Here is a 48,070-nt window from a genome sequence, read left to right as displayed (position 1 = left end):
CTGCAGGGGGGACCCTGTGGGAGAGTAGGACGCCGCCGAACAATCATTCCGGGAGACCCCCGTGCCACTGGCACGGGGGTCTTCTGCGTTCACGGGCAATTCGGAGCGGGTTTATTCCGGTGAGCGCGTCGGCGCCGGGTACTACGGTGGCCCCATGAGCTACCTGATCAGGTCCGTGCGTGCCGACGAGTGGCCGGCCGTGAAGGAGCTGCGGCTCCTGGCGTTGCAAGACCCGGTCGCGCACCTCGCCTTCCTGGAGACGTACGAGCAAGGGCTGGCGAGGTCCGACTCCTTCTGGCGGGAGCGGACGGCGGGAGGGGCCGAAGGGGCCGAGCAGGCGCAGCAGATCGTCGCCGAAGGGCCGGACGGGGAATGGGTGGGGACGCTCACCGTGCTCGTCGAGGAGGCCGGGACCAAGGACTGGGCGGGCTTTCCGGTCGGACAGCGGCAGGGGCACGTCGTCGGGGTGTTCGTGCGGCCCGAGTACCGCGGGATCGGACTGACCGAGGTGCTCTTCGACGCCGGGCTGGAATGGGCGTGGTCACGCGGGCTGGAGCGTGTGCGGCTCATCGTGCACGAGGACAACGGCCGGGCCCGGACCTTCTACCACAGGGCCGGCTTCGTGCCGAGCGGGGTCGTCGTGCCGCTGGCCGGGGACTCCGGCGGCCGCGAGCTGGAGTACGTCCTCGAGCGGACGTAGGGGTCACACCGGCAGTTCGTGGTGGGGCCAGCGCGCTCGGGCCTGCTCGGGGGAGCGGAGCAGGGCCAGGGTGGGAAGACCGAGGCCTGCGCCCTCGGCCAGGAGGTCGGGGAGCTGGGCGAGCGGAGCCACGGCCGCCACGTCGTCCAGGACCAGGGTCAGTGGTGGGTCGAGCCGACCGGAGGATGACCGTTCGGCCACGCGCCGGCCGCGCTCGACCACGCTGGAGACGAGGGCCGTGAGGAAGGGCATCGCGCCGGGGCGGGTCCTCGGGTCCTCGATGGATTCACCGACCACGTAAAGCGTTCCCCCTTCGTGGACGAAGGAATCCAGGGCGAGGGTGTCGGTTCGGTGGGGAGTGCAGGCCTCGCGGATGTTCACCGTGGAGAGGGCGGACAGGGCACGGGTCGTCAGTTCCTGTGCGATGTCCCGCCGTTCGGGATGGGCCGTGAGGGCGGCTTCCAGCTCGCCCGCGGCACCGGCCGCGGCCTTCGGACTGGTGCGCAGGGTGCGGACCGCTTCCTGGAGCCCGGTGCCCTGGGACCAGCGGTGCACGTGGCGGACGGTGCGGCCGTCGATGGCGGCGGCGTGCAGGTAGCTGCGCAGCAGGGTCTCGGCGGTCTCGGCGACGGCCTGGTCCAGGCGGGAGGTGGGCCGGACGGGCGTGAGGAGGGCACTCGCGCGGGCTGCCGCCGTCGCCCTGTCCTCGCAGCCGGCCAGGGGCGACCAGTGCAGACGGGCCGGGGTGTCGCAGAGGTGGACGGGGTCGTAGAGAAGGACCGGGCCGAGCTTGGCCCGGGCGTCCTTGGTGTCCTGCCAGAGCGCGGAGTGCGAGGTGACGACCAGGACGGCGCCCTCGGCGTCGCGTACGGCCCGGGACGCGCCGGCGTGGCGGATGCCGGGCGCGGCGTAGAGGACGGTGGCGGCCGTGGCCTCCGGGGGGAACGACGCCTCCCGGCCGGTCACCGGTTCGGCCCCGGCGACGGGAAGGGCCTCCGTGGCCCGCGGCGCGGGTTCCGTCCGGGGGGTGGGCACCTCGTGCTGGGCCGGGCGGGCCACCGGCTCCGGTGCCGGGGCCGGAACCGGCAGGGGCACCTCGTGGCCGGGCCGCGCACCGCGACCGGCCCGTACGGCCCGCCACCTCGCCACCGTGCCCAGCGTGAACACCGTGAGGACCAGAAGGATCATCACCTGGCCGATGAACAGGCCCCAGAACAGGCCGTACCCGGAGAGGGCCGATGGGTCGGCGGCCGGCCAGGCGCCGGCGACGTCGTGCGGCCGGCCGACGAGGTGGCGCATGGCCAGAGGGGTGCGGGGGAAGGTGACGCCGGCCGGCCAGGAGCCGTGGGCGAAGAGGGCCGCGAGGCCCGTCGCCGTCCACACCAGCAGTGTCATGCCGAGCAGGAACGCGAGCAGCCCGACCAGCAGGCCGTCGGGGACGCCTCCCTGGCCCCGCCCCCGGTCCTGGCCGTGGTGGTCGCCCGCTCTCATCGCGCCGCCTCCCGCGCCTACGCCACCGTCGACTCGGACGAGCCGTCCAAGTCGGGCAGGTGCTGTTCCACGAAGGCCGCCGCCCGCCGCTCCTGTTCCAGCTCCGCGGCGCGCAGCGCGTCGTCCTCGGCGAGGTCGGCCGACGACTGGGTCATCGCGCGGTCGGTGAAGACCAGCGGGCGTTCCGTCTCGGTGATCAGGTGTTTGACGACCTGGACGTTGCCGTTGACGTCCCACACCGCGATGCCCGGGGTGAGGGTGGGGATGATCTCCACCGCCCACCGGGGCAGGCCGAGCACGCGCCCCGTCGCCCTCGCCTCGTCGGCCTTCTGGGCGTAGATCGTCCGTGTGGAGGCCATTTTGAGGATGGCGGCGGCTTCCTTCGCCGCCGCTCCGTCGACCACGTCGGACAGGTGGTGGACGACCGCGACGAAGGACAGGCCGAGGCGGCGGCCGAACTTCAGCAGCCGCTGGAACAGCTGGGCCACGAAGGGGCTGTTGATGATGTGCCAGGCCTCCTCGACCAGGAAGATGCGCTTCTTCCGGTCGGGGCGGATCCAGGTGTGCTCCAGCCAGACGCCGACGATCGCCATGAGGATCGGCATGGCGATGGAGTTGCGGTCGATGTGGGACAGGTCGAAGACGATGAGCGGGGCGTCCAGGTCGATGCCGACCGTCGTCGGGCCGTCGAACATGCCGCGCAGGTCACCGTCGACGAGGCGGTCCAGGACCAGCGCCACGTCCAGGCCCCACGCCCGTACGTCCTCTATGGCGACGTTCATCGCCTCGGCCGACTCCGGTTCGGGGTGCCGTAGCTGCTCGACGATGTCGGTGAGCACCGGCTGGCGTTCGACGATCGTCTCGTTGACGTAGGCGTGGGCGACCTTGAGGGCGAAGCCGGAGCGTTCGTCCAGGCCGTGGCCCATCGCGACCTCGACGATGGTGCGCAGCAGCGCCAGCTGGCCCGTCGTCGTGATCGAGGGGTCCAGCGGGTTGAGGCGGATGCCGTGGTCCAGGGCGGCCGTCGGGTCCAGGCGGATGGGAGTTATGCCGAGCGCCTGCGCGATGAGGTTCCATTCACCGACGCCGTCCTCGCCCTGGGCGTCCAGGACGCACACCTGGCGGTCCCGGAAGCGCAGCTGGCGCAGGACGTACGTCTTCTCCAGGGCCGACTTGCCGTTGCCGGACTCCCCGAGGACCAGCCAGTGCGGGGCCGGGAGCTGCTGGCCGTACAGCTGGAAGGGGTCGTAGATGTAGCCCTTGCCCGAGTAGACCTCGCGGCCGATGATCACGCCCGAGTCGCCGAGGCCGGGGGCGGCGGTCGGCAGGTAGACCGCCTGGGCCTGGCCGGTGGAGGTGCGTACGGGCAGGCGGGTGGTCTCGACCTTGCCGAAGAGGAAGGACGTGAAGGCGTCGGTGAGGACGGACATCGGGTCCCGCATGTAAAGCCCTACCTTCGGATGCCGGTGGCGAACGGGAGGGTGTTCACGAACGCGCGGTGGTGCTCGCGGTCGCACCACTCCAGCTTGAGGTACGACTTGCCCGCGGACGCCCTGATCGTCCGCTTGTCGCGGGCCAATGCCTCCGGGTTGCGGGAGGAGACGGTGATGTAGCCGACGAGGTTGACGCCGGCCGCGCCGCTCGCCAGGTCCTCGCCGCGCTGGTCGATGCGGGAGTGGGCGGCCACGTCACGCGGGTCCACGGTGCGGTTCATCTTCGCCGCCCGGCTCGCCTCCGCCTCGTCGTTCGTCTTCTCGGTCAGCATGCGCTCGATGGCGACCTCGGTGGGTTCGAGGTCCATCGTCACGGCGACCGTCCGGATGACGTCCGGGGTGTGGACGAGGAGCGGGGCCAGGAAGTTGACGCCGACGGGCGTCATCGGCCACTCCTTCACCCAGGCCGTGGCGTGGCACCAGGGGGCCCGGGTGGAGGACTCGCGGGTCTTGGCCTTGAGGTAGGTCGGCTCCATGGCGTCCAGCTCGGCCGGCCAGGCGTTGCGCCGGGTCATCGCCTGGATGTGGTCGATCGGGTGGTCCGGGTCGTACATGGAGTGGACGAGCGACGACAGCCGGCCCTGGCCGAGGGGCTGGCGGACCCGGATGTCGGCCTCCTGGAGGCGGGAGCAGATGTCGGTCAGCTCGCGGGCCATGACGACGGCGAGACCGGCGTCGCGGTCCAGCTTGCGGCCGTTCTGCGGGCGGGCGGCACGGGCCATGGCGTTGGCCTCGGCGGCCAGTTCGCGCGTGTAGTGCATGCACGCGACCAGGTAGGCGCGGTGCTGCTCGCTGCTCGTCGACACCATCGACTGGAGCTGGTCGTACGACGACTGCAGCCACGGCGGGGACGTGTCGTCGCCGCGCTGGGAGACGTCCTTGGCATGGGCGTCTGGGTCGGCCGGGAGGGTGCGGGCGAGCATCTGGATGCGGGTGACGAAGCCGTCGCCGTTGGCCACGTGCTTGAGGAGGGTGCCGAAGCGGTCGACGAGGGCTTCCTGGTCCTCGCTGTCGCGCAGGCCGACGCCGGGTCCCTCGATCTCGATGGCCGCGGTCACCGTACGGCGGTCGGCGTGCAGCAGGACGGCGATCTCGTCGGGGCCGAAGGGGGCGGCGAGCCAGCTGATCCGGCCGATGCCGGGCGGCGGGCCGATCTCGATCTCCTGGCCGTCGATCCGGGTGCCCGCCTCCATGGCGGCCGAGCGGTAGACCGTGCCGCGGCGCAGGGTGCGCTTGTAACTGCGGTTGATCTCGAACCACTTGTAGAACGTGCGGTGCTTGTACGGCATGTAGACCGCGGCGATCGCGATCATCGGGAAGCCGGCGAGCAGCACGATCCGCAGGGTCAGGACGGGGACGAGGAGCCCGCACATCATGCCGAGGAACGCGCCGACGACGATGAGCGCGATCTCTCCGGACTCGCGGTTGCGGCCGACGATCGCGTTCGGCCGGGCGCGGCCGATCAGATATGTACGGCGGGGCGTGACCGCGTGGGACACGTGGGAATCAGTCGTCAACGCCCTTCACCTCCCGTGCTGTTGGTACTGCTGTTGCGGGTGTTGCCGGCGTGCGGGGTGTTCATCGGGCTGCCGGTGCGGGGCGCGGGTGCGGCGGAGGGGACGGATCCGCCGCCTGCGTTCGCGGGGCGTGAGCTGTGCGCGGCCATGCCGCCGGAGGTCTGGTCGGCCGGGCGCCGGCCACCGGAGGAACCGCCGGCGTTGCTGTCGGCGCGGGTGCTGTGGGTCTTGATGCCCTGGGCGACGAGGGTGGCGGGGGAGCTGATGACGGCCGCGGCCTTGCTCTCCGCGCCCTGCATCATGCGGTTGTTGCGCGAGCCCGCGATCTCGTCGCCGAAGCCGGGCACGAAGCGGTAGATCATCGCGCTGGCGAAGATGGCCAGCAGGATGATGGACAGGCCGGAGACGACCGCGCCGAAGGCGCCCGGGCCGTCGTCGGCGGAGAGCGCGCCGGCCAGGCCGAGGACGATCACGATGACCGGCTTGACCAGGATGACGGCGATCATGATGCCGGCCCAGCGGCGGACGTGGCCCCAGAGGTTCTTGTCGACGAGGCCGGCGTAGACGACCGTGCCGAGCAGGGCGCCGACGTAGAGCAGGGCGGCCCGCAGGACCAGCTCCAGCCACAGGACGCCGGCGGCGAGGATGGACACCAGGGAGACCACGATCAGCATGATCGGGCCGCCGCCGATGTCCTCGCCCTTCTCCAGGGCGGCGGAGAAGGTGCCGAAGAACGTGTCGGTCTGGTTGCCGGTGGTCTTCGCCAGGACCTCGCTGATGCCGTCGGTGGCCGAGACGACCGTGTAGAGGATCAGCGGCGTGAAGGCGGAGGCGAGGACGGTGAGCCACAGGAAGCCGACGGCCTCGCCGATCGCGGTGGTGAGGGGGACGCCCCGGACGGCCCGCTTGGCGACGGCCAGCAGCCACAGCAGGAGGGTCAGGACGGTCGACGCGGCGAAGACGACGGCGTACTGCTGGAGGAACCGGGCGTTGGTGAAGTCGACGTTCGCGGTCTCCTGCACGGCGACGCTGAGCTTGTCGACGGTCCAGGCGGCGGCCTCGGCACAGCCCTTGGCCAGCGAGGAGAGGGGGTCGGCCGTCTCGGAGACGCTGGGGGTGGTGCCGGAGCGGTTGTTGCCCTTCTCGCAGTACTTCTTGGCCTCGCCGGAGATGAGGCTGCAGTCGAGGCTGCCCGAAGGGGAGGGCGAGGCCGAGGACGACGGCGAGGGCGACGGGCTGGGCGTGGGTACGGCGAAGGCGCGGGTGGCCAGCAGTACGGCCGACGTCTGGACGGCCGCGACGACTCCGGTGAGCCGGAGCACGCGGTGCGGGTTACCGGGCATACGTGAACCCTCCGTACTCCTCGATGGCCTTGCTGATCTCGTCGGAGGCGGCGGCCTTGTCGTCACCCGGGACCGGGGCGGGGCCACCCTTCTGTTCGTCGGCGGCGACCTTCCAGTCGCCCTCGACCCACTGGAGGTCGAAGGTCCAGGTCTTCCACGACGAGGTGACGGGGTCGGTCGAGCGCTCCCCGGACATGCCGATCAGACCGAGGTACCAGACGGCGACCTTCGCGGCGGTGTCGGTGTACGCCTGGACGGTGGTGCCCACCGGGACGACGCGCGAGACGAAGGTGTTGCCCGCCGGTGCGCTGCCGTTGGCGTCCAGACCCAGCTTGGCCAGGAAGTCCGCCGAGTAGGCCTGGTCCATCGGGGCCTGGAGCCCGGCCGCCGCGGCGGCGGTGTAGACGGTGCCGACGAGCGCGTGCCGGCTCTCCTTCTGGAACATGCCGGTCGAACCCAGCGCGACGGCGTAGTTGGCGGCGGCCGACTGGGCACCCTGCTGGGTTCGGGCGAAGCCCGACGGGATGCCGCCGGTTCTCGTCTCCACCGGCTTCGTCCCGCTCGCCGCCGTCGACGAGGTTCTCGGCTTGTCGCCGTTGCCCTCGCCCGTGGCCGCGGTGGATGGGGAATCGTCTCCTCCGCGGTTCGCGAAGGCGATCGCGGCGATCAGGAGGACGACGACGCCGACCACCATGACCAGGCTGCGCGAGGACGAGCGGGCGGGACGGCGGGCGCCGCCGTAGGGGTCGGCCTCGGGCAGGCGCACACGGGTGCCCGAGGGCTCGCCGTAGTCGTGTTCGTCTCCGGGACTCATGCCGTGTACGCCCCCTCGCTGCCGTACCGGAACACGTAGGAGTACGACGTTAGCCGTGCTGGTTCCCGCGCGGGCGCGGTGTGGTGACTCGACATCAGGGAGACGCAACCTCAGCCGGTGGGCACGACGGACGGGTGGGGTGGAGGGGGCCGGGAGTGCCCGGAGCGGACGGTCGGTGGGCGACGCCCGCTACACGGCCATGCCGTACACGATCGTGAACAGGGTGCCGAGGGACCCGATGATGAACACGCCCGTCAGCCCGGCGATGATGAGGCCCTTGCCCTGTTCCGCGCTGAAGGTGTCGCGCAGGGCCGTCGCGCCGATGCGCTGTTTGGCGGCGCCCCAGATCGCGATCCCGAGGCAGAGGAGGATGGCGACCGCCATCACCACCTCGATCATCACCTTGGCCTCGTTGCCCAGGCTGCCGAAGGGGCCCCAGTCCGGAGCGATCCCGCCGATGATGGTGTTGATGTCGCCCTTGTCGGCCGCAAAGAGCATGTAAGTCACCGCCCCTGGTGGGTAGTTCCGAGAGGCCCCTGCGGTGTGCAGAGGTCAGGCCTCATTGTCGCCGACAACGCCGCCTTCGTATGTCGACTTGGCGTCATTGACGGGCGGGATTCGTACGAATGGCACGCACTCGTCACTCTGTGTATCACGGCAGGTCACGCCGGGCAATGAAGTCGGAACGGAACCTGTCGTGCGGTTCCGTCGTTGACCCACTTCACGGCCGTGCGCCGTTTCTGACGGCTGGTCGGGTGAGCTTCCGTTTTCGATGGTCTCATGACCGAGGGCGAACGGGAGGCGCGGTCGCGGCTCGTCCTTCGCGCTCTCCCCGGCGGCGTTTCAGGGCAGCGGCCGGACGGCGGTCCCGGCTTCGCCGTCCGCGTCCGCCGGCCCATCCGCTCCGCTCGCGCCGTCCACCCGGTCCACGCCTTCCGCTTCGCCCACGCCCTCCACGAAGTGGTCGAACTCTCCCGCCCGTACGCCCAGGACGAACGCGTCCCACTTGCGCCGGTTCGTGGTCACCACGTTGTCCGGGTCGCTGGTCTCGCGGAGGTGGACGGGGGCCTCTCCGCCGTCACCCTCGCCGAAGGCGATCTCGATCCAGGGGCCGGGGCCGGTCGCCCCCGGCGGGGCGGCGCGGACCCACGTCAGGTCGGGGGGGATGTCGGTCACGGGGGATTCCTTCCGCACGGGCCTCGGCGACACGAGGACGATAGCGGGGCCCGCGCGGGGCGAGGGTCCGGGCGGGGCGGCGCCCCACCGGGCGGCGGTCCGGCCGGCGGGAGGAAGCCTCGGTTGTACGGGATTCCGCGGGGGAAGCTCATACACTGACGCGGGCGGAAACCCGTACGGGTGAGGGGCGGTTGACGGTGCGTAAGGCGTGGATCCTGGCGGGTGCCGCGACTGCGGCAGGGCTCGGCTTCGTGATGCTGCTCGTCATCGGCGTGTACGTCATCGCCGGGAACGTCGCCGGAGGCGTGGGCGGCAGGAGCGTCGGGCTGGCCAAGGGGGCCGTGCCGGCCGCCTACCAGGCGCTCGTGCAGAAGTGGGGCAACCTCTGCTCCGCCATCGACCCGGCACTGCTCGCCGCCCAGCTCTACCAGGAGAGCGGATTCAACCCGAACGCCAAGAGTCCCGCGGCGGCCCAGGGCATAGCGCAGTTCATCCCCGGCACCTGGGCCACGCACGGCATCGACGGCGACGGGGACGGGGACCGTGACGTGTGGGACCCGAATGACGCGATTCCGTCGGCCGCGACGTACGACTGCGAACTCGCCTCGTACGTCGAGAAGGTGCCGGGCAACCCCACCCACAACATGCTCGCGTCCTACAACGCGGGGGCCTACGCGGTCATCAGGTACGGGGGTGTGCCGCCGTACCGGGAGACCCGGAACTACGTGAAGACGATCACCACGCTGGCGAAGAGCTTCGCCGCGCCGGTCACCCGGGTCGATCCGTCGGAGCAGGCCGCCGGGGCGATCTACTTCGCGCAGAAGAAGCTCGGGACGCCGTATCTGTGGGGTGGCAACGGCACGCCTGAGCAGGGCGGACGGTTCGACTGCTCGGGGCTGACCAAGGCGGCGTACGAGAGCGTCGGGATCACCCTGCCGCGCGTGGCCAACGACCAGTACAACGCGGGGCCGCATCCCTCGCGGGACGAGCTGCTGCCGGGTGACCTGGTGTTCTTCTCGACCGATCCGAACAACTCCCGGGCCATCGACCACGTCGGCATCTACGTCGGCGGCGGGTACATGATCGACGCGCCCCGCACGGGGGCGGTCATCCGGTTCGACCCGATCGACACCCGCAAGTACTTCGGTGCCACGCGGGTCACCGAGGATGGCGCGAAAGCGCTCCCCACACGGGTCTGAACCGGGCGGCGGGCCGTGGCCTGAGCTGCGGCGACGTGTTTCTCTTCGATAACGTCTGCGTGATCATTCAGTGGAGGGCGGAACGTATCGACGGGAGTCGTGCGTTCCTGTTGACGTGGGCGAGCGATGCCTGTCACCGACCGACAGAGCGGCGACGCGGATCCACGACCACGGGGGTGGGTACGAGCGGCGCGCGTGGGCGCGCCCGGCAGCAACGACGAAGGGGCCGCAGCACCATGGCTGGACTCGCCGCATCCGGGTCGAACCCTGACGTCGACCTGCTCTACGACATCAACGGCCTCGCCAAGGAAGCGCCGCACTGGCTGGACCGGATCGTCGAGTTCGTCGGCGAGTACGGGCTGCTCCTGGCGATGGTGCTGCTCGTGGTCTGGTGCTGGTGGACCGTGCGGCGGCGGCCCGTGCCGGCCGAGGAGGCCGCCTCCTCCGTGGCCGCGCTGGTGTGGGTGCCGCTGGCCGCCGCGGTCGCGGTCCTGGTGAACGTGCCGATACGGGGATTCGTGGAGCGGCCCCGGCCCTTCCTCGACCACCAGGGTCTCGAGGTCCTGGTCTCGGGGAAGACCGACTACTCCTTCGTGAGCGACCACGCGACGATCACCATGGCGATGGGGGTCGCGCTCTTCGTCGCCAACCGCAGGTTCGGGCTCGTGGGCATCGGGCTGGGGCTGGTGGAGGGCTTCTGCCGGGTGTACATGGGGGTGCACTACCCGACGGACGTCATCGGCGGGTTCGCGCTCGGTACGGCGGTGGCGCTGCTGCTGTCGCCGGTGGCCTCGATGCTGCTCACCCCCGTGCTGAAGGCGGTCGAGGGGACCGCATGGCTGGGGTGGGTCGTGCGGGCGCGCTCCGTGCGGGGCACGGGGAAGGACGCCGTGGTGCCGGGGAACCGGGTCGAGGCGACCTCCGCCGAGGAGCGGGACCTGGCCGCGTAGGCGGTCGCGCGGTCGCGGGCCGGGGGCTTCCCGGCCCTGAGCCGTGGGATGCCGGCCGTGGGCCGCCGCCCGGCGGTGGCGGGTGACCGCGGGCCGGACCGGGCCCGTCACAGCGACTGCGCGTACGTGAAGAAGCCGGTCGGGTCGTACCGGCGCTTCACCTGGGTGAGGTGCGGGAGCGCCGGGCCGTAGTACGCCTTCTTCCAGGCCGGCAGGGTGGGGTCCGCGTAGTTCTGGTAGGCGGCGCCCGAGGCGTGCGGGGCCATGGCGCGGTGGGCCGTGGCGAGCCAGGACCGGGCCGTCGTGCCCGTCGTGCCTGTGCGCCACGCCACCAGGTACTGGGCCAGCATCCGGGAGCGGCGGTGGACGAACGCCGTGGCCGTGGGGGAGACCCGGTTGACCGCGCCGCCCAGGGCGGTGAGCGCGATGCTGCCCGAGCCGCCCCGGACGGTTCCCAGCTGCCGGAGCAGGGCCTGGACGCCCGCCGGCGAGAGGGAGCGGTCGAAGAAGTCGGAGCGGGCCGCGTAGGTCTCGCGGCCCAGGGCGCCCCGCGGGGAGCGGCCGGGGGTCGGACCGGGCAGACGGCACTGGGCGTCGGTGGCGAAGGATGAGCATCCGGCGTAGATCTCCATGGCCTCCTCGTAGGAGCGGCGGCGCAGCGACACGCTCGTCGCGGAGGCGCCCACGCGGGCCGCCAGGCGGTCGACGGCGTTCTGCAGCTGGCCGTGGGTGCCGATGCAGAAGGCGGACACGGAGACCCTCGGGGTGCCGCCGGGCGTGCTCGCCAGGTGGAGGGCGGACCAGATCTCGTCCGGCTGGGACGGGCCCCACTCCTGCCAGGCCCGCACCACCGCCGCGGCCCTCGGCCAGGGCCAGGAGAGGTGGCCGGTCACCGCCTGGGGTGCCGGGTGGGTGGTGAAGCGGAGTTCGGTGACGACGCCGAAGTTGCCGTTGCCGGCTCCGCGCAGCGCCCAGAACAGGTCCTCGTGGTGCGTGGCGTCCGCCGTGAGCTGCCTGCCGTCCGCCGTGACGATCGTCGCCCCGGTGAGGCTGTCGCAGGTGAGGCCGTACGCGCGGGAGACGACGCCGTGGCCGCCGCCCAGGACCAGGCCGGAGACGCCGACCGTCGGGCAGGAACCGGCCGGGATCGTCACGCCCCTGGCGGCGAGCGCGCGGTAGACGTCGATCAGTTTGGCGCCGGCGCCGACGACGGCCGAACCGCCGCTCGCGCGGACCCGGTTCAGCCGGGAGACGTCGAGGATCAGCCGGCCGTCGCCCGAGGACCAGCCGCCGTAGGAGTGGCCGCCGTTGCGGATGGCGACCCTGGTGCCGTGGGCGCGGGCGTACGCCAGGGCGGTACGGATGTCGTCGGGGTGGGCGACGTAGGCGACCGCGGCCGGCCGGAGGGTGTCGAAGCGGGTGTTGTACAGCTGCCGGGCCGTCGTCCACGAGGCGTCCTGAGGGCGGATCAGGGGGCCGTCGAGGGAACGGCCGAGGGCGGCCCAGTCGGCGGCGGCCGCGGCGCTCGTGGTCCGCAGCGGGATCTTGCCGTCCGCCGTGCCGGGGACGGCCCCGGTCACGGACGCGGCCCCGGTCACGGTCCCGGAAGCGGTCCCGAGGGAGCCGCCGCCCCCGGCGCCCGGCCGGCACGCGGCCGTTGCGGCTACCGCGGTGCCGCCCGCGATGAACGTACGCCGATGCATGTCCGAGCGCCCCCTTGCGTCTTCCGCCTGTTTCATGGAGCCAGACGGGGCCCCGGCCCCGGGGGTTCCCGGGCGAGGGGGGCGCGAGGGGTCAGTCGTGGGTGTGGCCGGCGGCGTCCGCTCTGGCCAGACTTCTCGCCCTGCGCGCCGGGCCGTGCCAGCCGCAGGTGCAGCGGGCCAGGCAGAAGGGGCCGCGTTCGACGGTCGTGGTGGTGTGGGTTTCCCCGTCGCCGGGGGAGGAGACCGAAGGGTCCTGCTGGGTCACGGAGTCAACCGTACCCAGCTCCGGCGGGAAGGACGCCTGCGGCCGGCGTGCGTCCCGGTCGCGCGTGACGGGGGCCGCCCACCCGTCGTTATCGACAACGACGAGAGGCCCGTGACGGACGTACCGGCTGGGGAGACAGGCGATGACGCGGTGGCAGCGGCAGCGGTGGGGCACGGCGGTCGTCGCGGGGCTGGTGGCCGGGGTCTGGGCCGGCGCAGCCGGCTGCGCCGGGTCCGGGAACGCCGTGGCGGACGCCGGGCCCGCCGACCCGGTCGAGACGCTCCGGCGGGCGGCCGACGCGCTGGTGGCGGCGGGCAGTTCGAAGGCCCGGACGTCGATGGAGATGGCCACCGGCGGGACCCGTGTGACGATCCGCGGCGAGGGCGTCTACGACTACCGCCGGCAGCTCGGGCGGCTGAAGGTGGTGCTCCCGCAGGATCCGGCCGGTGGCAGTGAGCACCGGCCCATCGTCGAACTCCTCGCGCCCGGCGCGCTGTTCATGAAGAACCGGGGGGCGGGCGTGCCCGCCGACAAATGGGTGCGGGTGGACACGGCGACGCTGTCCGACGGAAACCTGGTGACCGGCGGCGCGACCGACCCGTACGCCGCCGCCGAGGTGCTGCGCGGGACGCGCACCGCGACCTATGTCGGCCGGAGCCGGCTGGCGGGGACCGACGTGCGGCACTTCCGCGGCACCGCCGACCTCGCGGTGGCCGCGAAGGGCGCCTCGGCGGGCGGCCGGGACTCGCTGGGCGCGGCGGCGCGGGGGTTCGCCACCGCCCGGGTCCCCTTCGACGCCTACCTCGACGACGAGGGGCGCATCCGCAAGGTCCGGCACCGGTTCACCTTCGTCAACGGGCGGCGGGAGGGGGCCGTCGCGGTCGCCTCGACGACGCTGCTGTACGGCTTCGGGGCGCCCGTCGACGTACGGCTGCCGGCGGCCGCGGACATCTACGCGGGGCGGATCGCGGAGGAGTGAGCCGGGCCGGCGCCGGGGGCGGGCGGCCGGTGGGGGCCGGTGGGGGCCGGATCCGGCCAGGGAACCGGTATGAGGACTAGCCCGTCCGTGCCATGCGCGGCCTGTACGCCGCTCCCTACTCTAGGAAGTCGGTGACGGCAGGGACGAGGTGATGCGCGTGGCTACGGTCGGCGGTACGGCGGTACAGGACCACGTGGCCCTCGCCGAGATCGAACTGTGCGGGGAGCTGATCATCGCGGCCTCCGCCGCCGAGGAGCGGCTGAGCCTGGAGAGCATCGACGAGGTGCTGAGGGTGGCCGAGGAGCGCGAGGCCCGCGCGGGCTGACGCGCGGGCCCCGGCCGGCGGCGGGGGTTCCGGGGCCGGGACCGACCTCAGGTCCGCAGCAGGCGGCCGATGGCCTTCGTGGCCTCCTCGACCTTCGCGTCGATCTCGTCGCCGCCCTTGACGGCCGCGTCGGCGACGCAGTGGCGCAGGTGCTCCTCCAGCAGCTGCAGCGCGAAGGACTGCAGGGCCTTGGTGGAGGCGGACACCTGGGTGAGTATGTCGATGCAGTAGGTGTCCTCCTCGACCATGCGCTGGAGGCCCCGGATCTGTCCCTCGACGCGGCGCAGGCGCTTGAGGTGCTCGTCCTTCTGCTGGTGGTAGCCGTGCACACCGCGGTCGTGGTCGGTCACGGTCTCTTCGGTGGCCGCCCCGGCCTCGGTGGTCGTCATGGTGTCCTCCAGACATATACCCCTACTGGGTATATCGTACCGAACTTTGCAGGGTATAGGGCCTGTGGTCGCGGTTGCCGGCGTCCCGTGGAACGGACCACCGGGCGGCCCCGCTGCCGGTCGTCGTGGTTCATGGGTGACACTGGTGGGCGGCCCATTAGCCGTGGCCGGATGATGCGCCTAGCATCAGCCTGACCGAAACCGATGCATCCTGAGGACCCCACGTGCGCTTTCGTCTGACCCCCAGGGAGACGAGCTTCTACGACATGTTCGCCGCGTCCGCGGACAACATCGTCACGGGCTCGAAACTCCTCATGGAACTGCTCGGGGCGGACACCGCCGGCCGGGCCGAGATCGCAGAGCGTATGCGGGCCGCGGAACACGCCGGTGACGACGCCACGCACGCGATCTTCCACCAGCTGAACTCCTCCTTCATCACGCCGTTCGACCGCGAGGACATCTACAACCTCGCGTCGTCCCTCGACGACATCATGGACTTCATGGAGGAGGCCGTCGACCTCGTCGTCCTCTACAACGTCGAGGAACTGCCCAAGGGCGTCGAGCAGCAGATCGAGGTGCTGGCGCGGGCGGCGGAGCTGACCGCCGAGGCCATGCCGAACCTGCGGACCATGTCCAACCTCACCGAGTACTGGATCGAGGTCAACCGGCTGGAGAACCAGGCCGACCAGATCCACCGCAAGCTGCTCGCCCACCTCTTCAACGGCAAGTACGAAGCGATCGAGGTGCTCAAGCTCAAGCAGATCGTGGACGTGCTGGAGGAGGCCGCGGACGCCTTCGAGCACGTGGCGAACACGGTGGAGACCATCGCGGTCAAGGAGTCCTGACCCCTTCATGGACACCTTCGCTCTGGTCGCGACCATCGGGGTCGCGCTCTTCTTCACGTACACGAACGGCTTCCACGACTCGGCGAACGCGATCGCGACGTCCGTGTCGACGCGGGCGCTGACCCCGCGGGCGGCGCTGGCGATGGCCGCCGTGATGAACCTCGCCGGCGCCTTCCTCGGCTCCGGGGTCGCCAAGACCGTCAGCGAGGGGCTCATCCAGACGCCCGAGGGGTCGCAGGGGATGGGGATCCTCTTCGCGGCGCTGGTGGGCGCGATCACCTGGAACCTCGTCACCTGGTACTTCGGCCTGCCGTCCTCGTCCTCGCACGCGCTGTTCGGCGGCATGGTGGGCGCGGCGCTGGCCGGCGGGACGCAGGTGTACTGGGACGGGGTGCTGGACAAGGTCGTCATCCCGATGTTCCTGTCGCCGGTGATCGGCCTGCTGGTCGGCTACCTGGTGATGACGGCGATCATGTGGATCTTCCGGCGCGCCAATCCGCACAAGGCCAAGCGGGGCTTCCGCATCGCGCAGACGGTGTCGGCGGCCGGCATGGCGCTCGGCCACGGTCTCCAGGACGCGCAGAAGACGATGGGCATCGTGGTGATGGCGCTGGTCATCGCCGACGTCGAGGACTACGGCGACCCGATCCCGGTGTGGGTCAAGATCGTGTGCGCCGTGATGCTGTCGCTGGGCACCTACGCGGGCGGCTGGCGCATCATGCGCACGCTCGGCCGGAAGATCATCGAGCTGGACCCCCCGCAGGGCTTCGCGGCCGAGACCACCGGCGCCTCGATCATGTTCGTCTCCGCGTTCCTCTTCAAGGCGCCGATCTCGACGACGCACGTCATCACCTCGGCGATCATGGGCGTGGGCGCGACCAAGCGGATCAACGCCGTGCGGTGGGGCGTCGCCAAGAACATCGTCCTCGGCTGGTTCATCACCATGCCGGCGGCCGCGGTCGTCGCGGCCGGCGCCTTCTGGATCGTCGACCTGGCGTTCCTGTAGGGCGACCGGGGCCCGTCCGGCCCTCCCCGCAACGCGCGAGCCCGCCCCCCGGGAGCCAGGGGGCGGGCTCTTCTGCGTCCTCGCGGTGGCACCGCCATGCAGCACCGCGAGGGGTCGGGATCTCTAGGGCGTGTTGCGAAAGTCCCGCCTGCCCTTCGGGCAGACGACGCCACTTTCGAAACGCGCCCTAGCCGAAGCGGCCCGAGATGTAGTCCTCGGTGGCCTGGACCGACGGGTTGGAGAAGATGCGCTCCGTCTCGTCGATCTCGATCAGCCGGCCGGGCTGGCCGACGGCCGCCAGGTTGAAGAAGGCCGTACGGTCGGAGACGCGCGCCGCCTGCTGCATGTTGTGCGTGACGATGACGATCGTGAAGCGTTCCTTCAGCTCGCCGATCAGGTCCTCGATGGCGAGGGTGGAGATCGGGTCGAGCGCGGAGCAGGGCTCGTCCATCAGCAGGACGTTCGGCTCCACCGCGATCGCCCGCGCGATGCACAGACGCTGCTGCTGGCCGCCGGACAGGCCGGAGCCCGGCTTGTTCAGGCGGTCCTTCACCTCGTTCCACAGGTTCGCGCCCTTGAGGGACTTCTCGACGACGTCCTGCAGTTCGCTCTTCTTGTAGTTGCCGTTCAGCCGCAGGCCCGCCGCCACGTTGTCGAAAATCGACATCGTGGGGAAGGGGTTCGGACGCTGGAACACCATGCCGACCTCGCGCCGCACCGACACCGGGTCGATGCCCTGGCCGTACAGGTCCTCGTCGTCGAGCAGCACCTTGCCCTCGACGCGGCCACCGGAGGTGACCTCGTGCATGCGGTTCAGGGTGCGCAGGAACGTCGACTTGCCGCAGCCGGAGGGGCCGATGAAGGCCGTCACCGAGCGCGGCTCGACGGTCATCGAGATGTCCTCGATCGCCTTGTGGGAGCCGTAGTACGCGGTCAGTCCGCTGACGTCGATTCGCTTCGCCATGTCTGCTACTTCACTTCCAAAAGTCCGGTCGGTCGCTGTGGTCCCGCGCGGCGGCAGCCGCAGCTCGATACTCAGCGACCGGTCTTCGGGGCCTTCCAGCGGGCGATGCCGCGGGCCACCAGGTTGAGGATCATCACGAAGGCGATCAGGGTGAGCGAGGCCGCCCAGGCGCGGTCGTACGCCGGCTGCGAACCGGCGCTCTGCGCGTACTGCTGGTAGATGTACAGCGGCAGCGACGCCTGCGCGCCCTCGAACGGGTTCGCGTTGATGAACGGGTTTCCGAAGACGAGGAGGAGGACGGGTGCGGTCTCGCCCGCGATGCGCGCCACCGAGAGCATGACGCCGGTGATGATGCCGCCGATGGAGGTCGGGACGACCACCTTCAGGATCGTGCGCCACTTGGGGACGCCCAGCGCGAGGGAGGCCTCGCGCAGCTCGTTGGGGACGAGCTTGAGCATCTCCTCCGTCGAGCGTACGACGACCGGCATCATCAGGATGGCCAGGGCCAGCGAGCCCGCGAAGCCGAAGGGCTGCATGTCGAACATCAGCATGAGGCTGAGGATGAACAGACCCGCGACGATCGACGGGATGCCCGTCATGACGTCCACGAAGAAGGTGACGGCGCGGGCGAGCTTGCCGCGCCCGTACTCCACCAGGTAGATCGCGGTGAGGATGCCGATCGGGGCGCCGATCACGGTGGCGAGGCCGACCTGCTCCAGGCTGCCGAGGATGGCGTGGTAGATGCCGCCGCCGGCCTCGGAGTCGGCGACGACGCCCATCGAGTGGGTCAGGAAGTAGACGTCCAGGACCTTGGTGCCGCGCTCCACGGTCGCCCAGATCAGCGAGGCGAGCGGCACGACGGCGATGAGGAAGGCGACCCAGACGAGGGCGGTGGCGATGCGGTCCTTGGCCTGGCGGCGGCCCTCCACGCGGGCGGCGATGCCGTAGGTGGACAGCAGGAAGAGGAGGCCGGCGATCAGGCCCCACTGGACGCGGCTGTCGAGGCCCCCGGCCAGACCGATGACCACGGCCAGGGCGATCGAACCGCCCGCGATGGCCCACGGGGACCACTTCGGCAGGGAGGCGCCGCGCAGCGTGCTGGGGCGCTTGTCGTCGATGACGGCGTGGCTCATGCGTTGGCCCCCGAGTACTCCTTGCGGCGGGCGATGATCGCGCGGGCCGCGCCGTTGACCAGCAGCGTGATGACGAACAGGACCAGGCCGGAGGCGATGAGCGCGTCCCGGCCGAACTCGTTCGCCTCGTTGAACTTGCTGGCGATGTTCTGGGCGAAGGTGCCGCCGCCCGGGTTGAGCAGGCTGGCGTGGATGTCGAAGTCGGGGGAGAGGACCGTGGCGACGGCCATCGTCTCGCCGAGGGCGCGGCCGAGGCCGAGCATCGACGCGGAGATCACACCGGAGCGGCCGAACGGCAGCACGGACATCCGCACGACCTCCCAGCGCGTGGCGCCGAGGGCCAGCGCGGCCTCCTCGTGCATCTGCGGGACCTGGCGGAAGACCTCGCGGCTGACGTTGGTGATGATCGGCAGGATCATGATCGCCAGCAGGATGCCGACGGTGAGCATCGAGCGCGGGGCACCCTGGTCCCAGGAGAAGATCCCCGTCCAGCCCAGGTAGTCGTCCAGCCAGCCGAAGAGGCCGTCCATGTGCGGGACGAGGATCAGGGCGCCCCACAGGCCGTACACGATGGAGGGCACGGCGGCGAGCAGGTCGATCACGTACGAGATCGGGCTGCGCAGCTTGCGCGGGGCGTAGTGGGTGAGGAACAGCGCGATGGCGACGGCGATCGGGACCGCGAGCACCATGGCGACGATCGAGGAGACGACCGTGCCGAAGGCGAGGACGGCGATGCCGAACTTCGGCGGCACCAGACCGGTGTTCCACTCGAAGGCGGTGAGGAAGTTCGCTTCGTCCTCGCTGATGGCCAGCGAGGCCCGGTAGGCGAGGAAGACCGCGATGGCGGCCATGATCGCGAGCAGCAGGATGCCCGACCCGCGGGAGAGACCGAGGAAGATCCGGTCACCGGGCCGGGTGGCGCCGCGCGCCGCGCGCTTCTGCTCGGTCGTGGCGGGCGGGACCGTGGGTGGAGGTGCTTCGTCTGTCTTCTGCATCGATATGTCCATGGGGTTCTCCGGTCTGCGGAGCCGCTCGTGGGTGGGCGGCTCGGGCGGGGCCGGATGTGCGGGCGGCCCCTGGCGGCGGTGCACCGGACGGTGTGGTCCGGCGCCGGACGTACCCGGCGCCGGACCGCACCTTCAGATCAGCTCAGGCCCTCGACGGTGGTGCGGACCTTGGTGATGATGGAGTCGGGGATCGGCGCGTAGTCGATGCCCGAGAGGATGCCCTGGCCCTGCTCGCTGGCCAGGTAGCGCAGGAAGGCCTTGGTGGCCGGCAGGGTGGCGGCCTTGTTGCCCTTGTCGCAGACGATCTCGTACGTCACCAGGGTGATCGGGTACGCGCCCTCGGCCTTGGAGGTGTAGTCGATCTTCAGCGCCAGGTCGTTGCCCGTCCCGACGACCTTGGCGGCCGCGACGGCCTTGGTGGCGCCCTCGGAGGAGGCCTTGACCGGGGCGGCCGCACCCGTGTTCAGGGCGACGGTGCCGAGACCGTCCTTGGCGTACGACAGCTCCATGTAGCCGATGGCGCCGTTGGTCTGCTTGACGCCCTGCGCGACACCGGAGGAGCCGGACGCGGACTGGCCGCCCTTGGCCTGCCAGGCCTTGCCGCCCTCGTACTTCCAGTCGCTGGGGGCGGCGGCGATCAGGTACTTGGTGAAGTTGTCCGTGGTGCCGGACTCGTCCGAGCGGTGGTACGGCTGGATCTGGAGGTCGGGAAGCTTCGCGCCCGGGTTCAGCTTGGCGATGGCCGCGTCGTTCCAGTTCTTGATCTTGCCGTCGAAGATCTTCGCCAGGGTCGGCGCGTCCAGGACGAGGTTCTCGACGCCGGAGAGGTTGTACGCGACGGCGATCGGGCCGGCCACCATCGGCAGGTCGATGCCCTGGCCGCCGGTGCAGACCTCCTTGGAGGCGGTGACCTCTTCGGGCTTCAGCGCGGAGTCGGAGCCGGCGAAGGCGACCGTGCCCTGCGTGAACGCGGTGATGCCGGCGCCGGAACCGGAGCCCTTGTAGTTGACCTGGACCCCGTTGCAGGCCTGGGTGAAGTTCTTGACCCAGGCGTCGATCGCGTTCTTCTGCGCGGAGGAGCCGTCGGCGAGGAGCTGGCCCTTGGCGTCGTCGCACTTGATGTCGCCGGCGCCCGCGGCGGCGGAGCTGCTGTTGCCGCCGCCGCTGTTCTTGGAGCCGGTGTCGTCGGAGCCGCACGCCGTGAGGGCCAGGGCGCCGGAGACGGCGAGAGCACCGAGGGTGAGGGCCCGCCGGTTCATGCGCTGAAGCTTCACTTGAGGGAGATCCTTCCGAGAGCCGCCGTCCTGAATCCGGCGGCGTGCGAAGACTGGGCGGCACGAGCGCTTCCCTGAAGTCGCGCACCGCACCGGGTAAGGCCGAAATTAGGCAGAACAGGTGAAGCCGCCTACGGGCACACATGAACGCGGGGTGAACCCCTGAAGGCGGTGCGGTGAGGTCACGGAACGCTCACGCCGAGGACACAGGGTGATTCCGGCGGGGCCGGAGCCGGGCCCGCGGCCGGTGCATCGGGCCGGTGGAACCGGCGGGGCCTCCGCCGGCTTGCGGGCCCGGCTCGTACCGCCGGCTCGTACCGCTGGTCCGGCCCGCGCCCTCGGTGCGTCCCGGGTCGGGCCGGACGAGCCGGGCGGGCCGGCCTAAGCCCGGTGCAGAGCCGCGAGCAGTGCGTCCACCAGGGCGCGGTCCCTCGGCTGCGTGAGGCGGTCGCGGGCGGCCGCCGGGGGCAGCCAGAGCACCCGGTCCACCTCGTCGTTCGGCGTGAAACGGCCCACGCCGGCCTCGGCCGCCCAGTAGCGGACCTCCTTCGGGCGGCCCTGGGCCAGGTAGCGGGCCGTGGGCAGCCGGGGCCCCGGGTGCGCCGTGCGGCCGGTCTCCTCGGCCACCTCGCGCACGGCGCACGCCAGCCAGTCCTCGCCGTGCTTGAGCTTGCCCTTGGGGTGGGACCAGTCGTCGTACTTCGGTCGGTGGACCAGGCATACCTCCAGCTCACCGCCGGACGGCGACCTTCGCCACAGGACGCAGCCGGCCGCCCGGACAGGATCTTCCGCGGACGTGCCGTCGGGATGGCTCACCGGTCACCGCCTCCTGGGGGAACTGGGCTCTCGCGGGCTACGACGTGCTCGTGCCGACGGTCTGCTTCTGCCACGAACGCTGGAAGGCGTACCGGGCGGCCTCCACCTCGTGCCGCTGGTCCGCGTGCAGCACGCCCAGCGCGTACGCCGTCGCCGGGGCGATGCGGGGCGTGCGGGCCGCCTGGGACGCCGCGGCCGCCGCCTCCGAGGCGTCGCGGTGGCGGTCGAGGGCCTGGCCGGCCGGGAGCAGCCGGCCGTCGTCGCCGTGCGGGCCGTCGTCGCCGTGCAGGACCTCCAGGGCGTACCGGTGCAGGCGCAGCAGGAGGCGGACCTGGTGCCAGGGCGCGTCCTGCGGGTGCGGGGCGGGGTCCGGGGACAGGCCGTGGACCAGGGCCTCCGCGTTGTACGGATGGCCCGCGGTCACCAGGGGCAGCGCGGCGACCGCGTCCGCGAGGCGCTCCTCGGCCGCGGCGGCCAGGGGCCGCGGGTCGGCGGTGGCGGCGTGCGGCGCGAGGGGGACCTCGCTGGCCAGGACGGCGACCTTGTCCGCGACGGCGTGGAAGCGGGAGGAACCGAGGGCCTGGAGGGCGGTGGAGTGGGCCCGGGTGCGGGCGAGGGTGAGCTGGCGGTCGAGGAGCGCCCCCGCCTTGGCCGCGCCCACGGTCAGGTTGCCGCGGTCGGGGACGGTGCCCGCCGCTCTCGGCGCGGCGGCCTTCCGGGAGCCGGCCACGGACACGACCGCGCCCGCGGCCGGCGCCAGGGCCTGGGCCGGGATCGCCGTCGCCCCCGACAGCCGCTGCAGGGCCAGCAGCAGCCGCTCCAGGCGGGACCCGCAGGCGTGTTCCAGGGCCAGCGTGCCCGACACCCAGGCCAGTTCGGGGCGCATCTCCTCCGACCAGCCGGGGTCGAGCAGCGTGCGGAACGTGTGCAGGCTGCCGCTGATCCGGCGGGCCGAGCGGCGCAGGGCGCGCGCCGCGTCGACGGCGTCCGCCGTGCCGCCCGAGCCGTTCGACCCGCCGCCGGTCTCCCGGTGCAGGCGCAGCGCGCGGAGGAACTCGGTGGCCTGGCCCCGGAGATAGCCGGCCAGGGCCTCTCCGGTCACGGGTGGGGCGGCACGCCCGGCCGTGTGATCCGTCAGGTCATGGTGTCGCTGTGCCACGCCGGCGCCTCCGGGCGTCTATGAGCATCTCCTGGACGTTGCGCAGGGGTTGGCCGTCCGCGTCGGTCGCGTGCCGTGTCCACTCGCCGTCCGGGCCGAGGTGCCAGGACGCGGTGGAGTCCGACATGCCGGTCTCCAGCAGCCGGTTCAGGGCCGCCCGGTGGGCCGGGTCGACGACCCTGACCAGGGCTTCGATACGGCGGTCGAGGTTGCGGTGCATCATGTCGGCGCTGCCGATCCACACCTCGGGCTCACCGCCGTTGCCGAAGCCGAACACCCGGGAGTGCTCCAGGAAGCGGCCGAGGATCGAACGGACCCGGATGTTCTCCGACAGGCCCGGCACGCCCGGCCGTACGGCGCAGATGCCGCGCACCCAGACGTCGACCGGGACGCCGGCCTGGGACGCCCGGTAGAGGGCGTCGATGAGCGCCTCGTCCACCATCGAGTTGACCTTGATGCGGACGTGGGCGGGGCGTCCGGCGCGGTGGTGCTGGACCTCCTTGTCGATCCGCGAGATCAGGCCGTCGCGCAGGGACTTGGGGGCGACCAGCAGCCGGCGGTAGGTCTCGCGGCGGGAGTAGCCCGAGAGCCGGTTGAAGAGGTCGGAGAGGTCCGCGCCGACCTGGGGGTCCGCGGTGAGCAGGCCGAGGTCCTCGTACAGCCGGGCCGTCTTGGGGTGGTAGTTGCCGGTGCCGACGTGGCTGTAGCGCCGCAGCGTCTCGCCCTCCTGGCGGACCACCAGGGACAGCTTGCAGTGGGTCTTCAGGCCGACCAGGCCGTAGACGACGTGGCAGCCGGCCTCCTCCAGCTTGCGCGCCCACTTGATGTTGGCGTGCTCGTCGAAGCGGGCCTTGATCTCGACCAGGACGAGGACCTGCTTGCCGGACTCGGCGGCGTCGATGAGCGCGTCGACGATCGGGGAGTCGCCGGAGGTCCGGTACAGGGTCTGCTTGATGGCGAGGACGTCCGGGTCGGCGGCCGCCTGCTCCAGGAAGGCCTGCACGGAGGTGGAGAAGCTGTCGTAGGGGTGGTGCAGCAGCACGTCCCGGTTGCGCAGCGCCGCGAAGATGTCGGGCGCGGACGCCGACTCGACCTCGGCCAGGTCGCGGTGGACGCCCGCGATGAACTTGCGGTACTTCAGCTCGGGCCGGTCAAGGCCGTGGATGCGGAACAGGCCGGTGAGGTCCAGGGGACCCGGCAGCGGGTACACCTCGGCCTCGCCGATCTTCAGCTCGCGCACCAGCAGGTCGAGCACCTCGCGGTCGATGGACTCCTCGACCTCCAGGCGCACCGGCGGTCCGAAGCGGCGCCGCATGAGCTCCTTCTCCAGGGCCTTGAGGAGGTTCTCGGCGTCGTCCTCCTCGACCTCGAGGTCCTCGTTGCGGGTGAGGCGGAAGGCGTGGCTCTCCAGCACCTCCATGCCCGGGAACAGCTCCTCCAGGTGGGCGGCGATGACGTCCTCGACGGGGACGTAGCGGCCCGGGGAGCACTCCAGGAAGCGGGACAGCAGCGGCGGCACCTTCACGCGCGCGAAGTGCTTGTGCCCGCTGACCGGGTTGCGCACGATCACCGCGAGGTTCAGGGAGAGACCCGAGATGTACGGGAAGGGGTGCGCCGGGTCGACCGCCAGGGGCGTCAGGACGGGGAAGATCTGGTGCCGGAACAGCGTGAAGAGGCGGGCCTGCTCCTTCTCCGTCAGCTCGCTCCAGCGGACCAGGTGGATGCCCTCCTCCGCGAGCGCGGGGGCGACGTCCTCGTGGTAGCAGGCGGCGTGCCGCGCCATCAGCTCGCGGGAGCGGGCCCAGATCATCTCCAGCACCTCGCGCGGCTGGAGGCCGGAGGCGGAGCGGGTGGCCACGCCGGTGGCGATGCGGCGCTTGAGGCCGGCCACCCGGACCATGAAGAACTCGTCGAGGTTGCTCGCGAAGATGGCGAGGAAGTTGGCCCGCTCGAGCAGGGGCGTGTTCGGGTCCTCGGCGAGTTCGAGAACCCGCTCGTTGAACGCCAGCCAGCTGCGCTCCCGGTCGAGGAAGCGGCCCTGCGGCAGCTGGGGCCCGTCGTGCGGCGACTCCTCGTACCCGTCGAGGTCGGCGTCGATGTCGGGTTCCAGATCGGATACCGCGGCGGCCACCGTGTGCGGGCGGTGCGCGGCTATGGAGCCCACGGAGGGCTGCTCGTGCTGGACCTTGGCCTGGGCGTTCGACTGGCTCATGGATCCATTCTTCCGCGCCGACGGCGAGACAGGCGCGTCGGATCGTGCGCGGGGGAGCACGGTGGCGTTCCCGTCGAGGACTCTGTCCTCGGGGGGAGGCGAGGGCTCGGGCACGGCGCGGTTCATTGACCGAGCGTCGCAAGCCCGTCTGAACCGGCGGTTACGGAGACATGGCGTGCGGGATATCTGGCGGCGGCCCGCAGGGGTGAGGGGATGTGGCGGGGAGGGCCCGGCTCGCCATGCCCCGGCTCGCCATGCCCCGGCCCGGATGCCCCGGTAGCGCCTTTCCGCACGGCTCGGGCGGCGCCTCGCGCCGTCAGGGACGCGGGGCGCCCGTGACGGTGGCGGGGCGCCCCGCGTCCGTGGGGCGCCCGTACGGCCGCGGGCCCGGTACGTCCCTCCCCCCCGTGGAGAGACGTGCCGGGCCCGGCCCCCGTGGGTGGCGGAGCCGTCGGGCGGGTCAGCCCGTGCGGCGGCGCAGGAGGCGGAAGGACACGGCGGTGGCCGCCGCGGCGACGGCCAGGAGGACGCCGGTCTCGACCAGGTGGAGCGGCCAGAAGTGGGACGCGGGGTGGTACGTGACGTAGGAGCCGGTGACGCCCAGGTCGTCCAGGCAGCGCCGGGTCTGCGCGGCGGTGCCGTCGCAGCTCCAGGGGTCCACGTCCGGGGCGGGGCTGCCGTGGACCAGCGCCCCCTGGCCCACCTGCCAGGCGTTGTCGGGGAGGTCGGTCTCCGCGGTCGCCGAGGTCCGGGTCAGGGTCGGCCACAGGGAGGCGCGGAAGTGCGCCAGGACCAGGGCGAGCAGCCAGGTCAGACCGACGGAGACGGTCAGGGCGGGCAGGGCGCGGCGCAGCAGCAACGCGGTGAGGGTGCCCAGGGCGAGGGCGCACAGCGCGTGGGCGACGGCGGCCGGGCCGAGGGCCACGAACACACCGCCGTCCGTCCACCCGGTGTCGAGCAGGTCCTGGTGGGGTTCCCGGGCCCAGCGGAACACCAGCACCAGGACGGTGACGCCGAGGGTCACGGCGAGGGCGGCGCAGGTGAGCCCGGCGGCCAGCCAGCGGACGGGGGTGATGCCCTGCGACCAGGCAAGACGGGCGGTGCCGTGCTCCAGTTCGCGGCCGATCAGCGCGCCGCCCGCGAAGGCGGCGACCACGACGAAGGCGTGGGCGGTCAGGACGGCGATCCCGTCCATCGGCGCGCTGAAGCCGAGGACGCCGGCGGTCATGTCGCACCAGTCCCGGGCCGCGCGGTCGCACGCCTCCTGCTGGGCGCGCGCCTCGTCGGCGGTGACCTCGGTGAGCCACACCAGCCAGCCCGTCAGGCCCAGCACCGCCAGTCCCCAGACGAGCAGGGCGGTGCGGTGCAGCCGCAGGACGGTGCGGGCGACGCCCCAGCGGGTGCCGCCGGCCTCCCGTCCGGCGCGCGCGGTGGCGACGACGGTCATGCGGTGGCCCCCTCACGGACGCGGGCAGGCGTGTCCGCCGGGGCGCCCGCCGGGGTGCGGGTCCGGGTGCGCGGCGTGGCCGTGGACCGCCTGAGCAGGACGAACGCGGCGAGGACGAGGCCGGCGGCGACGGCCAGGAGGAGGGCGGTCGTGGTCAGTTGGAGAGGCCAGTAGTGGGACTCGGGGTGGTACTCCGTAAAGAAGCCGGTGGCGTCGAGCCGGGCGTACACCTCGCCGCAGTCCTCGACGAACGTCGGCCCGCACCCCGGGTCGGCGAGGTGCGCGCCGCCGGCGGTGACCAGGCCCGAACCGACCCGGACGCCCTCCATGACGGGACCGGTGTCGAAGCCGGTGCCCCAGGTGACGGCCGGCCACAGGTGCGGCATGACCAGGTCGGCCGCGAACCGCAGTACGACGGTGAGACCCAGTCCGCAGGCCAGCGCGGGCAGCGCACGGCGCCACAGCAGGCCCGCGAGGGTGCCGGCGGCGAGTCCGGCCAGCGCGAGGGCGACCGTGGTGGGGCCGTTGGCGTGCAGGGTGGGGGAGTCGTACCAGGCCTTGGAGGTGTCGATGCGGTGCCGGTTCGCCGACCAGGCCAGGTGGTGCAGCAGCACCAGCGGGCCGGTGCCGAGGACGGTCAGGACGGCGGGGGCGGCGAGTTTGGCGGCCAGCCAGCGGGTCGGGGAGAGCCCCGTCGTCCAGGCGAGGTGGGCGGTGCCGTTCTCCAGCTCGCGGCCGACGAGGGCGGCGCCCGCCCAGGCGGCGACGAGGAACGGCAGCGCGCCCACGGCGAACGTCGTGTACGTGTACACGTCCCGGTACCGGATGATCGCGTCCTGGTCGTAGCCGCACGGTCCGTCGCCGACGCACGCGCGGTACTGCCGCCAGCCGTCGGCGGCCGCGTCGCCGAGCGGACCCCACAACGCGAGCTGGGCCAGGGCGAGGACGGCGACGACAGCGGCCCAGACGAGCAGCCCGGGGCGGTGCAGACGCAGCAGCCACGGCAGCGTGCGGGGAGCGGGAGCGGGAGCGGGGCGTTCGGCGCCGGGCGGGGCCGGGGCGACGGCAGGGGTGGGGGCGGGCGTGGGGCTCATACGGCGGTCTCCTCCGGGTGGGCGGGGACGAGGGGGGCCGCCTGGGGGTTGCGGAGGTGGGCGAGGACGAGGTCCTCCAGGGACGGTGCCGTGGGCCGCCAGTCGGGGGCGAGCGGGCCCGAGGGGCGCAGGAGGGCGGTGAGCTGGCGGCCGGTGACGCGGGACTCGACGACCGTGTGCGCGGCGAGGTCGCCGTTCCCCGCGGCCTCCGCGGGTGCGATCACGCGCGCGTGGGCGGCCAGCAGTTCGTCGATCCCGCCCGCCAGACGGATCCGGCCGTCCCCGACGAGCAGCAGGTGGTCGCAGGAGTCCTCCAGCTCGGCGACCACGTGCGAGGACATCACGATCGTGGTGCCGTGCTGCGCGGCCTGCGCCATCAGGGTGCCCATCAGCTCGTGCCGGGCCAGGGGGTCGAGGTCGGCCATCGGCTCGTCCAGGAGGAGCAGTTCCGGCCGCTTGCCGAGCGCCAGGGCGAGCGCGACACGGGTGCGCTGACCGCCGGAGAGCGAGCGGACGCGCGAGGCGGGGTCCAGCCCGCCCGCGGAGACGATCCGCTCGGCGGCCGCCGCGTCCCAGCGCGCCGGGTTGAGGTCGGCTCCCACCGACAGCGTCTCGGCGACCGTGAGCTGCGGGTACAGCGGCTTGTCCTGGGCGACGTAGCCGACACGCGCGCGTGCGGACGCCGGGTCCGTGCCGAGGACGGTGACCGAACCCTCGGAGGGGGCCAGCAGGCCGGCGGCGAGGGCGAGGAGCGTGGACTTGCCCGCTCCGTTGGGCCCGACGACGGCGCAGACGCGTCCGGCGGGCAGCCGGAACGCGCAGTCGCGCAGCGCCCAGCTGCCGCGCCGGCCGAAGCGCTTGCCGAGCGCTGCTGCCGCCATGGCGGTGTCGGTCATGAAGGGTCCCCCTGGGAGTGCTCGTGACGGGTCGTGCGGTCGGTGTGGTCGGTGTGGTCGGTCTGATCCGTGGGTTCGGTGCGGTTCGTGGGGCCGGTGCGGTCGGCGCCGGGCCGCCGGGCGGTGTCCGCCTGCCCGTGGCCGTCCGTGAAGTGCTCGTCCAGTACGGCGGTGAAGAGCGCGCTCACGTCGTCCCGGTCGAGGCCGGCCTCGCGGGCCCGGACGGCCCACCCGTCCAGCTCGGTGCGCAGGGGCGAGTCGGCGGGGGCGGTGCTCAGCCCGCGCCGGACGAAGGTGCCCAGGCCGCGCCGGGCCTCGACGAGTCCGTCGCGTTCCAGCTCGCGGTAGGCCTTCAGCACGGTGTTGGGGTTGATGGCGGTGGCCTCGACGACCTCGCGGGCCGTCGGCAGCTTGTCGCCGGGGCGCAGCATGCCGAGACGCAGGGCCTGTTTGGTCTGCTGGACGATCTGGACGTAGGTGGCCACGCCGCTGTGCCGGTCGATGCGGTACTCCACCACGCGCCAACCACCCTTTCACTAATTGAGTAGTGAAAGGGTGGTGGAGCGAGGGGAACAAGTCAAGCGGAGGACGTGGAGAGGGGTGGGAGAGGGGCGCGAGAGGCGGGGGAGGGGGGTGGGGCGAGAGGGCGGGGAGGAGCCGGGAAGGGCCGCGGAGGGCCTGGGCGGGGGCCGGGAAGGGCCGCGGAGGCGGGTGAGGAGAGCCGCGGAGGCGGGCGGAAAAAAATCGGGTGCCGGATCGTGAACCGATCGGCGGGGCCCGTCCGATGAGGGGATGTGAGCGAAACGAGAAGCGACGGGGAGCTGCTGCGGGCCATCGCGGCGGACGGGGACCGTCACGCCTTCGAGGAGCTGTACCGGCGGTACGCGCCGTGGCTGACCGCGCGCATGCGCAGCCGTTGCGCCGATGCCGCGATAGTCGACGACGTCGTCCAGGAGACGTTCCTCGCGGTGTGGCGCGGCACCGCCCGTTTCCGGGAGGGTCACTCCGAGGACGCGGCCGGCTGGCTGTGGCGCATCGGTGCCCGCCGTCTCGTCGACGCCGTGCGCGGCGACGGCGCGCGGGGGCGGATGCGCCAGGCCCTGGCCCGGCTGCGCCACCGCGACGAGGTCTCCGCGGAGGAGCGCGTGCTCGCGGGGGTGGAGCACGGGGACCTCGCCGGTGCCCTCACCCGCCTCTCCCCGGAGCTGCGGGCGGTCCTCCAGGCCACCGTCGTCGACGGACTCACCACCCGGGAGGCCGCCGTCCTGCTCGGCATCCCCGCGGGCACGGTCAAGACGCGGGCCCAGCGGGCCCGCAAGCAACTGCGGGAGGCGCTGGCATGAGGCGGCACACGACGGAAGGGCGCCTGCGCGCACGCGCGGAGGCCGACAGACTGAAGGAGGCCCTGGCATGACGTGGCACGTACCGGAAGAGGACCTGCGCGCCTATGCGCGGGGCGAGCTGGTGGCGCCCCTGCTGTGGTCCGCCGACACCCATCTCGAGGGGTGCGCCCCGTGCCGGTCCCGGCTCGCGGGGGTGGTCGACCCGGTCGCGCTGGACGCCGGCTGGGAGCGGCTGGACGCCGAACTGGACGCGCCGCGGCGGGGCCCGGTCGAGCGGCTGCTGGTGCGGCTCGGGGCGGCCGACCACACCGCCCGGCTGCTGACGGCCACCCCGGTGCTGCGCCGGTCGTGGCTGCTGGCGGTGATGTTCCTGCTGGCCACGACCGTGCTGGCGGTTCACCTGGTGGACCGGCCCGGGCTGTTCCTCGCCCTCGCCCCGCTGCTCCCGCTCGGCGGGGTCGCCCTGTCCTACGGACCGGCCCTCGACCCGTCGTACGAGATGGCCCTCGTCGCCCCGATGCACGGTTTCCGCCTGCTGATGATCCGGACGGTCGCGGTGCTGTTCGCGGGCCTCGCCTTCAACGGTCTGGCCACCCTCGCCCTGCCGGGATACGGGCTGCTGGCCCTGGCCTGGCTGCTGCCCGCGCTCGCCCTGACCGCGACCGGACTGGCGCTGACCCCCCGGCTCGGCCCGGTCCTCGCGCCCGCCCTGGTCGGCGGGGCCTGGCTGACGCTGCTGGTGGTGGTGCCGTCGCAGGCGCACTCCACCACGCTCGTGCCCTTCACGGCGGCCGGGCAGTCGGCCGCGGCGGCCGTCGCGGCTCTCGCCACCGTGCTGCTCTACCAGACCCGGGACCGCTTCGACGCGCGTCCCGTGGGCGGCTTCCCCGACGGCGGCGCCGCATGACGCCCGCGCCCGCCCCCGCCCACCGACCGGAATCCCAGGAGCCCCGCATGACCACCCCGCCCACCACCGTGACGGCCACCGGCCTGTCCCTGCGCTACGGCGGCACCCACGCCCTGGACGGCGTCTCGCTGCGTCTGACACGGGGCGTGACCGGCCTGCTCGGCCCCAACGGCGCCGGTAAGACCACGCTGTTGCGGGTGCTGGCCACGGCTCTGCCGCCGGACCGGGGCGAGTTCACCGCCCTGGGCCACGACCCCGGCACGTCGGCCGGCCGCCTGGCCCTGCGCCGCACGCTCGGCTACCTGCCGCAGACACCCGGCTTCCACCCCGACTTCACGGCCTTCGAGTTCGTCGACTACGTGGCGATCCTGAAGGAACTGACCGACCGCACCGCCCGGCTCCGCGAGGTGCGGCGCGTACTGGACGCCGTCGACCTCGCCGACGTGCGGGGCAAGCGGATCAAGCGGCTGTCCGGCGGGATGCGGCAGCGCGTGGCGCTGGCCGCCGCGCTCGTCGGCGACCCCGGCTTCCTCGTCCTGGACGAGCCGACCGTCGGCCTCGACCCCGAGCAGCGCATGCGCTTCCGCGGGCTGATCGCGGAGGCCGGCGAGGCGCGCACGGTCCTGCTGTCCACCCACCAGACCGAGGACGTGGCGATGCTCTGCCACCGGGTCGTGGTCCTCGCCCGGGGGCGCGTCCGCTTCGAGGGCACGCCGGCGGAGCTGACCGCCCGCGCGGCCGGCCGGGTCTGGAGCAGCTCGGAGCGGGACCCCGCCGCCCTGGCCGGCTGGCGCACCGGCACCGGTGCCTTCCGCAACGTCGGGGACCCGCCGCGGGGCGCCGACCTTCTCGAACCCACCCTGGAGGACGGCTATCTGCTCGCCCTCGACAGCGACGACCGGACGGTGACCGCATGAGCACCACGATCACGACGGTGCGGGAGTCCGCCCCCGCGTTCCCGGAGCCACCGGGACCCGGCCGCCGCACCGGTGCCGTGCTCGCCCTGGCCCGCTTCGAGGCCCGCGAACTTCTCCATCAGGTGCAGATACTGCTCTTCCTTTTCCTGTACGTCGGCTTCACCGTCGCACGGCTGACGTTCCAGGACGGCATGAGCGACTACCCCGTCCTCAACACGGTCGACCGCGACACCCAGACGTCCCCCCTGCTCCTCGCCGTCGCCCTGCTCGTCTGCACCAACGCCGCCGCCCTGCGGTCCCGCAAGCACGGCACGGCCCAGCAGTTCGAGGCCGTGCCGATGGAGACCTGGCGGCGGGTCCTCGCGCACGTCCTGTCCGCGGTGCCGTTCGCGGCGCTCACCGCGGCCGTCGTCGCGGCCGAGTTCACCTGGGAAGCGCTGAAGCCCGGCGCGATCGGCCACGGCTCCGTCGCCGAACTGGCCGTCGGGCCGCTGGTCGTCCTGATGGCGGGGATCATCGGCGTCCTGCTGGCACGGCTCGTGCCCACGTCCTTCGCGCCCATGCTCTTCGTGGTCGTCGCGTACCTGCTCATGGTCCTCGCCACCGGCGCCACCGAGTCGCACGAGCCGGGGACGGGCTGGTTCTCCCTCATGGTCTTCTCCGGGACCTCCGGCGGCGACCCGGTCCCCAGCGACCTCCTGGGCCGCCCGGCCGCCTGGCACGCGTTCTATCTGCTGGGCCTGTGCGCCGTGCCGGCCTGCGCGGCCCTGCTGCTGGCGGGCGGCCGCACCCGCGCGGTCGGGACGGCGACCGCCCTCGCCCTCGCGGTCACCGCGGCCGGCGCGGTCGGCCAGTTCACGCGTGACACCGACGCCCTGGAGACGGCACGCAGGACGGCGTCCACGACTCCGCAGAAGGTCCAGTCGTGCACGGAGCTCGGCGGGTCGACCTACTGCTCCTTCCCCGAGTGGGAGGGGGTGCGGGACGACTGGGCGGCGGTCGTCGACCGGATCCGGTCCGCGGCCGGCGGCAGCGCGGCGACGACGCCTTTGACGGTCCGCCAGCGCATCGACACCGAAGGCGGCATCGAGAGCGACTCCGCGCTGACCCCTTCCACCACTCCGGGCCAGGTGACGGTCGGCACCCGCTGGGGCGGCAACCGTGTCCCCGAGTTCGCGGTGGGGGCCGCCACCGTCCTCGTGGCGGGCACGGAGGACGCCACCACCCGGGACATGTGCGACGCCCGCGCGGTGACGATCATGTGGCTGGTGCTGGGCACCGACCCCACCCCGATGGCCACGTTCGCCGACGTGCGGCTGGACGACAGCACCACCGGCTCCGGAGAGGTCCTGGCCCCCACGAACGGGCTGAGCCTGACGTCCCGCCAGACGGAGGTCATCGGTGACATGCTCGCCCGGCCCCGGGCGGAGATCACCGCACGGGTCAAGGCGCACTGGCCGGAACTGACGTCCGCGCGGACCTCGACGCCCGAAGCGGCGAAACTGCTGGGCGTCCCGGCGCCGCGGGAGGGGGAGCCGTGCGGCGAGTAGAAGACGCGGACGAGGCGGAGAACCCCGCCCCCGACAGCTCGGGCCATCCCGCCCCCGGCCGCTCGGGCCATCCTGCCCCCGGTCGCTCGGGACACTCCGTCCCCGGCCGCTCCGGTGATTCCGTCCCCGGTCCGACGCCCCCCGTCGGGCGTGGTCCGGTCCTCCGCCTCCGCACCCTGCTCAGGTTCCTCGCCCCGCCGGTGTGGCGGTCCCTGCCCTGGGCGGCGCTGACGGCGACGGCCGGCTCGGGACTGCTGCTCGCGGCGAGCACGCGGCTCCCGGACCAGGCACCGGGGGCGGCCTGGGGACTGGTGGTGCTGCGGCTGACCGCGCTGACCGGCGGGATGGGCCTGGCCTTCCTGCTCGACGACCCGGCCCGGCACACCACCGCCGCCAGCCCGCTCGGCCGCCCCCTCCGCGCCGGCCTGCGCCTGGCGATGATCCTGCCGCTGACGGCCCTGTGGTGGACGACGGCCCTGCTCCTGCTGCCCGGGCCGACCCGCCCGCCCCTGGGACCGGTCACCCTGGAGGCCCTCGCCACGGCCGCCTGTGCCGTCGCCCTGGCGACCGTCACCGTGCGTTTCACGGACGGCGCGCAGGTGGGGAAGGAGGTGGTGGTACGGCTCGGCGCGCTGGCGGCGGTGGCGGTGCTCGTCCCGGCACGGTGGGGACTGCTGACCCTGCCCGGTCACCGATGGTGGGAGGAGACCCACGTGCGGTGGGCGGTGCTCCTCGTGCTGACGCTGGCGTCGACGGCACTGTGCACACCCGAACCGCTGAGACGCCGCCCGGTGCGCCCGACGCCGGCCGCCGGCGGCCTCACCGGGCGGGGATGAGGGGCGCTCAGGTCTCCGTGCGGTACATCAGGTCCGTCTCGTACGTGACGAACCCCAGCCGTTCGTACACCGACACCGCCGCCTTGTTGTCCGCGTCGACGTAGAGCATGGCGGTGGGCAGTCGCTGGGCCGCGAGATGCCGCAGGCCGATCGTGGTCAGGGACTTGCCGAGGCCGCCGCCCTGCGCGCCGGGGGCGACGCCCAGGACGTACACCTCGCCGAGGCCCTCCTCGGCGTGGACCTTCGTCCAGTGGAAGCCGACGAGCCGGTCCCCGCGCAGGGCGAGGAAGAAGCCGGCGGGGTCGAACCAGGGCTGGTCCTTGCGGTCGTCGAGGTCGCGCTGGGTGAGGGAGCCCTGCTCGGGATGGTGGGCGAAGGCGGCGGCGTTGACGGCCAGCCAGGCGCCGTCGTCCTGTCCGGGGACGAAGGCCCGGACGGTCACCCCCTCGGGGAGCACCGGCTCGGGCAGGTCGAGGTCGGTCAACGGCCTTCGCATCTGGCGCAGTTCGCGGAACAACGACAGGCCGAGCACCTGGGCGAGGTGCCGGGCGGCGGCGTGACCGCCGTGGGCCCACACCCGCAGGCGTTTGCCGGAGGCGGCGAGCAGGGCGGAGCCGAGCGCCCGGCCGTGCCCGTGCCCGCGGTGCGCGGGATGGACGACCAGCTCGGCGGCCGGGGCCTCGACGGGATCGGTGTCCTCCAGCTGCGCGTAGGCCACGAGTTCGCCGGCCATGAAGAGCAGGAGGTGGGAGACGCCCTCGCGGGGGCCGCCCCGCAGTTGCAGCCGGCCCTGTTCGGACACCGCCTGCCGGCCGTCGCTGCGGGCGGCCTCCGCGAGCAGGTCGAGGACGGCCTCGCTCTGAGTGGGGGAGAGCGCGGAGAGGGTCTCGATGGATCGCTGGCCGGGGGCCGATGCCGGGACGTCGCTGGTCATGCGTACGAGGGTAAAGGGCGGGCCCGACAAAGTGGCCGCATCGGGAAACAGGACGCGTATCCCTCGGGGAAGGGAGCCGCGCATCCCTGGGAGAGGGGGCGCGGACGCCCGGGAAAGGGGGCCGCCGAAGCGACGGGAGCCGTGGGCCGGAAGGGGCGGGGCCGGGCGGACGACGCGCGGACGTCGGACGGAAGACAAAGGGAAACCAGGATGTAACCATGAACCCCCTGTCGCGCTACGCGCGTTGACTCTAGGCTGCGGCCCGACGGGGCCACCAGCTCAGACGCCTCGCAGGGCCCTTCGGCCCCGAGGACGTCGACACCACAGCAGACACCACAGGGGGGCGCATGCCAGCCACTTCCCACTCGCATCCGAGTCGCGGACGCCGTACGTACGGGCTGCTCGCGGCGGCCGCCGGTCTGGCCACCGTCGGCGCTCTGACCGCCGCGCTGCCGGCGGGTGCGCACGACGCCCGGCACGGAAAGCCGCTGCCGAGCCGTTACCAGGACGTGCAGCTGCTGTCGTTCAACGACCTGCACGGCAACCTCGAGCCGCCGAGCGGTTCCTCCGGCCGGGTCACCGAACTCCAGGCCGACGGCACGACGAAGACGGTCGACGCGGGCGGTGTGGAGTACCTCGCCACGCACCTGCGCCAGGCCCGCGAGGGCAACAAGTACTCCATCACCGCGGCCGGCGGTGACATGGTCGGCGCCTCCCCGCTGATCTCCGGCCTGTTCCACGACGAGCCCACCATCGAGGCGCTCAACAAGCTGGACCTGGACGTCACCTCCGTCGGCAACCACGAGTTCGACGAGGGGGCCAAGGAACTGGCGCGTCTGCAGAAGGGCGGCTGCCACCCGACGGACGGCTGCTACACGGACGAGGAGTTCGGCGGCGCCGACTTCCCGTACCTCGCGGCCAACGTCCTGAACGAGAAGTCCGGCAAGCCGATCCTGAAGCCGTACTGGGTCTGGAAGAAGAAGGACGTCAAGATCGGCTTCATCGGCGTGACCCTGGAGGACACGCCGGGCATCGTCTCCGCGGAGGGCGTCAAGGGCCTGAAGTTCAAGGACGAGGTCGAGACGATCAACAAGTACGCCAAGGAGCTCCAGCGCCAGGGCGTGAAGTCGATCGTGGCGCTGATCCACGAGGGCGGCCAGCCCGCCTCCACCTCCTACAACTACGACTGCGACGCGCCGGGCGCGGGCGACGGCATCTCCGGCCCGATCGTCGACATCGCGAAGAACGTCTCGCCGTCGGTGGACGCCCTGGTCACGGGGCACACGCACGCCGCGTACGCCTGCACGATCAACGACCCGTCGGGCAAGCCGCGCACGGTGACCTCGGCCGCCTCGTTCGGCCGCCTCTACACGGACACCACGCTGACGTACGACCGCTTCACGGGGGACATCGCCCGTACGGCGGTGAAGTCGGCGAACCACGTGGTCACCCGGACCGTCCCCAAGGCGACGGACATGACCGAGCTGATCGGCAAGTGGAACACCCTGGCGGCGCCCATCGGCAACCGCGCGATCGGCTACGTCTCCGCCGACGTCCCCAACACGGGCACCGAGTCCCCGATGGGCGACCTGATCGCCGACGCGCAGCTCTGGTACGGCAGGAAGCTGGACGCGGAGACGGACCTCGCGCTGATGAACCCCGGCGGCGTGCGGGCCGGTCTGACCTACGCCGCCAAGGGCGCCGAGGGCGACGGCGTGGTCACCTTCGCCGAGGGCTTCACCGTCCAGCCGTTCGCCAACACCGTGAACCTGCAGGACTTCACCGGTGCCCAGCTCGTCCAGGTGCTCAAGGAGCAGGTGAGCGGGTCGAACGCGGGCGCGCCGAAGATCCTCCAGCCGTCGGCGAACCTGACGTACACCCTGGACCTGACGAAGAGCGGCGCCGACCGCGTCGTCACGGACTCCATCAAGCTGAACGGCGCCGCCGTCGACCCGGCCGCCACCTACCGCGTCGCGACGAACAGCTTCCTCGCGGGTGGCGGTGACGGCTTCACCACCCTGGGCCAGGGCACGAACGACCTCGTCGGCCTCGACGACCTGGCAGCCCTGGAGCAGTACCTGACGGCCAACTCCTCGGCCGCCGCGCCGATCGCTCCGCCGGCACCGGGCCGGATCACGATCGTGCAGTAACCCGGGAGTCCTCCCGCCACAGAGGCGGCCGCGTCACCGACGCGGCCGCCTCCAGCTGGTCGTCTCCGGCGTCGTGGGCACGGTGTCGGCGGCCTTCTCCGCCGTCTTCTACGCGGTCGCCGCCTTCTGGCTCCGCTGGGACCTGGCCCTCGTCACCTTCGTCCTCGCCCCCCCTCTTCCTGCTCGCCGCCCGCCGCTTCTCCGGCCGCGTCGAGGAGGCCGCCCGGGACGAACGGGCCGCCGACGGCGCGATCACCTCGGTGGTCGAGGAGTCCCTCGGGAACGTCGTGCTGACCCAGGCGTACAACCGTCAGGCCGACGAGGCGCGGCGTCTCGACCGTGAGGCCCGCGCGTGGCTGGGCCGGGTGGGCTTCCACGGGGTGTCGTTCCGCTACCCGGGCGCGGCCCGCGGGTCGCTCGACGAGGTGAGCTTCACCGCGTCCCCCGGCGAACTGGTCCTCGTCACCGGCCCGAGCGGCGCCGGGAAGTCGACCCTGTCGAGACTCCTCACCCGTTTCTACGACCCCTCGGCGGGAGTGATCACCCTGGACGGCGTCCCGCTCCCCGACGTGTCCCTGGGCTTCCTGCGCGAACAGGTGACCCTGCTGCCCCAGGAGATAATGATCCTGAACGGCACCGTCCGCGAGAACATCGGGTGCGGCCGCCCCGGCGCGACCGACGAGGACGTCGAACGCGTCGCCCGTGCCGCCGCCGCGCACGACTTCGTCACCGCGCTCCCCGACGGCTACGACACCCGGATCGCCCACGGCACGACCGTCCTCTCGGGCGGTCAGCTCAAGCGCCTCACCATCGCCCGGGCGATGCTCCGCGCCGCTCCGGTCCTGGTCCTCGACGAACCGACGGCCGGCCTCGACTCCGTCGCCGCCCGCCGGATCGTACGCCCCCTGCGCCGCCTGATGTCCCACCGCACGACGCTCCTGATCACCCATGACCTGAGCCTCGCGCCGGAGACCGCGTTCTGGTCGTCGACGGGGGACGGCTGGTGGAGGCGGGCACGCACGCGGAACTGCTGGCCCGGGGCGGGACGTACGCACGGCTGGCGGGGTGTGCGCGGGCGGTGCCGGCGGGAAGCGTGCGGGACGCGCCGGCGCTGCGGGGGTGGGACGGCGGGCCGGCCGCCCGGTCCGCCGTCCCACCCCCGGCCGCTGCCGGGACGGGATCAGGAAGCCGTCGGCGTCCAGTCGCCCAGCCAGTCCGCGACCTCCTGGTTCGCGGCCTGGGCGTCGGTCAGCTGCGGCCGGTCGCCGCTCGCGGAACCCGAGCCCGCACCGGTGTTCTTGTACTCGGCGAAGCGGTCGTCCTTCCAGGAGAAGCCGCTCATGTCGGTCCAGGGGGTGGTCCGGATCGCCGCGCTGAGCGTGGTGTTGCGGACGGTGGTCTGCGGGTCGAGGGTGGCGTCGCCGCCGGCGTGCCAGGGGCGGCCGAGGTGGAAGGTGCGGTCGGAGACGTCGCCGTTGACGGTGGAGTTGGCGATCAGGATGCCCTTGCGGCCCGCCGCGGTGCTGGGGGCGGTGACGTAGCCGGCCGAGGTGCCGTTCCAGCGCTTCTTCAGGGTGATGACCGACTTGTCGATCACCGCCGTCGCCCGGCCGAAGATGAAGTCGACGTTGCCGACGACGTACGAGTTGGTCATGTAGACGCGGCCCAGCTTGTCCTTGGCCGCGGTGTCCACCAGCAGGGTGTCCTGGTCGCCGCTGACGATGACGCCGTCGAGGAAGATCTTGTCGGCGGCGGTGCGCAGGGCGACCGCCTGGCCGGCGATGTCCTGGTGGGCGCCCTCGTCGAAGTCGTTGGAGATGGTCAGGTTGCGGGCCTGGAAGTCGTCCGCCTCGACGGCGACGGTGGCGCTGCCGCCGGTGCCGTACGTGCCCCCGCCGGGCTTGGGCGTGCCCGACGCGTTGTTGTAGACGATCGTGGTGTCCTTGCGGCTGCCGCCGGTGCCCTGGATGGTGACGTGCGGCTTGTTGGACGGGACCTTGACCAGTTCGCGGTACGTGCCCGGCTTGACGGCGATCACGACGCGGGAGGGGTTGTTCGCCGGTACGGCGTTCACCGCGGCCTGCACCGTGCGGTACTGGCCGCTGCCGTCCGCCGCGACGGTGAGGGTGGTCGCGGCGGCCGCCGCGGTGGTGGTGCCCGCCGCGGTGGTGGCGGCCGCCGCGGTGGTGGCGGCCGCCGTCGTGCCGATGGTCGAGCGGGGCCCGGCGCCGGCCTTGAGGAGCGCGGGCACGTCGGCGGTCTTGTCGAGGGTGTAGGCGTAGAAGGCCTTGGGGTCGAAGGCGGTGCCCCCGCTCTCGTTGCGCCCCGACGTCCCGACGAACGTGTTGCCCTTCTGGACGATCGTCGCGGTGCTGTCCTTGGTCACCGGGTTGTTCATGCCCTGGAAGTAGGAGTTCTCCAGGACCATCTTCGTCCGGCCGCGCGAGTAGTTGCCGTACGACGACTTGATCGTGGTGCCGGCCACGTCCTCGAGGAAGTTGTTGTAGAGGTGCGCGTGGGCGGCGTTGTCCGTCGAGGGGTTGCGCTGCTCGGTCTCGCGGATCCAGTTGTGGTGGATGGTGATGTCGGTGACGACGTTCTCGGTCCAGCCGATGCCGAAGGCCTTGTTGTCGTCGCTCAGCTTGTTCCAGGACACCGTGACGTAGGTGCTGTCCTTGCGGACGTCGATGAGCCCGTCGGCCATGTGCCGCAGGTCGTTGTGGTCGATCCAGACGTGGTGCGCCCCGTCCATCTGGATCGCGTCGAAGTCGTGGTCCTTGTCGTTCCAGACGCCCTGGTACGCGTCCCGGATGGTCAGGTTCCGGATGATCACGTTGTGGACGCCCTGGCCGAGGAAGAAGCCGCCGCCCACGATGTGCCCGGAGGTGCCGGAACCCACGATCGTCTTGTCGGAGGCGACCTTGATCTCCTTGCCGACCGGGTTCATGGTGATCGTCGCGGCGACGACGATGACGTACGGTTCGGCGGCGGTCGCGTACTTCTCCAGGTCGGCGAGCGTCTTCACGGTGACGGTCCTGCCGTCCCGGCCGCCGTACGTCCCGTTCTGCCCGAGCGCGTTCACCGAGGCGAAGCCGTCGGCGGTGGCGGTCGCCCAGGCGGGGGCGGCGGTGGCGGCGGACGCGGTCGCCTGCGCCTGCGCGCCGAACAGTCCGAGGTCCGTGCCGTAGGCGAAGGTGCCGGCGGCGGTCAGGACCAGCGGCACGCCCAGAGCCATGCCGGTCCTGCGCCTGCGGTGCCGGGATGTGCGGACGATGTCGGTCATGTGAGGGGTTCCGTTCCGTGGGAGGAGGACCACCCGGAAGGGGTGCGGGTCACCGGGTGGTCGCCGCTCGCGACGGAAAGGTTGCCGAACTCGCCGGAAGACGGGGGGAGTACGACGGCGGACGCGGGGGACGCGCCGGCGCGCGGACGCTACGGCAGCTCGGGCGGGGGCGTCGGGGCGCCGGGGAGCCGTACGGTCACCAGCGTGCCGTCGCCCTCTCCGCGGGTGATCGCGATCTCGCCGCCGGCCTCCCGCACCGTGCGCGCGACGATCGACAGGCCCAGGCCCGATCCGGGGAGCGCCCTCGCGCTCGGCGAACGCCAGAACCGGTCGAACACGTAGGGGAGTTCGTCCTCCGGGATGCCGGGGCCGTGGTCGCGGACGGTCAGGACGCCCTCGGTGAGCGCGACCTCGACGGAGCCGCCCCGCGGACTGAACTTCACCGCGTTGTCCAGGAGGTTGACCACGGCCCGCTCCAGCGTGGCCGGCTCCGCCCGCACGTACCAGGGATCCAGCGCGGCCGTGACCGTCAGCTCCGGGCCCCGCAGCCGCGCCCGGCGCAGGGCCGACTCCACGGTGTCCCGGAGCGGGACCACCTGCACCCGCTCGCCCCGCTGCCCCTCCGAGCGGGACAGCTCCTGCAGGTCGCCGATGAGCGCGGCGAGTTCGGTCATCTGCGCCTTCACCGACGCGAGCAGCGCCTTGCGGTCCGCCTCCGGCAGGGGCCGGCCCGTCTCCTCGCTGCGGGTGAACAGCTCGATGTTGGTGCGCAGGGAGGTGAGGGGGGTGCGCAGTTCGTGGCCCGCGTCGGCGATGAGCTGCTGCTGGAGCTCGCGGGAACTGGCCAGCGAGGCGGTCATCGAGTTGAACGACCGGGACAGGCGGGCCACCTCGTCCTCGCTGTCGTCCTCGACGGGGATGCGGATGCCGAGGTCCTCGGTGCGGGCGACGTGCTCGACGGCCTCGGTCAGCTTGTCCACGGGGCGCAGACCCGCGCGGGCGACGGCCAGGCCCGCGGCACCGGCGCCGACGACCCCGATCCCGGAGACGAGGAGGAGGACGAGGGCGAGCTCGTTGAGGGTCTTCTCGGTGCTCTTGAGGGAGACGGCGACGATGAGGCCGACGTTGGGGCCGGTGTCGCCGCTGACGGTGGTGGTGCCGCCCAGGGGCCGGACCATGACCCGTACGGCGTTGCCGTCGGCGTCCGTGCCGTCGCGGAAGTAGAGCTCGTCGGTGTTGCCGGTCTCGATCTGCTTCCTGTCGGACCCGGTGACCTTGACCTTGCCGATGGAGTCCTGGACGAGACAGGCGGTCCCGTCCTCCTTGACCACCTGGATGTAGTTGTTCCGGAACGGGGTGGTGGTGCCCTCCGGGCTGTCCGTGCAGTTGTTGAGGGCGTTCAGGAGCTCCATCTTGGGCGCCCTCATGCCGTTCTGCAGGTCGCGGTCGACCTGCTCGTACAGCTTCCCCTGCACGATGAACCAGCAGGTCACCGACACCGCAGCCACCGCGAACGCCACCGCGGCGGCGACCAGCATCGACAGCCGGGCCCGAATGGGAAGGGTCCGCAGCCGCCGTGCGACCCGGTTCACTCCGCGCCGCCCTGCCGCAACACGTATCCCACGCCCCGCACGGTGTGCACGAGGCGGGGTTCGCCGCCGGCCTCCGTCTTGCGGCGCAGGTACATGACGTACACGTCGAGGGAGTTGGACGAGGGCTCGAAGTCGAAGCCCCACACGGCCTTGAGGATCTGCTCGCGGGTGAGGACCTGGCGCGGGTGCGCCATGAACATCTCCAGCAGGGTGAACTCGGTGCGGGTCAGTTCGACGGCCCGGCCGGCGCGCGTCACCTCCCGCGTCGCGAGGTTCATGCGCAGGTCGGCGAAGGTGAGGGTCTCGTCGTCGTCGGTGCTCGCACCGGCGGCCGCGGCGTAGGAGCTGCGCCGCAGCAGGGCCCGTACGCGGGCGAACAGCTCGTCCAGTTCGAACGGCTTGACCAGGTAGTCGTCGGCGCCCGCGTCGAGCCCGGTGACGCGGTCGCCGACGGTGTCGCGGGCGGTCAGCATGAGGATCGGGGTGGTGTCGCCGGCGCCGCGGATGCGGCGGGCGGCGGTGAGGCCGTCCATGCGGGGCATCTGGATGTCCAGGACGACCAGGTCGGGCCGGTAGCCGGTCGCCTTCTCCAGGGCGTCCGCGCCGTCCACGGCGACCTGCGTGTCGTAACCCTCGAAGGCGAGGCTGCGCTGGAGTGCTTCGCGCACCGCCGGCTCGTCGTCGACGATCAGGATGCGCTGGGTGTCACGGTCGCCTTCGGCGGGACTCATGGCGTGGATTCCCTCGGGTGCGGTGGGGCGGCGGGGTGCCGGCGGGGGCGGGGCCCTCTCAGCCTCGCATCGTAGTGAGCCGGTTCAACGGCACCTTGCGGCGGTGCGGGCGGGCGGCGCCGGTGCGCAGGCCCATCAGCTGCGGGACGCCGACCTCCGGGGCCCGGGGCGGTGCCGTCGGGGCGTGCAGTGCGTGCACCACGTCGAGGGCCAGGCCGAGGTCGGCCGCGCCGACGCCGGTCACCGGGTGCGGAACCTTCTTGATCATGACGTGCTCCCTGAGCGCCGGAAGGGGGTTTCAGCTGTCGGAACCGCCGGCCCGCAGCGTGGCGAGGTCGGCCTTGACGGTGTTGATCGGGATGGCGAAGCCGAGGCCGACGCTGCCCGCGGTGGAGGAGGAGGTGGCGTCGGCGGCGGAGTACATCGCGGAGTTGATGCCGATGATGTTCCCGCCGGCGTCGATCAGGGCGCCGCCGGAGTTGCCGGGGTTGAGGGAGGCGTCCGTCTGGAGCGCCTTGTACGTGGTGGTGGACGAACCGGTGTCGCCGTTGAACTCCTGGCCGCCGAACTCGAACGGCCAGCCGCCGCCCTGCTGCTGTTGCCGCTGTCCCTGGCTCTCGTCGGTGGAGACGGTCACGTCCCGGTCGAGGGCGGAGACGATGCCGCTGGTCACGGTGCCGGTGAGGCCCTCGGGGGAGCCGATCGCCACGACCGTGTCACCGACCTTGACGCCGTCGGAGTCGCCGAGGGTGGCGGCCTTGAGGCCGGAGGCGTTCTCCAGCTTGATCAGGGCCAGGTCCTTCTTGCTGTCGGTGCCGACGACCTCGGCCGTGTACTCCTTGCCGTCGCTGGTCGACACCTTGATCGAGGAGGCGCCGGCGACGACGTGGTTGTTGGTGAGGATCTCGCCGTCGCCGGTGATGATCACGCCGGAGCCGGTCGACGAGCCGCCGCTGAGGGTGGCGTTGACCTCGACGACGCTCGGGCTGACCGCGGCGGCGATGCCGGCGACGTCACCGGTCCTGGCGGCCGGCACCACGCTGGTGGTGGTGGAGGAGGCGACCGCCTGGTCCTTGCCGGTCAGTTCCTGGATGCCGTAGGCGGTGCCGCCGCCGATCGCCGCGGCGACGATCGCCACGGCGGCCAGCAGCGCCATCGGGCCGCGCGCCGCGCGCTTCCTCGGCCGGACGGGCGCGGGACCGTCGGTCACGGGGTCCAGGAGAGCGGTTCCGCCGCCGTCGCCGGCCGGGGCGTCGCCCCAGGAGCCGGCGGGCCGGTCCGGCGTCTGCCACCCGGCGGCCGGACCGGCGGGCTGCGGCGCGGCGGCCGCGCCGGCGGGCTGCGTCGTGACCGGCCGGTGCGCCGGCGGGGGCGGCCACTCCGGGTCCACGGGGGCGGAAGCGTGCTGCGGGGCGCCCCGGTACGGGTTCTCGTGGTTCTCGTACTCGCCGCTGCGGCGGATGCTCTCGGTCATGGAACAGAGCTTCCCGCCCGACCATGAGAGCTGCCTGAGTGCTCCCTGAGAAGCCCGGCAGAACCTAGTGGACCCGACGTGAAGGCCGCTCCCCCCGCGGGTGCGGGCTCCTCCCGGGAAAGCCTCGTACGGTGTGGCCGGCCGCTCCGGGGGAACCTCACACGGCGTGGCCGGGAGCGGCGGGGCTCACCCGCAGCCGCAGGAGCGGCGGACCACCAGACGGGACGGGAACACCTTGAGCCGTTCGCGGCGCGAGCCCGCGACCCGCAGCCCGTCGTCGAGGACCAGGTCGACGGCCGCGCGGGCCATCGCCGAGCGGTCGGAGGCGACCGTGGTCAGCGGCGGGTCGGCGAGCGCGGCTTCCTTGATGTCGTCGAAGCCGACCACGCCCAGCTCGCCGGGCACGTCGATGCGCAGCTCGCGCGCCGCCCGCAGCAGGCCGATCGCCTGGTCGTCGGTGGAGCAGAAGACGGCCGGCGGCCGGTCGGGGCCGGCCAGCAGCTCCAGCCCCACCTTGTAGGCGTCGTAACGGTTGTAGGGGGCCTCGAAGAGCCGGCCCTCGGTGGGCAGGCCGGCCTCCTCCATGGCCCGCCGCCAGCCCTCGACGTGGTCGGAGACCGGGTCGCCGACGGAGGGCGTGTCGGCGGTGCCGCCCACGCAGGCGACGTACGGATAGCCGTGTTCCAGGAGGTGGCGCACGGCGAGCTGGGCGCCGCCCAGGTCGTCGGTGACGACGGCGACGTCGTCGATGGCCTCGGGCCGCTCGTGGAGCAGCACCACACGGGCGTCCCAGGCGTCGATCTCGGCGGCGGCGTTGTCGTTCAGCGCGTGGCTGACGAGGATCAGGCCGGAGACCCGCATGCCCAGGAAGGCGCGCAGGTAGTGGACCTCGCGTTCGCCGACGTAGTCGGAGTTGCCGACCAGCACCATCTTGCCGCGCTCGGAGGCGGCCTGCTCGACCGCGTGCGCCATCTCCCCGAAGAAGGGCTGGCGGGCGTCCGGCACGATCAGGCCTATGAGGTCCGTGCGCCGCGACGCCATCGCCTGCGCGACCCGGTCGGGCCGGTACCCCAGCTCCTTGATGGCGGCGAGGACGCGCTCGCGCGTGGCCGGGGCGACCGGCCGGGGTCCGTTGTTGATGACATAGCTGACGACGGCGGTGGAGGTCCCCGCCAGCCGTGCCACATCGTCCCTGGTTACCTTGGCCACGCGCGGAGTCTACGCGGATGGATCCGCCACGGGCAGGGCATCGGACGGCTTCCGGGTGCGGGAGCGACGCCCTGCCCGAACGGCGGCTACGCCTCCGCGGAGACCTCCTCGGCGCCCACGGGCACCTCGTTGTCCGCATCTTCCGGCTTTGCCCGGTCGGCCGCGGCCCTGCTCTCCTCGGCGGCGCGGTCGACCTTCTCCGGGGTAACGAATCGATAACCGACGTTGCGGACGGTTCCGATCAGCGACTCGTGCTCCGGGCCGAGCTTGGCGCGCAGCCGCCGTACGTGCACGTCGACCGTCCGGGTGCCGCCGAAGTAGTCGTAGCCCCAGACCTCCTGGAGGAGCTGGGCGCGGGTGAAGACGCGGCCCGGGTGCTGCGCGAGGTACTTCAGGAGCTCGAACTCCTTGAAGGTGAGGTCGAGGACCCGGCCCTTGAGCTTGGCGGAGTACGTCGCCTCGTCGACCGACAGGTCGCCGTTGCGGATCTCCATGGGGGAGTCGTCGTTGACGATCTGCTGCCGGCCCATCGCCAGGCGCAGCCGGGCCTCGACCTCCGCCGGGCCGGCGGTGTCGAGCAGGACGTCGTCGATGCCCCAGTCGGCGGTGACGGCGGCGAGGCCGCCCTCGGTGGCGACCAGGACGAGCGGACAGCCGGGGCCGGTGGAGCGCAGCAGCTGGCACAGGCTGCGGACCTGGGGGAGGTCGCGGCGGCCGTCGATCAGGATGACGTCGGCGCCCGGGGTGTCGACGAGGGCGGGGCCCTCCGCCGGAGCCACCCGCACGTTGTGCAGCAGCAGGCCGAGCGCGGGCAGCACCTCCGTCGACGGCTGGAGGGCGTTGGTCAGGAGCAGCAGAGAACTCATACGTCTGGTTCCTCCTCGGTCCCTGCGAGGACGTTTGCGGCACTGCGGCACTGCTCTGCGCGTCCCGGGGGCCCGTACACCTGCGGTTTCCCGCTTCGTATACAACGCTTCCGAAAGCACGAAAGGACCCGGGGGCTTCACTGCCCGAGTCCTCTGCCCAGCAGAATAGCCCACATGAGCAACGGTCCGGCAGGTCATGGGGCACGTTCCACCGTTCGTCCGCATCGCGAGACGGGCACGGACGCACCATTGCGGACGTTCCTGCCCACGGCCGACGGCGTCTGCGTCGATTCCGTATACGAACCGGGTGCGGTTGTATACGACACCTCCGCGTCGGCCTCCCGTGGCCTGGTGTTCGTCGTGGCCCACGGTTTCACCGGGGACGCGGACCGCCCGCACGTGCGCCGGATCGCCTCGGTGCTGGCCCGGTACGGGGCCGTCGTCACCTTCTCCTTCCGCGGGCACGGACGCTCCGGCGGCCGCTCCACCGTCGGTGACCGGGAGGTGCTCGACCTCGACGCGGCCGTCGCCTGGGCCCGCCGGCTCGGGCACGCGCGCGTGGCCACCGTCGGCTTCTCCATGGGCGGCTCGGTGGTGCTGCGGCACGCGGCCCTGCACCCCGGCACGGTGGACGCGGTGGTCTCCGTCAGCGCCCCCGCCCGCTGGTACTACCGCGGCACGGCCCCCATGCGCCGGCTGCACTGGCTGGTCACCCGTCCGGCGGGCCGCCTGGTCGGCCGCTACGGCCTGCGCACCCGCATCCACCGGCGCGACTGGGACCCGGTCCCGCTCTCCCCGGTGGAGGCGGTCCCCAAGATCGCGCCCACACCGCTGCTGGTGGTCCACGGCGACCGCGACGGCTACTTCCCCCTCGACCACCCCCGCATGCTGGCCGAGGCCGCGGGCGAGCACGGTGAACTGTGGGTGGAACAGGGCATGGGCCACGCCGAGCACGCCGCGACCGACGGCCTCCTGACCCGTATCGGTGCCTGGACGGCGGCGCGGGCGGGCTAGCCTGACCCTGTCGATGCAACAGGCCGACCGAGGAAACCGACTGAGGGACGAGATGGCGAAGGTCACGGTGCGCTACTGGGCGGCCGCCAAGGCCGCGGCCGGAGTCGCCGAGGAACCGCACGACGCGGACACCCTCGCCGAGGCGCTCCGGGCCGCGCGGGAGCGACACCCCGGCGAACTCGCGCGTGTGCTGCTGCGGTGCTCGTTCCTCGTCGACGGTGACCCCGTGGGCACCCGCGGGCACGAGACGGTACGGCTGGCCGACGGCGGCACGGTCGAGGTGCTCCCGCCGTTCGCAGGAGGGTGAGATGACCGACCAGCAGCCGTACGAGGGGAACCGCTACCCGCAGGGGTACGACCCGTACCAGCAGCAGGCCCCGCAGCAGCAGGAGTGGCCGGACCGGCAGGAGCACGGGTACGAGGACCCGCAGGCCCACCTGCAGCACACGCAGCAGTGGCAGGGCCAGACCTGGGAGACCAGCGTGCAGCCGCCCGTCCCGGCGGCGGACCCGGCCGAGACCGCGTACCTGCCCCCGCAGACGGGCGAGGCCCCGGCCTGGCAGCAGCAGGCGCCCGGGTACCAGCAGGAGCGGTACCAGCAGGAGCAGTACCAGCAGCAGAGCCGGTACCAGCAGGAGCAGTACCAGCACCAGAACCAGCAGGGTCAGCACCCGTACGAGCCGCAGGGGCAGCACCAGGCGTCGTACGGGGACCAGGCGTCGTACGGGAGCCAGGTGGCGTACGGCCGGCCGCAGGCCGCCCCCGCCGCGTCCCCGGCCCCCGTCGCCCCCGAGGCGGCGTCCGAGGACGGGGCCGGTCCGTCCTACGGCCCCGCCACCATGGCCGGCAACGCGCGCGTCACCGACGCCCAGCGCGCCCGCCTCGAAGGCCGTTCGCCGATCATCGAACCCGGCATGCAGCCCGCCGCGCTCACCGCCCTCCTCGGGCTGCTGCTGTCCGGCGCGGCGGCCGTCGGCACGTACGCGCTGGTCGTCCCGCTCGTCGTCCTCCAGGCCGTCACGGCGGCCGGCTGGTTCCGGCTGAACGGCATGTGGCCGGCCCGGCAG

At 72.6% G+C, this 48,070-nt stretch carries 45 protein-coding genes and 1 pseudogene (1 of these 46 running past the window's edge); 17 read left to right on the top strand and 29 right to left on the bottom strand.

What is annotated here, in order from left to right:
* Positions 1-154: 154 nt before the first annotated feature.
* Complete coding sequence (locus tag ACZ5FU_RS14800; RefSeq protein ID WP_468646823.1) at positions 155-700, top strand: GNAT family N-acetyltransferase; 546 nt, start codon at positions 155-157, stop codon at positions 698-700.
* A gap of 3 nt (positions 701-703) precedes the next feature.
* Here ACZ5FU_RS14800 and ACZ5FU_RS14795 read toward each other — a convergent pair whose 3' ends face one another.
* The 7 genes from ACZ5FU_RS14795 to ACZ5FU_RS14765 all read right to left on the bottom strand — a co-directional run bounded on the left by ACZ5FU_RS14795 (position 704) and on the right by ACZ5FU_RS14765 (position 8,534).
* Positions 704-2,191 carry a type IV secretory system conjugative DNA transfer family protein gene (locus ACZ5FU_RS14795; protein ID WP_451530732.1) on the bottom strand — a complete coding sequence of 496 codons (1,488 nt, stop codon included), beginning with the start codon at positions 2,189-2,191 and terminating at the stop codon, positions 704-706.
* Positions 2,192-2,208: 17 nt separating this feature from the next.
* The gene (locus ACZ5FU_RS14790) at positions 2,209-3,633 is read right to left on the bottom strand and encodes an ATP-binding protein (RefSeq protein ID WP_451530733.1); all 1,425 of its coding nucleotides are present in this window, start codon (positions 3,631-3,633) and stop codon (positions 2,209-2,211) included.
* Between the two features lie 8 nt (positions 3,634-3,641).
* On the bottom strand, positions 3,642-5,201 hold the full coding sequence (locus ACZ5FU_RS14785; protein ID WP_451530734.1) for an SCO6880 family protein: 1,560 nt from the start codon (positions 5,199-5,201) through the stop codon (positions 3,642-3,644).
* The gene (locus tag ACZ5FU_RS14780) at positions 5,198-6,544 is read right to left on the bottom strand and encodes a hypothetical protein (protein WP_468646820.1); all 1,347 of its coding nucleotides are present in this window, start codon (positions 6,542-6,544) and stop codon (positions 5,198-5,200) included. The genes ACZ5FU_RS14785 and ACZ5FU_RS14780 overlap by 4 nt, the downstream gene beginning before the upstream one ends.
* Complete coding sequence (locus tag ACZ5FU_RS14775; protein ID WP_451530736.1) at positions 6,534-7,358, bottom strand: DUF8175 domain-containg protein; 825 nt, start codon at positions 7,356-7,358, stop codon at positions 6,534-6,536. The genes ACZ5FU_RS14780 and ACZ5FU_RS14775 overlap by 11 nt, the downstream gene beginning before the upstream one ends.
* Positions 7,359-7,547: 189 nt before the next feature.
* Entirely contained in the window at positions 7,548-7,856 is a 309-nt protein-coding gene (locus ACZ5FU_RS14770; RefSeq protein ID WP_003991275.1) for a hypothetical protein, read from the bottom strand.
* Positions 7,857-8,201: 345 nt separating this feature from the next.
* Positions 8,202-8,534, bottom strand: a complete 333-nt coding sequence (locus tag ACZ5FU_RS14765) for a DUF397 domain-containing protein (RefSeq protein WP_468838666.1) — start codon at positions 8,532-8,534, stop codon at positions 8,202-8,204.
* Positions 8,535-8,725: 191 nt separating this feature from the next.
* Between ACZ5FU_RS14765 and ACZ5FU_RS14760 the strand changes: the two genes are divergently transcribed.
* Together ACZ5FU_RS14760 and ACZ5FU_RS14755 are read left to right on the top strand one after the other, a co-directional pair.
* Positions 8,726-9,733, top strand: a complete 1,008-nt coding sequence (locus ACZ5FU_RS14760; RefSeq protein WP_451530738.1) for a C40 family peptidase — start codon at positions 8,726-8,728, stop codon at positions 9,731-9,733.
* Between the two features lie 236 nt (positions 9,734-9,969).
* Positions 9,970-10,683, top strand: coding sequence for a phosphatase PAP2 family protein (locus ACZ5FU_RS14755; protein ID WP_451530739.1), 714 nt, complete (start codon positions 9,970-9,972; stop codon positions 10,681-10,683).
* A gap of 107 nt (positions 10,684-10,790) precedes the next feature.
* Here ACZ5FU_RS14755 and ACZ5FU_RS14750 read toward each other — a convergent pair whose 3' ends face one another.
* Positions 10,791-12,386, bottom strand: a complete 1,596-nt coding sequence (locus ACZ5FU_RS14750) for an FAD-binding oxidoreductase (protein ID WP_468646815.1) — start codon at positions 12,384-12,386, stop codon at positions 10,791-10,793.
* A 91-nt stretch (positions 12,387-12,477) separates the two neighbouring features.
* A complete protein-coding gene (locus ACZ5FU_RS14745; RefSeq protein ID WP_451530741.1) occupies positions 12,478-12,651 on the bottom strand; it encodes a hypothetical protein in 174 nt (57 codons plus the stop codon).
* A gap of 142 nt (positions 12,652-12,793) precedes the next feature.
* Between ACZ5FU_RS14745 and ACZ5FU_RS14740 the strand changes: the two genes are divergently transcribed.
* Both ACZ5FU_RS14740 and ACZ5FU_RS14735 read left to right on the top strand, forming a co-directional pair.
* The gene (locus tag ACZ5FU_RS14740) at positions 12,794-13,630 is read left to right on the top strand and encodes an SCO4651 family lipoprotein (RefSeq protein WP_451530742.1); all 837 of its coding nucleotides are present in this window, start codon (positions 12,794-12,796) and stop codon (positions 13,628-13,630) included.
* 157 nt (positions 13,631-13,787) lie between these two features.
* Positions 13,788-13,955, top strand: a complete 168-nt coding sequence (locus ACZ5FU_RS14735; RefSeq protein WP_451530763.1) for a hypothetical protein — start codon at positions 13,788-13,790, stop codon at positions 13,953-13,955.
* A 47-nt stretch (positions 13,956-14,002) separates the two neighbouring features.
* Here ACZ5FU_RS14735 and ACZ5FU_RS14730 read toward each other — a convergent pair whose 3' ends face one another.
* A complete protein-coding gene (locus ACZ5FU_RS14730) occupies positions 14,003-14,344 on the bottom strand; it encodes a metal-sensitive transcriptional regulator (RefSeq protein WP_451530743.1) in 342 nt (113 codons plus the stop codon).
* 224 nt (positions 14,345-14,568) lie between these two features.
* On the opposite strand from ACZ5FU_RS14730, the gene ACZ5FU_RS14725 reads away from it, so the two are divergent.
* Together ACZ5FU_RS14725 and ACZ5FU_RS14720 are read left to right on the top strand one after the other, a co-directional pair.
* Positions 14,569-15,189, top strand: a complete 621-nt coding sequence (locus ACZ5FU_RS14725) for a DUF47 domain-containing protein (RefSeq protein ID WP_073496855.1) — start codon at positions 14,569-14,571, stop codon at positions 15,187-15,189.
* A 7-nt stretch (positions 15,190-15,196) separates the two neighbouring features.
* A complete protein-coding gene (locus tag ACZ5FU_RS14720) occupies positions 15,197-16,195 on the top strand; it encodes an inorganic phosphate transporter (RefSeq protein ID WP_451530744.1) in 999 nt (332 codons plus the stop codon).
* Positions 16,196-16,382: 187 nt separating this feature from the next.
* Here ACZ5FU_RS14720 and pstB read toward each other — a convergent pair whose 3' ends face one another.
* The 11 genes from pstB to ACZ5FU_RS14665 all read right to left on the bottom strand — a co-directional run bounded on the left by pstB (position 16,383) and on the right by ACZ5FU_RS14665 (position 28,715).
* A complete protein-coding gene (gene pstB / locus ACZ5FU_RS14715; RefSeq protein ID WP_451530745.1) occupies positions 16,383-17,159 on the bottom strand; it encodes a phosphate ABC transporter ATP-binding protein PstB in 777 nt (258 codons plus the stop codon).
* A 71-nt stretch (positions 17,160-17,230) separates the two neighbouring features.
* On the bottom strand, positions 17,231-18,292 hold the full coding sequence (pstA, locus tag ACZ5FU_RS14710; RefSeq protein ID WP_451530746.1) for a phosphate ABC transporter permease PstA: 1,062 nt from the start codon (positions 18,290-18,292) through the stop codon (positions 17,231-17,233).
* Positions 18,289-19,299 carry a phosphate ABC transporter permease subunit PstC gene (gene pstC, locus ACZ5FU_RS14705; protein ID WP_451530747.1) on the bottom strand — a complete coding sequence of 337 codons (1,011 nt, stop codon included), beginning with the start codon at positions 19,297-19,299 and terminating at the stop codon, positions 18,289-18,291. Before pstC ends, pstA begins: the two co-directional genes overlap by 4 nt.
* Before the next feature lie 137 nt (positions 19,300-19,436).
* Positions 19,437-20,573, bottom strand: a complete 1,137-nt coding sequence (gene pstS, locus ACZ5FU_RS14700; protein WP_451530748.1) for a phosphate ABC transporter substrate-binding protein PstS — start codon at positions 20,571-20,573, stop codon at positions 19,437-19,439.
* A 381-nt stretch (positions 20,574-20,954) separates the two neighbouring features.
* Positions 20,955-21,389 (bottom strand): NUDIX hydrolase, encoded by a 435-nt coding sequence (locus ACZ5FU_RS14695; RefSeq protein ID WP_469045402.1) that lies wholly within the window; start codon positions 21,387-21,389, stop codon positions 20,955-20,957.
* Between the two features lie 37 nt (positions 21,390-21,426).
* Positions 21,427-22,548 carry a CHAD domain-containing protein gene (locus ACZ5FU_RS14690; protein WP_451530750.1) on the bottom strand — a complete coding sequence of 374 codons (1,122 nt, stop codon included), beginning with the start codon at positions 22,546-22,548 and terminating at the stop codon, positions 21,427-21,429.
* The gene (locus ACZ5FU_RS14685) at positions 22,529-24,760 is read right to left on the bottom strand and encodes an RNA degradosome polyphosphate kinase (protein ID WP_451530751.1); all 2,232 of its coding nucleotides are present in this window, start codon (positions 24,758-24,760) and stop codon (positions 22,529-22,531) included. Before ACZ5FU_RS14685 ends, ACZ5FU_RS14690 begins: the two co-directional genes overlap by 20 nt.
* Positions 24,761-25,220: 460 nt before the next feature.
* Positions 25,221-26,207, bottom strand: a complete 987-nt coding sequence (locus tag ACZ5FU_RS14680; RefSeq protein ID WP_469045401.1) for an ABC-2 transporter permease — start codon at positions 26,205-26,207, stop codon at positions 25,221-25,223.
* On the bottom strand, positions 26,204-27,301 hold the full coding sequence (locus tag ACZ5FU_RS14675) for an ABC transporter permease (protein WP_469045400.1): 1,098 nt from the start codon (positions 27,299-27,301) through the stop codon (positions 26,204-26,206). The genes ACZ5FU_RS14680 and ACZ5FU_RS14675 overlap by 4 nt, the downstream gene beginning before the upstream one ends.
* A complete protein-coding gene (locus tag ACZ5FU_RS14670; RefSeq protein WP_469045399.1) occupies positions 27,298-28,197 on the bottom strand; it encodes an ABC transporter ATP-binding protein in 900 nt (299 codons plus the stop codon). The genes ACZ5FU_RS14675 and ACZ5FU_RS14670 overlap by 4 nt, the downstream gene beginning before the upstream one ends.
* Positions 28,194-28,715, bottom strand: coding sequence for a GntR family transcriptional regulator (locus ACZ5FU_RS14665; RefSeq protein ID WP_469045398.1), 522 nt, complete (start codon positions 28,713-28,715; stop codon positions 28,194-28,196). Before ACZ5FU_RS14665 ends, ACZ5FU_RS14670 begins: the two co-directional genes overlap by 4 nt.
* Before the next feature lie 276 nt (positions 28,716-28,991).
* Between ACZ5FU_RS14665 and ACZ5FU_RS14660 the strand changes: the two genes are divergently transcribed.
* The 5 genes from ACZ5FU_RS14660 to ACZ5FU_RS14640 all read left to right on the top strand — a co-directional run bounded on the left by ACZ5FU_RS14660 (position 28,992) and on the right by ACZ5FU_RS14640 (position 33,750).
* Entirely contained in the window at positions 28,992-29,540 is a 549-nt protein-coding gene (locus ACZ5FU_RS14660) for an RNA polymerase sigma factor (RefSeq protein WP_451777855.1), read from the top strand.
* 67 nt (positions 29,541-29,607) lie between these two features.
* Positions 29,608-30,447, top strand: coding sequence for a cupin domain-containing protein (locus ACZ5FU_RS14655; protein ID WP_451530757.1), 840 nt, complete (start codon positions 29,608-29,610; stop codon positions 30,445-30,447).
* 47 nt (positions 30,448-30,494) lie between these two features.
* Positions 30,495-31,364, top strand: a complete 870-nt coding sequence (locus tag ACZ5FU_RS14650; RefSeq protein ID WP_468838648.1) for an ABC transporter ATP-binding protein — start codon at positions 30,495-30,497, stop codon at positions 31,362-31,364.
* Entirely contained in the window at positions 31,361-32,914 is a 1,554-nt protein-coding gene (locus ACZ5FU_RS14645) for an ABC transporter permease (RefSeq protein ID WP_469045397.1), read from the top strand. Before ACZ5FU_RS14650 ends, ACZ5FU_RS14645 begins: the two co-directional genes overlap by 4 nt.
* On the top strand, positions 32,902-33,750 hold the full coding sequence (locus tag ACZ5FU_RS14640) for an ABC transporter (RefSeq protein WP_469045396.1): 849 nt from the start codon (positions 32,902-32,904) through the stop codon (positions 33,748-33,750). Before ACZ5FU_RS14645 ends, ACZ5FU_RS14640 begins: the two co-directional genes overlap by 13 nt.
* A 7-nt stretch (positions 33,751-33,757) precedes the next feature.
* On the opposite strand, the gene mshD is transcribed toward ACZ5FU_RS14640, so the two are convergent.
* Entirely contained in the window at positions 33,758-34,684 is a 927-nt protein-coding gene (gene mshD / locus ACZ5FU_RS14635) for a mycothiol synthase (protein ID WP_451777863.1), read from the bottom strand.
* Between the two features lie 347 nt (positions 34,685-35,031).
* Here mshD and ACZ5FU_RS14630 point away from each other — a divergent pair, with 347 nt between their 5' ends.
* Together ACZ5FU_RS14630 and ACZ5FU_RS14625 are read left to right on the top strand one after the other, a co-directional pair.
* Positions 35,032-36,834 carry a bifunctional metallophosphatase/5'-nucleotidase gene (locus tag ACZ5FU_RS14630; protein ID WP_451777866.1) on the top strand — a complete coding sequence of 601 codons (1,803 nt, stop codon included), beginning with the start codon at positions 35,032-35,034 and terminating at the stop codon, positions 36,832-36,834.
* 10 nt (positions 36,835-36,844) lie between these two features.
* Positions 36,845-37,900, top strand: a pseudogene (locus ACZ5FU_RS14625) (ABC transporter ATP-binding protein); the annotation flags it as partial.
* 114 nt (positions 37,901-38,014) lie between these two features.
* Here the strand turns inward: ACZ5FU_RS14625 and ACZ5FU_RS14620 are convergent.
* The 7 genes from ACZ5FU_RS14620 to ACZ5FU_RS14590 all read right to left on the bottom strand — a co-directional run bounded on the left by ACZ5FU_RS14620 (position 38,015) and on the right by ACZ5FU_RS14590 (position 45,989).
* Positions 38,015-40,117, bottom strand: a complete 2,103-nt coding sequence (locus ACZ5FU_RS14620; protein WP_469045395.1) for a pectinesterase family protein — start codon at positions 40,115-40,117, stop codon at positions 38,015-38,017.
* A gap of 149 nt (positions 40,118-40,266) precedes the next feature.
* Positions 40,267-41,709, bottom strand: a complete 1,443-nt coding sequence (locus ACZ5FU_RS14615) for a HAMP domain-containing sensor histidine kinase (protein WP_451529810.1) — start codon at positions 41,707-41,709, stop codon at positions 40,267-40,269.
* Positions 41,706-42,440, bottom strand: a complete 735-nt coding sequence (locus ACZ5FU_RS14610; RefSeq protein ID WP_451529809.1) for a response regulator transcription factor — start codon at positions 42,438-42,440, stop codon at positions 41,706-41,708. The genes ACZ5FU_RS14615 and ACZ5FU_RS14610 overlap by 4 nt, the downstream gene beginning before the upstream one ends.
* 58 nt (positions 42,441-42,498) lie before the next feature.
* Positions 42,499-42,708: a hypothetical protein gene (locus tag ACZ5FU_RS14605; protein ID WP_451529808.1), complete on the bottom strand. Its 210-nt coding sequence runs from the start codon at positions 42,706-42,708 to the stop codon at positions 42,499-42,501.
* A 30-nt stretch (positions 42,709-42,738) separates the two neighbouring features.
* A complete protein-coding gene (locus ACZ5FU_RS14600; RefSeq protein ID WP_469045394.1) occupies positions 42,739-43,914 on the bottom strand; it encodes a S1C family serine protease in 1,176 nt (391 codons plus the stop codon).
* A gap of 186 nt (positions 43,915-44,100) precedes the next feature.
* On the bottom strand, positions 44,101-45,123 hold the full coding sequence (locus tag ACZ5FU_RS14595) for a LacI family DNA-binding transcriptional regulator (RefSeq protein WP_451529806.1): 1,023 nt from the start codon (positions 45,121-45,123) through the stop codon (positions 44,101-44,103).
* 86 nt (positions 45,124-45,209) lie between these two features.
* Positions 45,210-45,989, bottom strand: coding sequence for a winged helix-turn-helix transcriptional regulator (locus ACZ5FU_RS14590; RefSeq protein WP_469045393.1), 780 nt, complete (start codon positions 45,987-45,989; stop codon positions 45,210-45,212).
* A 174-nt stretch (positions 45,990-46,163) separates the two neighbouring features.
* On the opposite strand from ACZ5FU_RS14590, the gene ACZ5FU_RS14585 reads away from it, so the two are divergent.
* The 3 genes in view from ACZ5FU_RS14585 to ACZ5FU_RS14575 are tightly spaced (at most 52 nt apart) and all read left to right on the top strand, a layout consistent with a single transcriptional unit that may run on beyond the window.
* Positions 46,164-47,003 carry an alpha/beta hydrolase gene (locus ACZ5FU_RS14585; protein WP_469045392.1) on the top strand — a complete coding sequence of 280 codons (840 nt, stop codon included), beginning with the start codon at positions 46,164-46,166 and terminating at the stop codon, positions 47,001-47,003.
* Positions 47,004-47,055: 52 nt separating this feature from the next.
* Complete coding sequence (locus ACZ5FU_RS14580) at positions 47,056-47,310, top strand: MoaD/ThiS family protein (protein ID WP_451529812.1); 255 nt, start codon at positions 47,056-47,058, stop codon at positions 47,308-47,310.
* 1 nt (position 47,311) lies between these two features.
* On the top strand, positions 47,312-48,070 hold the 5' portion of the coding sequence (locus ACZ5FU_RS14575) for a hypothetical protein (protein WP_469045391.1). It continues 546 nt past the right edge of the window; the window shows 759 of its 1,305 coding nt (coding positions 1-759); the start codon lies at positions 47,312-47,314; the stop codon falls past the right edge of the window.

The sequence above is a fragment of the Streptomyces sp. NPDC031554 genome (genome assembly GCF_055580685.1).
This window is presented reverse-complemented; position numbering and strand designations above follow the sequence as displayed.

Coding starts and splice junctions, on each gene's coding strand:
- ACZ5FU_RS14655 (WP_451530757.1), top strand. CDS start 29,608: ATGACGTGGCACGTACCGGAAGAGGACCTGCGCGCCTATGCGCGGGGC.
- ACZ5FU_RS14620 (WP_469045395.1), bottom strand. CDS start 40,117: ATGACCGACATCGTCCGCACATCCCGGCACCGCAGGCGCAGGACCGGC.
- pstB (WP_451530745.1), bottom strand. CDS start 17,159: ATGGCGAAGCGAATCGACGTCAGCGGACTGACCGCGTACTACGGCTCC.
- ACZ5FU_RS14675 (WP_469045400.1), bottom strand. CDS start 27,301: ATGAGCCCCACGCCCGCCCCCACCCCTGCCGTCGCCCCGGCCCCGCCC.
- ACZ5FU_RS14795 (WP_451530732.1), bottom strand. CDS start 2,191: ATGAGAGCGGGCGACCACCACGGCCAGGACCGGGGGCGGGGCCAGGGA.
- ACZ5FU_RS14685 (WP_451530751.1), bottom strand. CDS start 24,760: ATGAGCCAGTCGAACGCCCAGGCCAAGGTCCAGCACGAGCAGCCCTCC.
- ACZ5FU_RS14630 (WP_451777866.1), top strand. CDS start 35,032: ATGCCAGCCACTTCCCACTCGCATCCGAGTCGCGGACGCCGTACGTAC.
- ACZ5FU_RS14770 (WP_003991275.1), bottom strand. CDS start 7,856: ATGCTCTTTGCGGCCGACAAGGGCGACATCAACACCATCATCGGCGGG.
- ACZ5FU_RS14600 (WP_469045394.1), bottom strand. CDS start 43,914: ATGACCGAGAGCATCCGCCGCAGCGGCGAGTACGAGAACCACGAGAAC.
- ACZ5FU_RS14590 (WP_469045393.1), bottom strand. CDS start 45,989: ATGAGTTCTCTGCTGCTCCTGACCAACGCCCTCCAGCCGTCGACGGAG.
- ACZ5FU_RS14800 (WP_468646823.1), top strand. CDS start 155: ATGAGCTACCTGATCAGGTCCGTGCGTGCCGACGAGTGGCCGGCCGTG.
- pstA (WP_451530746.1), bottom strand. CDS start 18,292: ATGAGCCACGCCGTCATCGACGACAAGCGCCCCAGCACGCTGCGCGGC.
- ACZ5FU_RS14730 (WP_451530743.1), bottom strand. CDS start 14,344: ATGACGACCACCGAGGCCGGGGCGGCCACCGAAGAGACCGTGACCGAC.
- ACZ5FU_RS14580 (WP_451529812.1), top strand. CDS start 47,056: ATGGCGAAGGTCACGGTGCGCTACTGGGCGGCCGCCAAGGCCGCGGCC.
- ACZ5FU_RS14585 (WP_469045392.1), top strand. CDS start 46,164: ATGAGCAACGGTCCGGCAGGTCATGGGGCACGTTCCACCGTTCGTCCG.
- ACZ5FU_RS14680 (WP_469045401.1), bottom strand. CDS start 26,207: ATGACCGTCGTCGCCACCGCGCGCGCCGGACGGGAGGCCGGCGGCACC.
- ACZ5FU_RS14740 (WP_451530742.1), top strand. CDS start 12,794: ATGACGCGGTGGCAGCGGCAGCGGTGGGGCACGGCGGTCGTCGCGGGG.
- ACZ5FU_RS14755 (WP_451530739.1), top strand. CDS start 9,970: ATGGCTGGACTCGCCGCATCCGGGTCGAACCCTGACGTCGACCTGCTC.
- ACZ5FU_RS14645 (WP_469045397.1), top strand. CDS start 31,361: ATGAGCACCACGATCACGACGGTGCGGGAGTCCGCCCCCGCGTTCCCG.
- ACZ5FU_RS14775 (WP_451530736.1), bottom strand. CDS start 7,358: ATGAGTCCCGGAGACGAACACGACTACGGCGAGCCCTCGGGCACCCGT.
- pstC (WP_451530747.1), bottom strand. CDS start 19,299: ATGGACATATCGATGCAGAAGACAGACGAAGCACCTCCACCCACGGTC.
- mshD (WP_451777863.1), bottom strand. CDS start 34,684: ATGACCAGCGACGTCCCGGCATCGGCCCCCGGCCAGCGATCCATCGAG.
- ACZ5FU_RS14605 (WP_451529808.1), bottom strand. CDS start 42,708: ATGATCAAGAAGGTTCCGCACCCGGTGACCGGCGTCGGCGCGGCCGAC.
- ACZ5FU_RS14780 (WP_468646820.1), bottom strand. CDS start 6,544: ATGCCCGGTAACCCGCACCGCGTGCTCCGGCTCACCGGAGTCGTCGCG.
- ACZ5FU_RS14670 (WP_469045399.1), bottom strand. CDS start 28,197: ATGACCGACACCGCCATGGCGGCAGCAGCGCTCGGCAAGCGCTTCGGC.
- ACZ5FU_RS14790 (WP_451530733.1), bottom strand. CDS start 3,633: ATGCGGGACCCGATGTCCGTCCTCACCGACGCCTTCACGTCCTTCCTC.
- ACZ5FU_RS14720 (WP_451530744.1), top strand. CDS start 15,197: ATGGACACCTTCGCTCTGGTCGCGACCATCGGGGTCGCGCTCTTCTTC.
- ACZ5FU_RS14750 (WP_468646815.1), bottom strand. CDS start 12,386: ATGCATCGGCGTACGTTCATCGCGGGCGGCACCGCGGTAGCCGCAACG.
- ACZ5FU_RS14610 (WP_451529809.1), bottom strand. CDS start 42,440: ATGAGTCCCGCCGAAGGCGACCGTGACACCCAGCGCATCCTGATCGTC.
- ACZ5FU_RS14650 (WP_468838648.1), top strand. CDS start 30,495: ATGACCACCCCGCCCACCACCGTGACGGCCACCGGCCTGTCCCTGCGC.